At 64.1% G+C, this 55,368-nt stretch carries 59 protein-coding genes, 1 tRNA gene and 1 pseudogene (1 of these 61 only partly in view); 17 read left to right on the top strand and 44 right to left on the bottom strand.

What is annotated here, in order from left to right:
- The 4 genes from ASE30_RS29835 to ASE30_RS00015 all read left to right on the top strand — a co-directional run.
- Positions 1-982: type VI secretion system Vgr family protein (locus ASE30_RS29835; protein ID WP_369819289.1), on the top strand; the 982-nt coding region annotated here is incomplete at both ends.
- A gap of 1 nt (position 983) precedes the next feature.
- Positions 984-1,409 (top strand): DUF2345 domain-containing protein, encoded by a 426-nt coding sequence (locus ASE30_RS29840; RefSeq protein ID WP_369819279.1) that lies wholly within the window; start codon positions 984-986, stop codon positions 1,407-1,409.
- Between the two features lie 65 nt (positions 1,410-1,474).
- Positions 1,475-3,730 (top strand): DUF3274 domain-containing protein, encoded by a 2,256-nt coding sequence (locus ASE30_RS00010; protein WP_057282225.1) that lies wholly within the window; start codon positions 1,475-1,477, stop codon positions 3,728-3,730.
- A gap of 155 nt (positions 3,731-3,885) precedes the next feature.
- The gene (locus ASE30_RS00015) at positions 3,886-5,349 is read left to right on the top strand and encodes a DUF2875 family protein (protein WP_200964373.1); all 1,464 of its coding nucleotides are present in this window, start codon (positions 3,886-3,888) and stop codon (positions 5,347-5,349) included.
- Positions 5,350-5,399: 50 nt separating this feature from the next.
- On the opposite strand, the gene ASE30_RS00020 is transcribed toward ASE30_RS00015, so the two are convergent.
- Positions 5,400-6,161: an IclR family transcriptional regulator gene (locus ASE30_RS00020; RefSeq protein ID WP_057282226.1), complete on the bottom strand. Its 762-nt coding sequence runs from the start codon at positions 6,159-6,161 to the stop codon at positions 5,400-5,402.
- A 160-nt stretch (positions 6,162-6,321) separates the two neighbouring features.
- Between ASE30_RS00020 and ASE30_RS00025 the strand changes: the two genes are divergently transcribed.
- Positions 6,322-7,311 (top strand): tripartite tricarboxylate transporter substrate binding protein, encoded by a 990-nt coding sequence (locus ASE30_RS00025; RefSeq protein WP_057282227.1) that lies wholly within the window; start codon positions 6,322-6,324, stop codon positions 7,309-7,311.
- A 64-nt stretch (positions 7,312-7,375) separates the two neighbouring features.
- Here the strand turns inward: ASE30_RS00025 and ASE30_RS00030 are convergent, their stop codons facing one another.
- Positions 7,376-8,143: an RNA methyltransferase gene (locus ASE30_RS00030; RefSeq protein ID WP_156407488.1), complete on the bottom strand. Its 768-nt coding sequence runs from the start codon at positions 8,141-8,143 to the stop codon at positions 7,376-7,378.
- Between the two features lie 131 nt (positions 8,144-8,274).
- Here ASE30_RS00030 and ASE30_RS00035 point away from each other — a divergent pair, with 131 nt between their 5' ends.
- Entirely contained in the window at positions 8,275-9,060 is a 786-nt protein-coding gene (locus ASE30_RS00035) for an inositol monophosphatase family protein (protein WP_057282229.1), read from the top strand.
- A 60-nt stretch (positions 9,061-9,120) separates the two neighbouring features.
- Here ASE30_RS00035 and ASE30_RS00040 read toward each other — a convergent pair whose 3' ends face one another.
- Genes ASE30_RS00040 through ASE30_RS00070 form a run of 7 tightly spaced genes read right to left on the bottom strand, consistent with a single transcriptional unit; the run spans position 9,121 to position 17,912 of the window.
- Positions 9,121-10,119, bottom strand: a complete 999-nt coding sequence (locus ASE30_RS00040; RefSeq protein WP_057282230.1) for an FAD:protein FMN transferase — start codon at positions 10,117-10,119, stop codon at positions 9,121-9,123.
- A gap of 48 nt (positions 10,120-10,167) precedes the next feature.
- A complete protein-coding gene (locus ASE30_RS00045; protein WP_057282231.1) occupies positions 10,168-10,668 on the bottom strand; it encodes a nitrous oxide reductase accessory protein NosL in 501 nt (166 codons plus the stop codon).
- Positions 10,665-11,495, bottom strand: coding sequence for an ABC transporter permease (locus ASE30_RS00050; protein WP_057282232.1), 831 nt, complete (start codon positions 11,493-11,495; stop codon positions 10,665-10,667). Before ASE30_RS00050 ends, ASE30_RS00045 begins: the two co-directional genes overlap by 4 nt.
- Positions 11,492-12,397: an ABC transporter ATP-binding protein gene (locus ASE30_RS00055; RefSeq protein WP_057282233.1), complete on the bottom strand. Its 906-nt coding sequence runs from the start codon at positions 12,395-12,397 to the stop codon at positions 11,492-11,494. Before ASE30_RS00055 ends, ASE30_RS00050 begins: the two co-directional genes overlap by 4 nt.
- Positions 12,394-13,692 carry a nitrous oxide reductase family maturation protein NosD gene (locus ASE30_RS00060; protein WP_057282234.1) on the bottom strand — a complete coding sequence of 433 codons (1,299 nt, stop codon included), beginning with the start codon at positions 13,690-13,692 and terminating at the stop codon, positions 12,394-12,396. The genes ASE30_RS00055 and ASE30_RS00060 overlap by 4 nt, the downstream gene beginning before the upstream one ends.
- Before the next feature lie 6 nt (positions 13,693-13,698).
- Complete coding sequence (gene nosZ, locus ASE30_RS00065; RefSeq protein WP_057282235.1) at positions 13,699-15,612, bottom strand: TAT-dependent nitrous-oxide reductase; 1,914 nt, start codon at positions 15,610-15,612, stop codon at positions 13,699-13,701.
- 53 nt (positions 15,613-15,665) lie between these two features.
- Positions 15,666-17,912, bottom strand: a complete 2,247-nt coding sequence (locus ASE30_RS00070) for a NosR/NirI family protein (protein ID WP_082601393.1) — start codon at positions 17,910-17,912, stop codon at positions 15,666-15,668.
- 268 nt (positions 17,913-18,180) lie between these two features.
- Between ASE30_RS00070 and azu the strand changes: the two genes are divergently transcribed.
- The 3 genes from azu to ASE30_RS00085 all read left to right on the top strand — a co-directional run bounded on the left by azu (position 18,181) and on the right by ASE30_RS00085 (position 21,217).
- On the top strand, positions 18,181-18,630 hold the full coding sequence (azu, locus tag ASE30_RS00075; protein ID WP_057282236.1) for an azurin: 450 nt from the start codon (positions 18,181-18,183) through the stop codon (positions 18,628-18,630).
- Positions 18,631-18,746: 116 nt separating this feature from the next.
- Positions 18,747-20,333 (top strand): TerC family protein, encoded by a 1,587-nt coding sequence (locus ASE30_RS00080; RefSeq protein WP_057282237.1) that lies wholly within the window; start codon positions 18,747-18,749, stop codon positions 20,331-20,333.
- Between the two features lie 20 nt (positions 20,334-20,353).
- Entirely contained in the window at positions 20,354-21,217 is an 864-nt protein-coding gene (locus ASE30_RS00085; RefSeq protein WP_057282238.1) for an undecaprenyl-diphosphate phosphatase, read from the top strand.
- A gap of 145 nt (positions 21,218-21,362) precedes the next feature.
- Here the strand turns inward: ASE30_RS00085 and ASE30_RS00090 are convergent, their stop codons facing one another.
- The 3 genes from ASE30_RS00090 to ASE30_RS00100 all read right to left on the bottom strand — a co-directional run bounded on the left by ASE30_RS00090 (position 21,363) and on the right by ASE30_RS00100 (position 23,453).
- The gene (locus ASE30_RS00090) at positions 21,363-22,136 is read right to left on the bottom strand and encodes a UDP-2,3-diacylglucosamine diphosphatase (protein ID WP_057282239.1); all 774 of its coding nucleotides are present in this window, start codon (positions 22,134-22,136) and stop codon (positions 21,363-21,365) included.
- Positions 22,129-22,638 carry a peptidylprolyl isomerase gene (locus tag ASE30_RS00095; protein WP_057282240.1) on the bottom strand — a complete coding sequence of 170 codons (510 nt, stop codon included), beginning with the start codon at positions 22,636-22,638 and terminating at the stop codon, positions 22,129-22,131. Before ASE30_RS00095 ends, ASE30_RS00090 begins: the two co-directional genes overlap by 8 nt.
- 134 nt (positions 22,639-22,772) lie before the next feature.
- Positions 22,773-23,453: a tetratricopeptide repeat protein gene (locus tag ASE30_RS00100; protein ID WP_057282241.1), complete on the bottom strand. Its 681-nt coding sequence runs from the start codon at positions 23,451-23,453 to the stop codon at positions 22,773-22,775.
- 193 nt (positions 23,454-23,646) lie between these two features.
- On the opposite strand from ASE30_RS00100, the gene cysS reads away from it, so the two are divergent.
- The 7 genes from cysS (at position 23,647) to ASE30_RS00135 (ending at position 30,966) form a co-directional block, all read left to right on the top strand.
- Positions 23,647-25,101, top strand: a complete 1,455-nt coding sequence (cysS, locus tag ASE30_RS00105) for a cysteine--tRNA ligase (protein ID WP_057282242.1) — start codon at positions 23,647-23,649, stop codon at positions 25,099-25,101.
- Between the two features lie 20 nt (positions 25,102-25,121).
- Entirely contained in the window at positions 25,122-25,766 is a 645-nt protein-coding gene (locus tag ASE30_RS00110) for a DNA-3-methyladenine glycosylase (RefSeq protein WP_057283191.1), read from the top strand.
- A gap of 36 nt (positions 25,767-25,802) precedes the next feature.
- Positions 25,803-26,768 carry an acetyl-CoA carboxylase carboxyltransferase subunit alpha gene (locus tag ASE30_RS00115; RefSeq protein ID WP_057282243.1) on the top strand — a complete coding sequence of 322 codons (966 nt, stop codon included), beginning with the start codon at positions 25,803-25,805 and terminating at the stop codon, positions 26,766-26,768.
- Positions 26,769-26,918: 150 nt separating this feature from the next.
- Positions 26,919-27,893 (top strand): tRNA lysidine(34) synthetase TilS, encoded by a 975-nt coding sequence (gene tilS, locus ASE30_RS00120; protein ID WP_369819290.1) that lies wholly within the window; start codon positions 26,919-26,921, stop codon positions 27,891-27,893.
- Positions 27,894-28,047: 154 nt separating this feature from the next.
- The gene (locus ASE30_RS00125) at positions 28,048-29,313 is read left to right on the top strand and encodes an aspartate kinase (protein WP_057282245.1); all 1,266 of its coding nucleotides are present in this window, start codon (positions 28,048-28,050) and stop codon (positions 29,311-29,313) included.
- A 90-nt stretch (positions 29,314-29,403) separates the two neighbouring features.
- A tRNA-Ser gene (locus ASE30_RS00130) sits at positions 29,404-29,496 on the top strand.
- A gap of 186 nt (positions 29,497-29,682) precedes the next feature.
- Positions 29,683-30,966, top strand: coding sequence for an integrase arm-type DNA-binding domain-containing protein (locus ASE30_RS00135; RefSeq protein ID WP_057282246.1), 1,284 nt, complete (start codon positions 29,683-29,685; stop codon positions 30,964-30,966).
- A gap of 902 nt (positions 30,967-31,868) precedes the next feature.
- On the opposite strand, the gene ASE30_RS00145 is transcribed toward ASE30_RS00135, so the two are convergent.
- The 8 genes from ASE30_RS00145 to ASE30_RS28255 all read right to left on the bottom strand — a co-directional run bounded on the left by ASE30_RS00145 (position 31,869) and on the right by ASE30_RS28255 (position 38,471).
- Positions 31,869-34,694, bottom strand: coding sequence for a toprim domain-containing protein (locus tag ASE30_RS00145; RefSeq protein WP_057282248.1), 2,826 nt, complete (start codon positions 34,692-34,694; stop codon positions 31,869-31,871).
- Between the two features lies 1 nt (position 34,695).
- A complete protein-coding gene (locus ASE30_RS00150) occupies positions 34,696-34,926 on the bottom strand; it encodes an AlpA family transcriptional regulator (protein ID WP_057282249.1) in 231 nt (76 codons plus the stop codon).
- Complete coding sequence (locus tag ASE30_RS00155; RefSeq protein WP_057282250.1) at positions 34,923-36,710, bottom strand: DNA cytosine methyltransferase; 1,788 nt, start codon at positions 36,708-36,710, stop codon at positions 34,923-34,925. Before ASE30_RS00155 ends, ASE30_RS00150 begins: the two co-directional genes overlap by 4 nt.
- A 297-nt stretch (positions 36,711-37,007) precedes the next feature.
- Entirely contained in the window at positions 37,008-37,283 is a 276-nt protein-coding gene (locus tag ASE30_RS00160) for a hypothetical protein (RefSeq protein WP_057282251.1), read from the bottom strand.
- Positions 37,280-37,483, bottom strand: a complete 204-nt coding sequence (locus ASE30_RS00165) for a hypothetical protein (protein WP_057282252.1) — start codon at positions 37,481-37,483, stop codon at positions 37,280-37,282. Before ASE30_RS00165 ends, ASE30_RS00160 begins: the two co-directional genes overlap by 4 nt.
- A 126-nt stretch (positions 37,484-37,609) precedes the next feature.
- Positions 37,610-37,918: a hypothetical protein gene (locus tag ASE30_RS00170; protein WP_057282253.1), complete on the bottom strand. Its 309-nt coding sequence runs from the start codon at positions 37,916-37,918 to the stop codon at positions 37,610-37,612.
- A 62-nt stretch (positions 37,919-37,980) separates the two neighbouring features.
- Positions 37,981-38,256 (bottom strand): ogr/Delta-like zinc finger family protein, encoded by a 276-nt coding sequence (locus ASE30_RS28250; protein WP_082601394.1) that lies wholly within the window; start codon positions 38,254-38,256, stop codon positions 37,981-37,983.
- Positions 38,253-38,471 carry a helix-turn-helix transcriptional regulator gene (locus tag ASE30_RS28255; protein ID WP_082601395.1) on the bottom strand — a complete coding sequence of 73 codons (219 nt, stop codon included), beginning with the start codon at positions 38,469-38,471 and terminating at the stop codon, positions 38,253-38,255. The genes ASE30_RS28250 and ASE30_RS28255 overlap by 4 nt, the downstream gene beginning before the upstream one ends.
- An 86-nt stretch (positions 38,472-38,557) precedes the next feature.
- Here ASE30_RS28255 and ASE30_RS28260 point away from each other — a divergent pair, with 86 nt between their 5' ends.
- The gene (locus ASE30_RS28260) at positions 38,558-39,010 is read left to right on the top strand and encodes a helix-turn-helix transcriptional regulator (protein WP_082601396.1); all 453 of its coding nucleotides are present in this window, start codon (positions 38,558-38,560) and stop codon (positions 39,008-39,010) included.
- A 111-nt stretch (positions 39,011-39,121) separates the two neighbouring features.
- Here the strand turns inward: ASE30_RS28260 and ASE30_RS00180 are convergent, their stop codons facing one another.
- From ASE30_RS00180 to ASE30_RS00285, 24 genes and pseudogenes are all read right to left on the bottom strand, one after another.
- Entirely contained in the window at positions 39,122-40,204 is a 1,083-nt protein-coding gene (locus tag ASE30_RS00180; protein ID WP_057282255.1) for a contractile injection system protein, VgrG/Pvc8 family, read from the bottom strand.
- A complete protein-coding gene (locus ASE30_RS00185) occupies positions 40,204-40,659 on the bottom strand; it encodes a phage tail protein (protein ID WP_057282256.1) in 456 nt (151 codons plus the stop codon). Before ASE30_RS00185 ends, ASE30_RS00180 begins: the two co-directional genes overlap by 1 nt.
- Positions 40,660-40,671: 12 nt before the next feature.
- Positions 40,672-43,413, bottom strand: a complete 2,742-nt coding sequence (locus ASE30_RS00190) for a phage tail tape measure protein (protein ID WP_057282257.1) — start codon at positions 43,411-43,413, stop codon at positions 40,672-40,674.
- Positions 43,414-43,416: 3 nt separating this feature from the next.
- Positions 43,417-43,533 (bottom strand): GpE family phage tail protein, encoded by a 117-nt coding sequence (locus tag ASE30_RS28265; protein WP_082601397.1) that lies wholly within the window; start codon positions 43,531-43,533, stop codon positions 43,417-43,419.
- Between the two features lie 8 nt (positions 43,534-43,541).
- The gene (locus tag ASE30_RS00195) at positions 43,542-43,901 is read right to left on the bottom strand and encodes a phage tail assembly protein (RefSeq protein ID WP_082601398.1); all 360 of its coding nucleotides are present in this window, start codon (positions 43,899-43,901) and stop codon (positions 43,542-43,544) included.
- 23 nt (positions 43,902-43,924) lie between these two features.
- On the bottom strand, positions 43,925-44,440 hold the full coding sequence (locus ASE30_RS00200; RefSeq protein ID WP_057282258.1) for a phage major tail tube protein: 516 nt from the start codon (positions 44,438-44,440) through the stop codon (positions 43,925-43,927).
- 56 nt (positions 44,441-44,496) lie between these two features.
- Positions 44,497-45,678, bottom strand: a complete 1,182-nt coding sequence (locus ASE30_RS00205; RefSeq protein WP_057282259.1) for a phage tail sheath protein — start codon at positions 45,676-45,678, stop codon at positions 44,497-44,499.
- A 133-nt stretch (positions 45,679-45,811) separates the two neighbouring features.
- A complete protein-coding gene (locus ASE30_RS00210; protein ID WP_082601453.1) occupies positions 45,812-46,159 on the bottom strand; it encodes a phage tail protein in 348 nt (115 codons plus the stop codon).
- A 92-nt stretch (positions 46,160-46,251) separates the two neighbouring features.
- Positions 46,252-47,670, bottom strand: a complete 1,419-nt coding sequence (locus ASE30_RS29325) for a phage tail protein (RefSeq protein ID WP_057282260.1) — start codon at positions 47,668-47,670, stop codon at positions 46,252-46,254.
- On the bottom strand, positions 47,667-48,287 hold the full coding sequence (locus ASE30_RS00220; protein ID WP_057282261.1) for a phage tail protein I: 621 nt from the start codon (positions 48,285-48,287) through the stop codon (positions 47,667-47,669). Before ASE30_RS00220 ends, ASE30_RS29325 begins: the two co-directional genes overlap by 4 nt.
- A gap of 1 nt (position 48,288) precedes the next feature.
- Positions 48,289-49,206 carry a baseplate J/gp47 family protein gene (locus ASE30_RS00225; RefSeq protein ID WP_057282262.1) on the bottom strand — a complete coding sequence of 306 codons (918 nt, stop codon included), beginning with the start codon at positions 49,204-49,206 and terminating at the stop codon, positions 48,289-48,291.
- A gap of 1 nt (position 49,207) precedes the next feature.
- Positions 49,208-49,564 (bottom strand): GPW/gp25 family protein, encoded by a 357-nt coding sequence (locus tag ASE30_RS00230; RefSeq protein ID WP_235515151.1) that lies wholly within the window; start codon positions 49,562-49,564, stop codon positions 49,208-49,210.
- Positions 49,561-50,187: a phage baseplate assembly protein V gene (locus ASE30_RS00235; RefSeq protein WP_057282263.1), complete on the bottom strand. Its 627-nt coding sequence runs from the start codon at positions 50,185-50,187 to the stop codon at positions 49,561-49,563. Before ASE30_RS00235 ends, ASE30_RS00230 begins: the two co-directional genes overlap by 4 nt.
- 61 nt (positions 50,188-50,248) lie before the next feature.
- Positions 50,249-50,710, bottom strand: coding sequence for a phage virion morphogenesis protein (locus ASE30_RS00240; protein ID WP_057282264.1), 462 nt, complete (start codon positions 50,708-50,710; stop codon positions 50,249-50,251).
- Positions 50,703-51,206, bottom strand: a complete 504-nt coding sequence (locus ASE30_RS00245; RefSeq protein WP_057282265.1) for a phage tail protein — start codon at positions 51,204-51,206, stop codon at positions 50,703-50,705. The genes ASE30_RS00240 and ASE30_RS00245 overlap by 8 nt, the downstream gene beginning before the upstream one ends.
- On the bottom strand, positions 51,190-51,411 hold the full coding sequence (lysC, locus tag ASE30_RS29330; RefSeq protein WP_369819280.1) for an Rz1-like lysis system protein LysC: 222 nt from the start codon (positions 51,409-51,411) through the stop codon (positions 51,190-51,192). Before lysC ends, ASE30_RS00245 begins: the two co-directional genes overlap by 17 nt.
- Positions 51,335-51,727: pseudogene (lysB, locus tag ASE30_RS00250) on the bottom strand (Rz-like lysis system protein LysB); the annotation flags it as partial. The gene lysC and the pseudogene lysB, both read right to left, overlap by 77 nt.
- Positions 51,724-52,530, bottom strand: coding sequence for an N-acetylmuramidase family protein (locus ASE30_RS00255; RefSeq protein WP_057282267.1), 807 nt, complete (start codon positions 52,528-52,530; stop codon positions 51,724-51,726). The pseudogene lysB and the gene ASE30_RS00255, both read right to left, overlap by 4 nt.
- Positions 52,523-52,822 carry a phage holin family protein gene (locus tag ASE30_RS00260; RefSeq protein WP_057282268.1) on the bottom strand — a complete coding sequence of 100 codons (300 nt, stop codon included), beginning with the start codon at positions 52,820-52,822 and terminating at the stop codon, positions 52,523-52,525. Before ASE30_RS00260 ends, ASE30_RS00255 begins: the two co-directional genes overlap by 8 nt.
- The gene (locus ASE30_RS00265) at positions 52,819-53,181 is read right to left on the bottom strand and encodes a putative holin (RefSeq protein ID WP_057282269.1); all 363 of its coding nucleotides are present in this window, start codon (positions 53,179-53,181) and stop codon (positions 52,819-52,821) included. The genes ASE30_RS00260 and ASE30_RS00265 overlap by 4 nt, the downstream gene beginning before the upstream one ends.
- Positions 53,182-53,185: 4 nt before the next feature.
- Positions 53,186-53,392, bottom strand: a complete 207-nt coding sequence (locus ASE30_RS00270) for a tail protein X (protein WP_057282270.1) — start codon at positions 53,390-53,392, stop codon at positions 53,186-53,188.
- Positions 53,392-53,862 carry a head completion/stabilization protein gene (locus ASE30_RS00275; protein WP_057282271.1) on the bottom strand — a complete coding sequence of 157 codons (471 nt, stop codon included), beginning with the start codon at positions 53,860-53,862 and terminating at the stop codon, positions 53,392-53,394. The genes ASE30_RS00270 and ASE30_RS00275 overlap by 1 nt, the downstream gene beginning before the upstream one ends.
- A gap of 92 nt (positions 53,863-53,954) precedes the next feature.
- Positions 53,955-54,650, bottom strand: coding sequence for a phage terminase small subunit (gene gpM, locus ASE30_RS00280; RefSeq protein ID WP_057282272.1), 696 nt, complete (start codon positions 54,648-54,650; stop codon positions 53,955-53,957).
- Between the two features lie 2 nt (positions 54,651-54,652).
- Positions 54,653-55,368, bottom strand: the 3' portion of a protein-coding gene (locus tag ASE30_RS00285) for a phage major capsid protein, P2 family (RefSeq protein ID WP_057282273.1). 292 nt of this gene lie beyond the right edge of the window; 716 of the gene's 1,008 nt are visible here — the last part of the coding sequence; the start codon falls outside the window, past its right edge; it ends in the stop codon at positions 54,653-54,655.

Here is a 55,368-nt window from a genome sequence, read left to right on the forward strand (position 1 = left end):
AGCACGACGAACACAGCTCGTGCTGGATCCGCGTGTCGCAGAACTGGGCGGGCGCGGCCTGGGGCCACATGGCGATCCCGCGCATCGGGCAGGAAGTGATCGTCAACTTCCTGGACGGCGATTGCGACCAGCCGATCATTKCCGGAAGAACGTACCGGGCGACGAACCTGCCRCCGTACGAACTGCCCCGGCACAACATCCTCAATACCGTCAAAAGCAAGGAACACAAGGGCGATCGCGCCAACGAGCTGCGGCTGGACGACACCTCGGAACAGATCAGCGCCGCGCTGATGAGCGAACATGGCGCAACGCACCTGCACCTGGGCTATCTGACGCACCCGCGCCCTGCGGGTGGCCAGCCCCGGGGCGAAGGGTTCGAGCTKCGCACCGACGAGCACGGGGCGGTGCGGGCGGCCAAGGGCCTGCTGTTGAGCGCGGACGCCCARTTGAAGGCGRGCGCCGGYCATCTGGATCGCACTCAGATCATCAATGCGCTCCAAGCCGCGTTGGAACTGGCGAAGAACCTGGGCGACTACGCAAGCGAGCACSAGGGCGTCGGCCAYGACMCCGCGCCACAACAGGCGTTGAGTGACGCGGTGCGCGACCTGGGYCACGGCGCCAACGACGAGAAGGGAGGCTCGAACGGCGGGCAGCCCATCATTGCATTGAGCGCGCCCGGAGGCATCGCAGCGGGCACGCCCCAAGCCATCACACTGGGCGCGGGCTCGCACATCGACAGCGTGGCCGAGCAGAACCAGCACATCACGGCCGGACAAAAGGTGGTCGTGAACGCGGGCACGGACCTGGGCCTGTTTTCCCAGGGCGGCGATATGCGTCATATCGCACACCAGGGGGAGCTGCTGCTGCAGGCGCAGAAGAACAGCATCCGCCTGCAGGCCGACCGGAGCGTCGAACTGAGCGCCAGCAATGAGCACGTGCTGGTCTCGGCCGACAAGCACATCACGCTGCTGTGTGGCGGGGCNATCCGCCTGCAGGCCGACCGGAGCGTCGAACTGAGCGCCAGCAATGAGCACGTGCTGGTCTCGGCCGACAAGCACATCACGCTGCTGTGTGGCGGGGCGTATATCAAGATCGCGGACGGAAACATCGAACTTGGCATGCCCGGGACCTTCACCGTAAAGGCGGCCAGTCACAGCATGAAAGGACCCGCCAGCCAGGCGGCCGAATTGCCCACGTTCGACGTTGGCGATACGCAGCGGCGCTTTGTCGTGACCCATCTGGACGGCAAGTCGCCCATCGCCAACTTGCCTTACAAGATCTCGCTGAGCAACGGCGAGGTGTTGGAAGGCATCACGGATGCGGAAGGCGCGACGCAGTTGCTGCAAAAAGATGCCATGCATATTGCGGACATACAAGTCCGTGACCCTCGTGCCGCACCCAAGTCGTAGCGGCGCTTTCAGTAACGCGCAGGGTGCGATGCGAATGTTGGCAACACGGAACCGGGATTCAAGCGATGAGTGATTCGTCTACGCAAAGAGTGATATGCAGGGCCTCCAGCGTGGTGATGCCCAAGGGCGGCGATCGCAACCTGACACCGCCGCCGCCCAAGCCCTGCGTGACCATTCTGATCCATGGCGTGAACGACCTGGCCGGCGTCTACGCCAGCATCGAGTCGGGGCTGTGTGCGGGCCTGAACGAGCGTATGGACCTGGCGGGCTCCGATAGCGGTTCAGCCACCCCGGGCAAGCTGGTTCCCGCGTCCTACACCCTGCCTACCGGCACGGGGGCAGAGCGCAACCCCGATGCTGTCTATTACCGCCGCGCGGTTACCGATGCGGATGCGGGGGGAACGGCGCGCAGCGTCGTGATTCCCTTCTATTGGGGTTTTCGGGAAGAAGAGGTGCATATCAATAAGACCGCGCCTCACGGAGAATGGCTGGACCGCGACGGCAATCGTCTGGACAAGGCGGGCACGAAGGAGGGCGGGTTCTTTGCAAACGCCACCACCACGGTCCCGGACATGTGGGGCGACGGTTTCAGCGGAAAGCTCTTTGGCATCATCCCCATGCGCTGGTTCTCGCCGACGCCGAGCCATCCGCTGTTCCGCGCGGCGGGCCGCCGCTACATGGTGCTGGCCGCCATGCGGCTGGCCATGCTGATCAAGATCATCCGCAAGCGCTATCCGGATGACGCGATCAACATCGTGGGGCATAGCCAAGGCAACTTGATCAACCTGCTGGCGCAGGCGTTTCTTGCTGAAAAAAAAGACCCATTGCGTCCCCCCGATCTTGCTGGGGAAGAAGAGCCGGTGCGTCCCGCCGATTGCATGGTGATGCTTAACCCGCCCTACAGTCTGCACGAGCCGGGCCCCGAACGGATGCAACAGTTTGGAGACCAGCAAACGACGCAGGCCCGCATCAAGACGCTTAAAGGCGTGGTCGAGTTCATCGCGGCCCAGGCGGTGGATACGCCCGCGCTTCCCAGCGTCAGCATTAGCGGCTGCACGGGCTATGGCGCAATAGGCGGCGCGCGATGGACGGGCGGCAGCGGCAGCAAGGCCACCATCGATGGCAACGAGGCCGTATTCGACGAGCGCGACAACCGCGGCTGCACCTATCTGTACTTCACGCCGCAGGATCAGACGGTGGGGCTGGGCAACGTGCAGGGCATAGGCTGGCAGGGCGTGGCCGACACGGTCAACGGGCAGGCGGCGCGTAGCGTGCTGGGCCCCCGCTTTCATCAGCGCGTTTTTACGTTGAGAAGGCGCGATGGCGAACGGGAAAAGGTCGGCGCCCGCGCGCTGGTCGATCGCTACCCCTTGCTTCTTGCGGGCGAGAGAACCTGGGAAGACACCGGCCTGAGCTGGTTCGACAGAAACGCCGCGCGTGGTGAATTCAAGGCCGGTCAGACCGTGCAGTTGCATGGCGCCCCATTGCCGGCGCCCGTCGAGGTGAACTTTGCCAATGGCGGCAATGTGACCCAGGGAAACACCCCTGCCGACGCCGAAGCGACGCAGAGCGGCGTTTATCAAGTCAAAACGCAATACGACCCGATCGATGCGTCCATCGTGCTGGCCAACGGCGGCTGGAGGCCGGACGACCGCAGCCTGTCCCGCATAGGAATGATGTCCAAACAGGACGCCTATCGCTACGGCCACAGCCTGGCCGACGTGACGCGCGCCTACAACGAAGGGAAGGCGGCGGAAGATCACGCGCATGTGTTCTCCGCGTTGGACTTCGAAGAGGGCGTGGTACAGATCACGCGCGGCGAAACGCCCTACGAGGCGCGCCTGCGCTTGCAGAACCAGACGCTAGCGGATCAGGAGGCCTTGTCGTTTCACTCGGGGATTCCGGCGAATCCGCTGCACAGCCAGCGCGTGCTGGCTTATGACCTGGCGGTGGGGGCGGGCGGGTGCGTGGATGATGTTGAGTTCTATGCTTACTTGTGCCGGGTGGCGGATTGGAGATTGGATTGGAAGAGGACGCGGGGCGACTACCAGCCGGGGGATAACTCGGCCGGGAATCATCCGACCGATGCCGTGCTCGATTTCTATCTGGAAGAGGCCTCTGCGAATCGTGAATTGATTGATAACACGTCGCTATATCGCAGCAGCACGGTCGTCGAATACGACGGTCGAGGAAATGCCGCAACGTTGGGTGGTGGCGTGTTGCCTCAGATTGTGCAGGATGCAAAATTCCCTTCGCTTATTGATAGCCAAACACGATCTCAACGTAGAGAAAATTCGCCGAAATCTCAGGGGTCTGCATGATGCGAAAGTTGACTCAAGCTTTGCTAGCTATGAGCGTGGCCTCATGTTCCCACATCACAATCGCTTCGGCAGTGAGTCCGCTCACGGCCAACCGCTGTTTCACCCACGCGCCCTCATCTGGTACGCCCCTCGCCCCGGCACAGGAAACCACGACCATGACAGTTGACGACTCCTATCGCGCCCCAAGTTCATCCGCGCGCTTGGATACCCTAGATGTCCTGAGTATCGGCGTCAGCGTTGACGTTTTTCGCCAAGGTCAGATCTGGGAAGCGTTGGATCAACAAAGCCAAACGCAACCTGAATCCCTACATATTGGCAGCGTTCTACCTACCGATCCGACCAAGTACCCCGTTACTGGCGACGCCAAGAATATGGCTTACGACAAACGAGAAACTGACGCTTTGGAGCTTGGGCTACGTAATTTTCTGGAGAAATGGCCAATTCCCACTATTACGGTAGTGCGCGGCTGGAATCCTCATACGCCGAATTTGCGCGTCCCGATTGAAATGACCAAAGTCATGCTCAAAGATATGGTCGACGATATGCGAGGGCCTGCCGGCTTGCACTGGCATCGCATTCGCCAACTGACGGATGGCATCATTTGCAGTGATAACCCCGAGGGTGTGGTCGAAAACCTGTTTCAGTTTTTTGAGCAGAATTCTGATTTGCCTGCTGTCTTGATGTACGCAAATGAGGGGATCAATATGGCCGGTGCACTCTCCGTGAAGGGGGAAAAATTCATCGGCGCAGGCACGATGCCCCGTCAACCTGGGCAACTCACCGACGCCATGGTAGCCATGGTCGTCGGCCGTCCCGAACGCGTGGACTGGCTGCGCCAATACGCGCGTTACACCAAACCCAACAAGAACCCGATCAATCCCGAATTTACCGGCTGGGGCATGCGCAGTCCCAAGGTGCCATTCGTGCCATCCCCGTTCATCCCGCAACCCTGGACCGAGCGCGCCTTCGAGCAATGGGACGCGCTGCCGGTGCTGGCCAAGCTGCATCGTCCGGTCACCGTGTCCTTGCAGGACGCGGCCGGCCGGCGCCTGAAAAATGAGGCGCTGACCGCCGCCCAGGCGGCGGCATGGACCCGGGCGACGCAAGGCTTGGGTGTCCAGCCGGCGCGGGTGTTCCACGACAGCGGCAAGCCCGACAACGCCGTGCTGGGTGAATGGACCATGTCCCTGCGGGCCGCAGGCAGTTCCATTGACCTGCTGGCATCGAACCAGAGCTACAACCTGACCCAGCGCCTGGGCGACACGGGTTCGGCGTCGCCCTTTGTCGGGCTTGCGCTGGCCACGATGGCCAGCTATCTGAATGCGGATACCAGCGTGGTGGTGCCTCTGCGCCGTAAGGATCAAGCCACGCTGATCACCGTCAGTTCACCCACACCGGGCAACAGGCCTCGCTTCAATCCGTTTGGCGTGAAGCTGATGCCGCAGACCTCAAGCAGCGACCGGCCCGATCCGCTTTTCATGGCGAACCAGGAGTCGCCCCAGCCAACCGCCTTCACGACTGCCCGCTATGTTGATCCGGAGCAGGCCGCTCGGGACAAGAGCGCGCTCGACGCCTTTATCGCGAGCGGTCCCCGCGTGGATTTGTCCGGGCCAAAGTGAAGTGAGGCTTCGCGGCCGACAATCAAAAGCCGCTCCCCGCGTGACGGTGCTCAGGCCTGCAGGGACAACCGGGCCAATTCGGCCTTGATCCAGCCCGCGATCTCGCGCTGGCGCTGCGCGGGCATGCGGTCGATGATGGCGGTGACACTGACAGCCAGCAGCGGCGCGCCCTGCGCGTCCAGCAGCGCGCAGCCCACGCCGAGCGCGCCGCGCACCGCGTGGTTGCCCACCACCGAATACCCGCGGGCGCGGGTGTTTTCGATCAGGCGGAACATCTCCTGGGGCGTCATGCCGCCGTATTCGTCCAGCCTGCTGGAATTGCGTTCGACGATGCCTCGCGCCATGTCGTCGGGCAGGGCGGCCAGCAGCGCCATGCCGCCGGATCCCACTCCCAGCGGCTGGCGCTTGCCGGCATAGGTGGCCAGGATCTGCACGGGATAACTGCCGATCTCGCGGTGCAGGCTGATCGAGTCGTCGTCTTCACGCACCACCAGGAACACGGCGTCGCCGGTCCGGTCGGCCAGGCGGCGCAGGACGGGCAGGAGCTGGCGCACGCGCGGATCGCGCGAACGCGTGTCCGGGTCGACCGCCAGCTGGGCGCGGTATTTCTTGGTGCCGCTGACGGGCAGCACGAGCCCCGCGTCGAGCAGGGCGGCCAAGAGGCGATAGATGGTGGGGCGCTGTATGCCCGTCAGGCGGGCAATGTCGGTCACGCTCAGGCCGTCGGGGCCTTGGTCCCGCAGGGCGGCCAGGACGGCCAGGCCGCGCCGCAATGTGCGTGGGCCCGCGGCCGCGGCATCGCTGTCTTGCATGCGAATCTCTGAAAACTATGGGTTATCACGGATCGGACGAGGGAAAACCATCGTCCGTAGCGTGGACTCTACCTTGATGTAATCCGCATGTATAGCTCAGAATGCAGCATCTAATAATTCGAATCGTCCATCCAATGGACTGTACCTGCACGGAGACACTATGACTACAGGTCAAAAGCCTGGCCTGCGGCGCCTCGCCGCCACCCTTCTGGCCACCGCCGCAAGCGCATTCGCAATGGGTTCCGCCCACGCAGCCTACCCTGACAAGCCTGTCCGCATCGTGGTCGGTTTTTCGGCCGGGGGCACCACGGACGTGATCGCCCGCATCATGGCCAAGGAACTCACCGAGACCCTGGGCCAATCGTTCGTCGTCGAGAACAAGCCCGGCGCCGGCAGCAACATCGCCACCGACCAGGTCCAGCGCGCCGCGCCCGACGGCTATACGCTGCTGTTCGTGGCCGTCACCAGCGCCATCAACCAGACGCTGTACAAGAACGTCACGTTCGACCTGACCAAGGACTTCGCGCCGGTGGCCCTGGGCGCCAAGGTGCCCAACATCCTGGTCGTGAATCCGCAAGTCCCCGTCAAGTCCGTGAAGGAACTGGTGGACTACGCCAAGAAAAACCCCGGCAAGCTGGCTTTTGCGTCGTCTGGCAGCGGCACGTCCATCCACATGGCGGGCGAACTGTTCAAGATGAAGGCCGGCATTGACGTGCTGCACGTGCCCTACAAGGGCAGCGCCCCGGCCATGACCGATCTGATCGGCGGCCAGGTGCAGTTCATGTTCGACAACATGCCGTCGGCCTGGCCGCACGCCCAGTCGGGCAAGCTGCGCGCCCTGGCCGTGACGACCCGCGATCGCTCCAAGAGCGCGCCGGACCTGCCGACGATGCAGGAATCGGGCTTTGCCGAGTTCGACGTGTCGTCGTGGTTCGGCCTGCTGGCCCCGGCCGGCACGCCGCCGGAAGTGATCACCAAGCTCAACGCCGCCATGCAGAAGGCGCTGGACAATCCTTCCGTTCAGACCAGCTTCGAAAAGCTGGGCGCCGTGGGCGTGAAGACGACGCCGGCCGAATTCGGCCAGTTCATCAAGTCGGAAGTGGAAGGCTGGGCTCCGGTGGTCAAGGCCTCGGGCGCCACGGTGGACTGATCTTCGATTCCCCGGCGGCCAGCCGCCGGGATATCGGCACACTAGGGACGGGCATTGCCCGTCCCTATTTTTTTCTCAGCATCGCGGTGCAGACGCCGCGCATCATGTCCACCTCGTCGCGGGTCAGGGACAGCCGCGAGTACAGATGACGCATGCGCGGCATCAGCTTCTTGGGGTGGGCGGGATCCAGGAACTGCACGCCGACCAGCGCTTCTTCCCAGTGGGCCAGGAACGCCTGAACCGCCTCGCTGGAGGCGGGCTCGGCGCCGCGCGAGGGTTCCTGGGCGGTCGACGCGGGCAGCAGGGCGGCGCCCTGGTCGATCAGCAGCGCGTAGCGCAGCTCCCAGGCGGCCAATTGCAGCGCCTGGGCGACGTTCAGGGAGCTGTACTCGGGGTTGGCGGGGATATGGCAGATACGGTGGCACAGCGCGATCTGGGCGTTCGTGAGGCCCGCGCGCTCGGTGCCCAGCACCACGGCAGCCACGCCCTCGGCCGTTTCCGCCAGATGGGCGCAGGCCAGGTCGGCCGCCTGACGGATATCGCAGGGCGGAGGACCCAGGTCGCGCACGCGGGCCGTCAGGGCGAAGGCCATGGTGACGGGGGCCAGCGCCTCTTCGAGCGTGGCGTGGATCCGGGCGTTCTCCAGGACGTCCAACGCGCCGCTGGCCAGCGCCACGGCCTCGGGCTGGCTGGTTACATCCGGGAACTTGGGGTCCACCAGCACCAGTTCGGAGAAGCCCATTGTCTTGATCGCGCGGGCCGCCGAACCGACGTTTCCGGGGTGGCTGGGGTTCACCATTACGAAGCGAACACGTGAAAATGCTTGAGTCATTTAAAATGGCACGTTTGGCTTAGTGCCTTCCTGGTTTTTTGGGTCGATTTCCCCGGTTGGGGCAACGGCGGACCCGGAGGGCGGCAAGCGGCCTACCATCAAGCCAACTCATCGCATTCGTACGGAATTTTATGCACCCGATGCTCAATATCGCCATCAAGGCGGCCCGGCGTGCCGGCACCATTATCAACCGTGCCAGCATGGATTTGGAACGACTCAGCGTGGCTCGCAAGGGGCCGCGCGATTATGTCACGGAAGTCGATCGCGCCGCCGAGGAGTCCATCGTCGAAACGCTGCATGCCGCTTATCCGGACCATGCGGTGCTGGGCGAGGAATTTGGCCTGCAGGGTCCCGACCAGGCCGAATTCCAGTGGATCATCGATCCCCTCGACGGCACGACGAACTTCATCCACGGCCTGCCCAACTATGCCGTGTCGATCGCGCTGACGCAGCGCGGCCAGGTCACGCAGGCGGTCATCTATGACCCCTCGCGCAACGAACTGTTCACGGCCAGCCGGGGCAGCGGCACGTTCCTGAATGACCGCCGCGTGCGGGTTTCGGGCCGTACGCGCTACCACGACGCGCTGCTGGGCGCCCACTGGCCCAACGCCGGCGTTCCCGAACAGGGCTCGCAGCGTTTCCGCCAGATGGCCGAAGGCGCCACCGGCGTGCGCCGCCTGGGCTCCACGGTCCTGGACCTGGCCTACGTGGCCAGCGGCCGTCTGGACGGCTTCTGCGGCGTGGGCCTGAAGCCCTGGGACGTGGCTGCCGGCAGCCTGATGGTTCTGGAAGCCGGCGGCCTGGTTGCCGATTTCGACGGCGAACAAGGCTGGATGGACAGCGGCAATGTGCTGGCCGCCAGCCCGAAGATCTTCACGCAGATGCTGTCCGCGCTGAACCCGCCGTCGGCGGCCTGAAGCGCCTGCGCAATAAAAAAACCGGCCAAGGCCGGTTTTTTTTATTTTGCGCGGTGCCGTTCAGGCGCGGGCGGTTTGCGCGATGAGCCTGCCGTCCGGCAGGACCATCCAGGCGCTCACGCCCAGGCTGCGCACGATCTTCTGCGTGTCTTCGAGAGACATGTGGGAAAAAGCCGTGGACAGCGCGTCCGCGGCGGTCGCGGTGGGCGCCATGACGGACACGCTGCGATAACGGGGGCGGGCCTGGCCGCTGCGCGGATCGAACAGGTGCGAGAACCTGCCCGCCGCATCCAGCGGGGTGCCATAGCCCCCGGATGTCGCCAGCGCCTGGTTGCTGACCGGCACCTGCGCCAGGATCCGTTCGGGCGCCAGCGGATCCGCCAGCCCCACCTGCCAGCCTGCAGGGCGGACGGATGGGTCCCATCCGCGGATCTCGCCCATGTCGACCAGCGCCCGCTCCAGGCCGTTGTTTCTGAACAGTTCGGTCACCTTGTCGGTGATATAGCCCTGGGCGATGCCGTTGAGCGTCAGCGCCATGCCAGGGCGCAATTGAATGCGCTGGGGATCGAGCTCCACGCCCTGATAGGAAACGTGCGCCAGCGCCGAGGCGACCGCCGCGGGCGCAGGGCCCGCCGGGTCGGCGTCCGCGCGGGCGAAATGCTCCGCGTACAGGCGCCACAGGGGCTGCACGGTGGGATCGAACAGGCCCCCCGTCAGCACAGCGTAGTGGCGGCTCTCCGCAAGCAGGCGGAGCAGGTCGGAAGGGGGGTTATCCAGGAATCCCTGACGGTTCAGAACCGCCAGCGCGCTGTCGTCACGGTACAGGCTGAAGATGCCTTCCAGGCGGCGCAGTTCCGCCAGCGCCTGGGCGATGAGCCGCTCGGCGGCCTGGGGGTCCGGGTGGTAAAGCCTCAGTTCGGCGTCCGCGCCCAGGGCCGCCCCTTGCCAGCACGTGGGCGCGATGGCGGCGTGCGCGCGCCGCAGGGGGCTGGAAGTGAGCGCCAGCGCGGATGACGCGGCGACGATGCCGATGAAGCGGCGGCGGGCGGGATTGATCATGGCGATTTGTGTGGATGAAAGGCTGACGGCGGCGCGGAGTGCGCCGCGCTATTGGGCGAAGACATAGTCCTCCGGCATGTCGGAGAAGCCCACGACCCGGCCGCCGTGGGCCTGGGCGAAGGCGAGCGCGCGGGCCTTGTCCGAAAACGGCATGGCGTCCTCGGCGCCCATGCCCCCGATGAACCTGCCCCCGATCACGTAGTGCGCAAGCTTCGCATCGATCCAGGACGCGGGATCCCCCTTGCCGTCCGGGCCGGCGGTTGCCATGTCGTTGACATAGATGGCGCTGATGCCCTTGGGCTCTTCCGGCAGCAGCGTGTAGGCGAACACCTGCTTGATGGACGAGAACCACACCGGCGCGGCGCTGCCCCGGACGAAAATCTGCCCCTTGGGGCCGGCGTGATCCAGCAGCGCCATGCCGCAGTAGTGGCCGACGGCTTCGACGGTGACCGCCTGGGGGGCAGGCGTCTCGGCGCGCGGGTCTTCGCCGCCGCACGCCGACAACGTGGCCACGAAGGCCAGGGCCCAGGCCATGTGCGCGGGCTTCATAGCTGCTTTCTCCGGAAGAAGACCGCCGCAAGCAGGAACGGGATGGCGATCCACAGCAATTGCGCGACCACCAGCAGCGGCACGGGCAGGCTGGCCTGGTCGCTGACGCCCGCCATGCCGGCATACATCGATATGTTCTCGAATCCCGTCAGGTTCAGAAGCCGGTACACATCGGATGGGTTGGCAAGCAGCAGGGCGTTGAGCAGCCCCGGGGTCACATGGCGGCCCTGGTCCGCGGCCAATATGCCCAGCAGGCCCATGTCGTAGATCACGACAAAGAACAGCCAGACGCCCAGCGCGATGCCGGCCGCGGTGGCGCGTTCGCGCACCAGGGTGCTGACCAGGTAGCCCATGGCCAGGAAGCTGGCGCCCAGCAATACGCTGGCGCCTATCAGCAGGGCGAAGGGCTTCCAGGCGGAGGCGTCCATGCCGCCGTAGACCCATTGCAGCGCCAACCCCGCCGAGCCGTAGCCGGCGCCGGTGGCGATCGCCAGGATGGCCAGGTGGCCGATGAATTTGCCGACGATCACCTGCCAGCGGGATACCGGATAGCTGAGCAGCAGGGCCATGGTGCCGCGGTCGATCTCGCCGACGATGGCGTCGTACGCCAGCAGCATGGCGATGAGCGGGACCAGGAAGATCGACAGGCTGGACAGGCTGACCACCGTGACGGTCAGCGGGTCAACCTTGACGGCGCCGGTGGGCGAGCTGCCCAGCAGCCCCAGCGCCAGGGCCAGGGCGGCCAATAGCAGCGAGGTGGCGAGGACCCAGCGGTTGCGCAGTCCGTCGCGGATCTCCTTGCCGATGATTGTGTATACCGCGTTCATGCGTCTTCCCGTTCAAGCAAATGGGCATAGATGTCGTCAAGCCCGGGCACTTGTATGTCCAGGTCGGTGATGGGCGATGCGATGGCGCCGATGCCGCGGATGGCTTCGACTTTGTCCGCCTCGCTGCAAAGCCGTTCATACCGTCCCGCGTCGATCCGCCTCCATTGCGGCGGCGGGGCGTAGGCCGGATCCGATTGCGCGAGCGTCATGCGGATGCGGATCGGCAGGCCGGTGGCCTGGCGCAGCGCGGGCATGGCGCCGTCGGCGATCTTGATTCCCGCCTTCATGATGACGATGCGGTCGGCGTGGCCGGCCAGTTCGGACAGGGCATGCGTGCTCAGCAGGATGGTCGACCCCTTTGCGCGCAGCTCGTGCACGATCTCGTAGAACGTGAGCCGCGATGCGGGGTCCAGGCCGGTCGTCGGTTCGTCGAACAGCAGGATCCGTGGTTCGCCCAGCAGGGCCTGCGCCAGCGCCAGGCGCTGCCGCATGCCTTTGGAGTACCCGCCCACGCGGCGGTTGGCGGCTCCGGAAATCCCCACCTTTTCCAGCAGCGACGGGTTGTTGGCGAGCGGCTGGCGCTTGAGCCGCGCGTAAAAGGCGAGGGTCTCCGCGCCCGTCATCGCGGGATGCAGCGCCACGGTTTCGGGCAGGTAGCCGATGCGTGCGCGCAGGCGCGAGGCCGCGGGGCTGTCGGCGTCCTGGCCAAACAGCGTGACGCGGCCCTGCGACGGGCGGATCAGGCCCAGGACCAGCTTGATCAGCGTGCTCTTGCCGGCGCCGTTGTGGCCGGCAAGCGCCACGCATTCGCCTTCGCGCAGATCCAGGTCCAGGCCGTCGATGGCCCGGTGTGTTCCATAGTGCTTGCTGACGCCGGAAAGCGTCACCAGGGCGGTGCTCATTGTGTTTCCTTGGCGGGTTCTGCGGATGCGGCTGCGGGTTTCATCAGCGGCGCGCTGTCGATCACGCCTCCGGGCAGGATCGCCGGGAACTGCGATTGCGCCCAGCGCACCACCGATATGGCGGGACTGTTGAGAAGGATGCGTGCCGCCGGCGCGCGCCACAGCAACTGGTCCACCACATCGTTCGGGCGGTACGCCGTGTCGGCGATGCCGTCGCCATCCAGATCGAAGGCGGTGTTGTCGCTCCAGTAGTTGCCGCGCCCGCCGTCCGACCACTCCAGCACGCGGCTGCCCACGTACTTGACCTGATTCCGGTTGTTGATGAACGCGTTCCCGGAGATCCTGTTGCCTTCGGAGCCGGCGGTGAAATGAATGCCGATCTCGCAATTGGAAAAGTGGTTGTCCGCGAAGCGGTTCTTGTTGGCGTTGTAGATGAACACGCATTTGCCCGCGCCATCCACCGTGTTCCGGGAGATGTCCGAGTCGTTGGCGTAATTCATCATCAGGCCCTGCTCCACGTTGTTCGTCGCGGCGTTGTCCGTGACGATCAGGCGGTGCGAATACATGATGGCGTAGCCGATGTCGTTGCCGGTCGACAGGTTGCCGCTGATCTCGCTGTCGTTGGTGTACATGTAGTGCACCCCGTAGCGCAGTTCGTGAAAGCGGTTGCCGATGAACCGGTTCTTCTTGCTGGTATTGACGAAGATGCCGTCGCGGCCGGCGGAGATATCGTTGTCCACTACCGCGCTGCCCGGCGTGTTCCACAACGAGACGCCATTGCCGCGTTCGGCCACGCGCAATTCGCGGTTGCCCACGATGCGGTTGCCTCGCACCATCGCGTCGTCCGGCCCCCAGACATAGACGCCGAACAGGTTGTCCAGGATGTCGTTGTGTTCGATCACGGCACGGTGCGCGGTCCGGTCCAGAAACACGCCCGCATCCATTTCGGGCAGGCTCAGCCCCGAACGCGTGATGGTCAGGTTGCGCACCGCCACGTCCGTGGCCTTGATCCACAAGGTGCGGCCCTGGCGGGTGCCGGCGATGACGGCGGAGCGGTCGCGCGGACCCTCGATCGTCAAGGGCTTGTCGATGACCAGTTCGCCGGCATAGGACCCCGGCGCCAGCCGCAGCGTATCGCCGGGCTGCGCCGCCGCGATGGCCTGCGCCAGGTCCGCGCCGGCCGCCACCTCCAGGGTGGCGGCCGCGGCGGCGCCATGCAGGGCCGGGCCAAAACCGGCCAGCATCAAGCCGGCCGCGGCCCATACCGCGTTTCGCAAGGTTGCGATGAAGGCCATGGAGCGCTACGCGGATTTCTTGGGATGCACGATCATCTGGCCGGACATCTCCATGTGCAGCGCGTGGCAGAACCATTGGCAGTAGTACCAGTAGATGCCGGGCCGATCGGCCTTGAACGTCACCGACGAGGTGGCCTGGGGTCCGATTTCCATGGCGATGCCGTGGCCTTCCAGCGTGAAGCCGTGCGTCAGGTCTTCGATAACCTCCATGTTCGTCACGAACACGGTGACCTCGTCGCCCTGGTTCACCTCGAACTGCTTGAGGCTGAACATGGGCGCAACCGCCATCATGTAAACGCGGACCTTGTTGCCGTCGCGCACCACCTTGGCGGCGTCGTCCAGCGATACCCCGTCCTTCTTGGCGATCTGGCGGGCGTCTTCCCACATCGGGTCGTCACGCTTCCAGACGCTGATCGGGTTGATCTTGGAACGGTGCACCAGGCACATGTCATGCGGTTCGGCGAAGCTGGGGCCGTCATGGACGAGCTTCATTTCGTCGCCGGAGATGTCGATGAGCTGGTCGTTCTCGGGCTTGAGCGGGCCCACGTTCAGGAAGCGGTCCTTCGAGAACTTGTTCAGCGACACCAGCCACTTGCCGTCGGCCTCTTTCGTCTCGCCCATGGTCGAGTGGTTGTGGCCCGGCTGGTAGTGTACGTCCAGCTTCTGGATGATGGGATCGACCTTTTCGCCCTTGTAGGCGCGCTTGGCCTTGTCGATATTCCACTTGACCATCTGGCTGTCGATGAACAAGGTGGTGTAGGCGTTGCCGCGGCCGTCGAACGCGGTATGCAGCGGGCCCAGGCCCAGTTGCGGTTCGGCCACGACGCAGTCGCGCGGCTTGATCTTGTCTTCGAACAGATCATCCAGCGTGCGCACGTCGATCACCGTCACGGTGGGCGAGAGCTTGCCGTTCAGCATCAGGTGGATGCCGTCGGGGGCGGCGTTGCAGCCGTGGGGCGAGTTGGGCACCGGGATGTAGCGCGTGTACTTCGAACCATGGCGGCCATCCACGACCGGCACGCCGCCCATCGTCTTGAAGTCGCCGCTCTTGATCGCCTGCTCGATGCGCTTGATGTTGAAGACCACGACCCAGTCCTGCTCGTTGGCCGACATTTCCTCGACCGTCACGCCCTTTTCCGAGTTGTAGCAGGTGGCGAAGGAGTACTTGCCCTGGTAGTCGGCGTCGCCGTTGTCGAGGTTGCCGTCAACCAGCACCTGCCACGCGACCTTCATCGTGTCGCCGTCGATCGCGGAGTAGACAGCGAAGAAGTTCTTCTTGGCGTCGGTGAGGGTCTTGCCGTCGTTGGGCAGCGGGACGATGTGTTCGCCATTGGCGAACACATAGCCGGTGCGGGGGTAGCGCTGCGGACGCAGCCCGTGCACGCCGGAAACGTTGGGCAGTTCGAGGATCTTGTCGGTCTTCATCACGTCCAGGCGGATACGCGCCACCCGGTTGTTGGCCTTATCGTTGATGAAGAGGTAGCGGCCGTCGTAGGTCTTGTCGGTGAACGACAGGTGGGGGTGGTGCGCGTCGCCGTTCGGGAACACGCCGCCCTTGTCCTTGAGGTACTCGCGGGTTTCGGGCGTCAGGCCTTCCGTGAGGATCTTGCGGCTTTCGTTCGTGCGGCCCCAGCCGGTGGCGCTGCATTGGTTGAAGACCGGAATGCGCAGGAGTTCGCGCATGGACGGCAGGCCCAGCACGCGCACTTCGCCCGATTGTCCGCTGGAGTTGAACGCATAGTATTCGTCGAGCTCGCCCGGCCCGACATGCCCAAGCACGCCCGCGCCAGATTTGCCCTCCTTGCCATGCGCGGTGGAAATCTGCGCGCCGGCGACGAGGCCGGCTGCGCCGGTGATGGCGGCGGTGCCCAGGAAGCTGCGGCGGCTAAGGCCAGCTTTTTCGGGGGTCTTGTCGGACATGGATAACTCCTTGATGGGAACGGCGCATCGCGCCGCGGTACGAAAATCGGGTTTCAGGACTCGGCGGGCGGCCGGCTGGCCGCCGCGCTCAGGTTGGGCGCGCGGTGCATGACGATCTCTTGCACCGCCGGCTCGGCGGCCGGGGCCGCGCGCCGCTCGCGCTTGGCCCGCTTCTGGATCAGGTGAGGGCACTTCTGCTGGTGGTGGTAGAGCATCTGGCAATGCAGGCACTGAATGCACTCGTTCGGATTGATCTCGCCGGTCGGGTCGATCGCCTGCACGGGGCATTCGAGATTGCAGCGCTGACAGGGGTTACCGCAGTCGCGGTAGCGCTTGAGCCAATTGAAGATGCGCAGCCGGGCGGGAATGGCCAGCGCGGCGCCCAAGGGACAGAGATAGCGGCAGAAGAAGCGTTCGACGAACAGACCCGCGGCAAGCAGCGCGACGGCGAACACCACGAAAGGCCAGTAGCGCATGAAGTGCAGGATGATCGCGGTCTTGAACGGCTCCACTTCCGCGAGCTGCTCCGCAACCGCCAGGTCATACAGCGAGAAGCCGAAGAGCAGCAGGAAGATGACGTACTTGAGCGTCGACAGCCGCTGGTTCACGCCATGCCCGATCTTCAACTGGCGCACGCCCAGGCGCTTGGCGACGCGGTTGGAGAGTTCCTGCAGGGCGCCGAACGGACACAGCCAGCCGCAGAACGCGCCCCGGTTCCAGAAGACCATGGAGATCGCGGTGGCGCACCACAGGATGAACACCAGCGGGTCCATCAGGAAGTACTCCCAGCGGAAATCCGTGCGCAGGGCAGAGAAGAACGTCAGCACGTTGACGATCGACAGCTGCGCCTGGCCGTACCAGCCGATCCAGAACAGCGCGAACGCCAGGAACGCCAGGCGCAGCCGGTCGTGCAGGAGGGGGCGGGCGGCAAGCTGGTCCTGGAAGAAGAAGATGCCGACCAGCACCGTCAGCGCAACGGTCAGGATGGCGATCTGGCCAGCCTTGCCTTGCCAGATCTGCTTCCACAGGGCCGGCGCGGCGTCGGCCTCGGGCGGGGCCGCCTGGGCAGCCTGCTGCGGGGCAGCGGGAGCGGGCGCGACGGCGCGGGTATAGGCGCGCGGAAGCTCATAGGGAAGATCGAACGTGACGAAGGCCTTGTCCGAGACGCTGAGCACGCGCTGGACCATGAGCTGCAGGCGCCAGGGCTTGACCGGATCCAGCGCGGCGTCCTCGGGCACGACAAACAGCGCAACCTCGCGCAGCGCCGGGGCGCCCGCCGCATTGACGTCCGCCAGGCGCTGGTGGTTGCGGTCCCGGAAGCGGAAGCTGCTTTCGTCCTGAACGACCTCGATGCGGTCGAAAATGCCGCCGCGGACGTAGCCGGAGCCCTTGAACGAATAGGTGCCGTTGCCAGCGACCAGCACCGCCTGCTGGCCCGGCTTGAGCCGCTCTTTCAGCCGCTGCCAGCCCGTATCGCCCAGCAGGCTGCGGCCAATGGAAGGCGCGCTGACCAGGGCGACGTAGAGGTCGATGAACGTGTCGTCCTGCGCCCCTTCGACATGCTCGGCCGCATCCTTCCTGCCCGATTGCAGAAAGGCCTGATTCACGTCTTCGGGCGACAGGCGCAGGTTCTTGACAGCGCCCGAGTCGAGCAGCGCCTGCCACGGCTGCGCCTCGGTTTGGCTTTCGTCGAGGACCCGGGTGGCCGTGGCGGGGGCGGCCTGCCGCGCCGCGCCGGTCTTGTCGATGCCGTGCGCGCGAGCCACCGCGATCGCGGACCGCGTGATGGTGTCGCCGATGACCATGAGCGTCACCGTGGCGCCGCTGACGATGTCGACGGGCGGCGGCGCGCCGTGGCGCGGGGGCGACTCAACGAAGTTCAGGCCGACATAGCCCTGTATGAAGTGGTCGACCTTGGACTGCGGAATGCCGATCAGCACAATGGGTTCGTGGTGTTCGACCAGCTTGGCGCCCATGATGCGGCCGCTGTCGGACAGTCCCACCAGCACGTCGATCGGCTTGCTGGAATAGCCCCGCGTGTTGACCACGTCGGAAGTAAGGTAGATCAGGCCGAGCGGCTTGTCGCCCGAGTACGCGCGTGCAGCCATCGGCTTGCCTTCGGCCGGGCCCACGCGGTCGGCGCCCGGAAATACGGCGTCGATGGGGGTGGCGGCCAGGAAGTCCGGCAGGCGCTGGGCCTGCGCCGCCTGTCCGATAAACAGGCACGACAGCCAGAAGGCAAAGAACGCGGCTTGAATGCATCGGGTGAATCCGTGACTTGCTGCTGTACTGCCGCGCATGCTTGAACTCTATTGGTCGTGTTTGCTTACAGGCATCCTACGAACTTGCAACAGAATCGGGATTGCGGTTTGTCAATTGCACCTTTTTGAGCGGCTAATATCCTTACGAAAAGTAGGGGATGTTCCCTATTTCCGACGGGTCTGCGCGGGCGGCTTGACGGATGTCAATAGCGCGCCTTCGGCCCGGTCCTACACTGGTCGGCGGCGGCAACGGCGTCAGCATATGGCTGGCGCGCGTGCATCGGCCGCTGTGTCATCGGAGAGATTCATGCTGGCAAAAGCCACCCTAGCCATTCTTCTATCTGCATCGAGCCTGCCCGCCCTGGCCGCGCAATGCGAAGCCACCGTCGAAAGCAATGACGCCATGCAGTTCAATGTCAAGGAAATGGTCGTCGACAAGAGCTGCAAGCAGTTCACCGTCCACCTGAAGCACGTCGGCAAGATGGCGAAGGTCGCCATGGGCCACAACTGGGTGCTCACCAAGGAAGCGGACAAGCAGGCCGTGGCCACCGACGGCATGGGCGCCGGCCTGGCCCAGGACTACGTGAAGGCGGGCGACACCCGCGTCATCGCCCACACCAAGGTCGTGGGCGGCGGCGAGTCCGATTCCGTGACGTTCGACGTGTCCAAGCTTGCCGCGGGTGAAAACTACGCGTTCTTCTGCTCTTTCCCCGGCCACTGGGCGATGATGAAGGGCACGCTGAAGATCGGCGGCTGATACTAGTCCTTTCAGCCCAAAGCCTCTGTCCATCAGGCTTACGGAGGGAAGGCGTCACCGGCGTGTCATGGATTTTCCATGTACGATTACCGGTCGTGTAACTTCTGGAGCTCCTGATGGAGTGGCTGCTGGACCCCGCTGCGTGGGTCGGCTTGCTTACCCTGGTCGTCCTTGAGATCGTCCTGGGCATTGATAACCTGATTTTCATCGCCATCCTGGCGGACAAGCTGCCCCCCGCGCAGCGCGATCGCGCGCGCATCATGGGCTTGAGCCTGGCGCTCATCATGCGTCTTGGCCTCTTGTCGGTCATGTCGTGGCTGGTCACCTTGACCACCCCCCTGTTCACCATCGGACCGGTCTCGCCCTCGGGGCGCGACCTGATCCTGATGGTGGGCGGCCTGTTCCTGCTGTTCAAAGGCACCATGGAGCTGCACGAGCGCCTCGAGGGCAGCATCCATACGGGCTCGTCCGGACCGCGCGTGTACGCCAGCTTCTGGGTGATCGTGACGCAGATCGTGGTCCTCGACGCGGTCTTTTCGCTGGATTCCGTGATTACCGCGGTGGGCATGGTGGATCACCTGGCCATCATGATGATCGCCGTCATCATCGCGATCGGCATCATGTTGCTGGCCTCCAAGCCGCTGACACGCTTCGTCAATGCCCACCCGACGGTGGTGGTGCTGTGCCTGGGCTTTTTGCTCATGATCGGCTTCTCGCTCCTTGCCGAGAGCTTCGGTTTCAAGGTGCCCAAGGGCTATCTGTACGCCGCCATCGGCTTCTCGGTGGCCATCGAGGCGCTCAACCAGGTGGCGCGCCGCAACCTTCTCAAGCTGGACGCCCGCCGTCCGATGCGCGAACGCACCGCCTCGGCGGTGCTGCGCATGCTGGGGAAGCGGCCGCCGGCCAGCGACGAGCCCGACCTGCCCCATGCCGACGGCCCGTCCATCCCGGCCTTCGGCGTGGAAGAGCGCAACATGGTCAGCGGCGTTCTGACGCTGGCCGAGCGTTCCATCCGGTCCATCATGACGCCCCGCACGGACGTGTCCTGGATCAATATCGACGACGATCCCGACACCATCCGGCGCCAGATCACCGAGGCGCCGCACAGCTTCTTCCCGGTCTGCCGGGGTTCGCTGGACGAGGTCCTGGGCATTGCCCGGGCCAAGGACCTGGTGGCCGACCTGATCACCGAGGGCCGGGTGCGCCGCAACCGCCTGCGCGACCCCATCATCGTGCATGAGTCCATCGGCATCCTGCGCCTGATGGATACGCTGAAACGTTCGCGCGGCCAGCTCGTGCTGGTGGCCGACGAGTTCGGCGCCATCGAGGGCCTGGTGACGCCCATCGACGTCTTCGAGGCCATCGCCGGCGAGTTCCCCGACGAGGACGAACTGCCCGACATCGTGGCGGACGGCGACAATACCTGGAAGATCGACGGCGCGGCCGACCTGCACCACGTCGAGCAAGTCCTGGAAACCGAAGGCCTGGTCGACGAGGCCCAGGACTTTTCCACCCTGGCGGGCTATCTGCTGTCGCGCTTCGGACACCTGCCCAAGCCGGGTGACGTCTGCGAGTACCAGATCCACCATCAACATTTCCGCTTTGAAGTCCTGGAAATGGATGGCCGCCGAATCGCGCTGGTGCGCGTCGAGAAGCGTCCGCAAGAGCTGTTTTCCGACGAAGCATCCCTAGCCAACGACTAACAGAGATCCCCCAAAGCACCGTGACCGAGAACGCGCTCTATCTGATCAAAGCATTCGTCCTGGGCATTCTTGAAGGCCTGACGGAATTCATCCCCGTGTCCAGCACGGGCCACCTCATCCTGGTCGGCGACTGGATCAACTTCCAGTCCGGCGAGGCCAAGGTATTCGAGGTGGTCATCCAGCTTGGATCCATCCTGGCCGTGATGTGGGTCTTCCGCGCGCGCCTGCTCAAGCTGATCCGCGGCACGCTGACCGGCGTGGCCAGCGAGGTGGCTTTCACCCGGAACCTGCTCATCGCCTTCCTGCCGGCGGCGGTGATCGGCGCGATCTTCATCAAGTCCATCAAATCGGTGTTCTACCATCCCGCCGTGGTCGTGGTGACGCTGGTGCTGGGCGGCTTGATCATGCTGTATGTGGAGCGCCGCGCGCACCATACGCCGGGCGATGCGCCGGGCGCGGCCGACGACACGGCTTCCGACGAGCGGGCGTCCGCGCACACGCTTGAACAGATCACCTGGAAGCAGGCGCTGGGCGTGGGCGTGGCGCAGTGCTTCGCGATGATTCCGGGCACGTCCCGGTCGGGCGCCACCATCATCGGCGGCATGATCGCCGGCATCCAGCGCAAGACGGCCACCGAGTTCTCATTCTTCCTGGCCATGCCGACCATGCTGGGCGCCGCGGCCTACGACATGTACAAGAACTTCGGCGTGCTGACCCAGCACGACCTGTCCGGCATCGCGGTGGGCTTCATTGCCGCGTTCCTGAGCGCCATGGTGGTGGTGCGCGCCGTGTTGCGTTTCGTGGCCAACCACACCTATCGCGTGTTCGCCTGGTACCGGATCGTGTTCGGCGCGATCGTCGCGGCCTGGATCTTCACCCGTTGACGCTTCACCCGCTGACGCTTCATCGCTGACGCCTGCGCCGCTGCCCGCCGATGCGGACGGCGGCAACGAAAAAAGGGCCGCTAGAGGTAGTTAGCGGCCCTTTTTTTGTGGCGTTTCCTTGGCGAGATGCGTAGCCGCGCGCGCCCTACGATTCCGTTTCCAGGTCGTAGAACTCCAGGCCGTCGCGGTCGATGACCAGCCAGCCGCCGCGCGGCGGCGATACGTGGTCGCAGTCCCAGTCGGGCAGCACCCAGCGTTCGCGCTTCTTGCCGTCGACCTCCAGCACGTGGCGGGCGGGGCGGTGCGTGTGGCCATGGACCAGCACGCGCACGCCGGTTTCCCGGAAGATGGCCTCGATGGCGCCGGCGTTGACGTCCATGATCTCCATGGATTTGGTCTGGTTGGCCGCCTGGCTTTCGCCACGGGCCTGCTGGGCCATCGCCAGCCGCTCGGGGATGGTCTTGGCCAGGAATTCGGCCTGCCACTGCGGATTGCGGACCATCTGGCGGAATTGCTGATAGGCGGCGTCGTCGGTACAGAATTCGTCGCCGTGCGTCAGCAGGACCTGGCCGAAGTCGGTCTGCAGCAGCGCGGGCTCGGGCAGCAGGCGGGCGCCCACGGCAGTGGCCAGTTCTTCCCCGATGAGGAAGTCGCGGTTGCCGCGGCCCAGCCATACCGGGATGCGCCCGGCCGTGTCCTTGATCGCCGTCAGCGCCGTGGCAAGCCACGGCGGCGCGGCGCGGATCACGTCGTCGCCAATCCAGGCATCGAAGATGTCGCCCGGCAGCAGCAGGGCGGCGGCTTCTTCTTGCGCGGCTTGCAGAAAGGCCAGGAAGGCCTCCGAGGTGGCCGGCGTGGCCGGCCCCAGGTGCAGGTCGGACGCCAGCCAGATCGGACCGGACAGGGCGATCTTATTCAAGAATTTCGGCCTTCTCGATGATGACGTCTTCGTTCGGCACGTTCTGGTGGAAGCCCTTGTTGCCGGTCTTCACGCCCTTGATCTTCTCGACCACGTCCGTGCCTTCGGTGATGGTGCCGAACACGGCATAGCCCCAGCCGTTGGGCGTGGGCGACGTGAAATTCAGGAAGTCGTTGTTGGACACGTTGATGAAGAACTGCGCCGTGGCCGAATGCGGGTCGCTGGTGCGAGCCATGGCGAGCGTGTACTTGTCGTTCTTCAGGCCGTTGTTGGCTTCGTTTTCGATCGGGGCATGGGTCTGCTTTTGCTTCATGCCGGGTTCGAAGCCGCCGCCCTGGATCATGAAACCATCGATCACGCGATGGAACACCGTGCCGTTGTAGAACCCTTCCTTGACGTAGGTCAGGAAGTTCTCGACGGACTTCGGGGCCTTGGCTGCGTCCAGGGTAATGACCATGTCGCCTTGGTTGGTTTGGAGCTTGACGCGGGGATTGGAGCTCATGGTTTTGGTGCCTTCAGAGGTGGAGGTGGAAGAAGAGGCCGCGGGGGCGGCGCTGACGAGCGCTGGGGCGAATGCAGCCAGCGCGAACGAGCACGCCGTCAGGCGCAGCAGGTGAAGAGGAGAGTAACGGGACATCATTTGCCTTGTTTATCCTTCAACATTGTTTCAACTTCGCGGACTTTTTCCTGCATGCCGGGCACGCCGTCGCTGGCGGCCTTCTTGTAGGTGCGCAAGGCCTGCAGAAGTTGCAGGTCGCCAAGATTGGCGCGCGCGGCGGCGTAGCCCGGGTCGGCGCGCAATGCCATTTGCAGGGCATCTTGCGCTTTTTCAAGTTCGCCGCGGCCCGCATAGAGAGCCGCCAGGTTGTTCCAGGGTTCCGGCAGTTCGGGGAACCGGGTGGTCATATCGGTGTAGATGTCGATGGCTTCGTTGGTGCGCTTCAGGGCGGCAAGCGCGCGCGCATGCTGGAACATCAACTGCACATCGGTGCCGCGCTGGTCCGAGATCTCGGCCTGGCGCTTTTCGATCATCGCCAGCGCCTCTTCGTTTTCGCCGCGGTTCAGCATGCGTTCGATGTGCGCCGTGATCTGCGAGGGCGAGGGCGTCAGCCGGGTGTCCACGCCGGGCTTGACGGCTTCCAGCAGCTTGGCCAGGCCATCCCAACCGCCTTCGGGCGGGATCGGGTCCAGGGTGGTGCGGCTGGCGTTGGGATTTTCGCCGCTGCCGCCCATCGACTGGGCCAGAGACACGCCAACCGGCGCGCTGGCCAGGGCCAGGGCGAGCAGGGCAACGCAAAAACGCGGCTTGATAGTCACGAGGGCTTCCGTTAAAAGTCGTGGCCGGCCCGCGCTTACGCGCGCGACCGGGCCGCTTGCTATACTTGACGACCACCATTTTAGCCCCGGTTGAGTTTTTGGTTCGAATGGGGCGGCACGCTGTGACGGTATCGTCCGTCGGCAGCCACTTTCCGCAACCGCCACGGAAAATTCTGACAAAGCCTATTGCGCCATGCTGCAAATCTACAACACGTTATCGCGTACCAAAGAACCGTTCAAACCGGCCCAGGCCGGCCAGGTGCGCATGTACGTGTGCGGCATGACCGTGTATGACTACTGCCATCTCGGGCACGCCCGCATGCTGGTGTCGTTCGATGTGGTGCAGCGCTGGCTGCGCGCAAGCGGGCTGGCCGTCGATTACGTGCGCAACATCACCGATATCGACGACAAGATCATCCGCCGCGCCGTCGAGACCAACCGCCGCATCGGCGAGGTCACCGAGTTCTATATCGACGCCATGCACGCCGACGAGCGCGCCCTGGGCGTAGAGGCCCCGGACCGCGAGCCGCGCGCCACGCAATACGTGGGCGAGATGCTCGACATCATCGGCAAGCTGGAACAGAACGGCCTGGCCTATCAGGCTGGCGACGGCGACGTGAATTACGCCGTGCGGGGCTTTGCCGATTACGGCAAGCTGTCCGGCAAGACGCTGGACGACCTGCGCGCCGGCGAACGCGTGGCGGTGGGCTCGGCCAAGCGCGATCCGCTGGATTTCGTATTGTGGAAGTCCGCCAAGGCCGAAGAACCGGCCGACACCAAATGGGAGTCGCCCTACGGCCTGGGCCGTCCTGGCTGGCACATCGAGTGCTCCGCCATGAGCAAATCGCTGCTGGGACTGCCGCTGGACATCCACGGGGGCGGCCCGGACCTGAAATTCCCGCACCACGAGAACGAGATCGCCCAGACCGAAGGCGCCTTCGGCGGCACGCTGGCCAACATCTGGATGCACTGCGGCCCGTTGATGGTGGATTCGGACAAGATGTCCAAGTCCCTGGGCAATTTCCGCACCATCCGCCAGACCGTCGCGCAGACCGATCCGGCGACGGACCAGGCGCAGTATCCGGTGAACCCGCGCGAGGCGGAAATGCTGCGCTTCTTCATCGTGCGCAACCACTACCGAAGCTCGCAGAACTACGCGCCGGACAATCTGGTCGACGCGCAGAACGCGCTGGACCGCCTGTACCAGGCCTTGCAGAACGTGCCGGCCGACGGCCAGGGCATCGACTGGAACGAGCCGCAGGCCCAGGCCTTCAAGGCCGCCATGGACGACGATTTCAACAGCTCGGGCGCGGTGGCGGCGCTGTTCGAACTGGCCTCCGAGGCCAACCGCACAAAAAGCGCGCGCAGCGCCGGCCAGATGAAGGCCCTGGGATCCGTGCTGGGCTTGCTGCAGCAGGCGCCGGCGGCTTATTTCCAGTCGCCCACCCGCTATTCGGCGGCCGCGATGGAGCAGGGCGCGCGCAGCACGCTGGACGCCGAAGCCATCCAATCCCTGATCGACGCGCGCTCGGCCGCCAAGGCGGCCCGCAATTTCGCCGAAGCCGACCGCATCCGCGCCGAACTGCGCGATGCCGGCATCGAACTGGACGACAAGCCGGGTGGTCTGACGCAATGGCGTCGGGCTTGAGCCCCCAGGATACGCCCGACATGTCCACCGCCGATCTCGAAATTCCCAAGCCTGAGTATTGGGAAGCCGCCGTAGCCCATCTGATGCGGCGCGACCGCATTCTGAAAAAGATCATCCCGCAGCACCCCGAGGTCTGGCTGACCTCGCGCGGCACGCCTTTCGTGACGCTGGCGCGGGCCATCATCGGGCAACAGATCTCAAGCAAGGCCGCCGACGCCGTCTGGGTCAAGTTCATCGATGCGGTGGGCAAGCGCCCCACGCCGGTCGCCGTGCTGCGGGTCGGCGTGGACGGCCTGCGCAAGGCCGGCCTGTCCCAGCGCAAGGCCGAATACGTACTGGACCTGGCCGTGCACTTCGGCGAACGGCGGGTCCATCCCGAGAAGTGGGCGGCCATGGACGACGAGGCCGTCATTTCCGAATTAGTCGCCATCCGGGGCATCGGGCGCTGGACGGCGGAGATGTTTTTGATTTTCAATCTACAGCGGCCCGATGTCCTGCCGCTGGACGATCTGGGGTTGCTCAAGGCAATCTCGCTACACTATTTCAGCGGCGAGCCTGTCTCTCGCTTCGAGGCTCGCGAAGTCTCGTTGGCGTGGCAACCCTGGCGTACCGTGGCAACCTGGTATTTGTGGCGCAGTCTGGAACCGACACCGGTTCAATACTGATGCACCCCAGGCAGCCCATCTACGGAACCACACTACATGCGCAATACATTTCTGGAATTTGAACAGCCGCTCGCCGAGCTCGAGAACAAGATCGAGCAGCTGCGCTACGTGCAGGCTGATTCGGCGGTGGACATCTCCGATGAAATCGGACGTCTGCAGCAAAAGAGCCAGGCACTGGCCAAGGAAATCTACGCCAAGCTGACGCCCTGGCAAACGGCGCTGGTCGCGCGCCATCCCCAGCGTCCCTACACGCTGGACTACGTGCGCGAAATGTTCACCGACTTCCATGAACTGCACGGCGACCGCATGTACGCCGACGACCAGTCCATCATTGGCGGCCTGGCGCGGTTCAACGGCACGCCCTGCATGGTCATCGGCCACCAGAAGGGACGCGACACCAAGGAGCGCGCCGCCCGCAATTTCGGCATGCCGCGCCCCGAAGGCTATCGCAAGGCCCTGCGCCTGATGCGCCTGGCCGAGAAGTTCGGCATCCCCGTGTTCACCTTCGTGGACACCCCCGGCGCCTACCCCGGTATCGGCGCCGAAGAGCGCGGCCAGTCCGAAGCCATTGGCCACAATCTGTACGCCATGGCCGAACTGAAGGTGCCCGTGATCTGCACCATCATCGGTGAAGGCGGCTCGGGCGGCGCCCTGGCCATCGCCGTGGGCAACGCCGTACTGATGCTGCAGTACGCAACCTATGCCGTGATCTCGCCCGAAGGCTGCGCGTCGATCTTGTGGCGCAGCGCCGACAAGGCGCCCGACGCCGCCGAGGCGCTGGCCATCATCGCTCCGCGCCTGAAGGACCTGGGCCTGGTGGACCGCGTCGTCAACGAGCCGGTGGGCGGCGCCCACCGCGACCCCCGCGTCATGGCGCGCCTGCTGCGCCGCGCGCTGGGCGACGCCCTGCGCCAGCTCCAGGGCATGACGCCCGAACAGCTCGTGGAACAGCGCGTCCAGCGCGTGCTGTCCTACGGCGCCTACCAGGAAGTGCGCGCGTAAAGCGGGCAGGGCGCCGGCCTCCCGCCGGCGTCGCGGCCGACGCGCCACGCGCCCTCTCTCATGACCGACGCCCCGGCGCCCGAATCCACGCATCGGGTCCCGGCGGGCCTCGGGCAATCCCTCCCCGTTTCCGTCGAGCTTGCCGCAGCCTTGCGCCAGGCGCTTTCTGCCTTGCCCGAGCGTCCTCGGCGCATTGCCGTGGCATTCAGCGGCGGCGCGGACTCGGCCATGCTGGCCGTGCATGCGGCCGCCGTGGCGGCGCCTCTGGGCATCGGCGTGGCGCTGTTCCATGTGCATCACGGCCTGCAGGCCGAGGCCGACGCGTGGGCGCTGCAGGCGCGGGCCCTGGGCGGCACGCTGTCCCTGCCGCTCTTCGAGGCGCGCGTGCAGGTCGATCAAGCCGCCGGCAAGGGCATGGAGGCCGCCGCCCGCGACGCGCGCTATGCGGCCCTCGCCCGGCTGGCGCACGAACAGGGGATCGGCCATGTGCTGCTGGCCCATCACCGCAATGATCAGGCGGAAACCGTGCTGCTGCGCCTGCTGCGCGGCACGGGCCTGGCCGGCATGGCGGCCATGACGCCATGCTCGCAACGCGACGGGGTGACCTATCTGCGCCCCTGGCTCGGACAGGACCGCGCGGCGATCCTGCGGGCGGCGGACGCGGTCGAGGCCGCATGCGGCTGGCGTGCCGTGCAGGACCCCTCCAACGCAGATCCCCGCTACACCCGCGCCGCCCTGCGCGAGCTGCTGGCGCCCGTGCTGGACGCCCGATGGCCGGGCTGGCGCGGCATCGTCGCCCGGCATGCGCGGCACATGGCGCAGGCCGCCGAAATCCTGGATGAGGTGGCGCGGGAGGACTACGCCACGCTGGAGCCCAGCCCCGATGGCGCCAGTTTTTCGCTGCGGGCGTGGCGCGCGCTGTCGCCGGCACGCCAGGCGCAGGTGCTGCGGTATTGGTTGGAAATGAACGGCGCCCGCATGCCCACGGATGCGCGCATGGCGGATCTGCTGCGGCAGTTGCGCGGGTTGCACAGCCTGGGCCATGACCGCCAGGTGCGCGTCGAGCAGGCCGGCCACGTCATCCGCTGCCATCGCGGCCGGGTCTGGGTGGAACCCCGCCCTTAGGCCGCGCGGGCGCCCCCGCGGAAGGGGGCTGCAGGCGAAGAAGTGCCGCGGGCCGGACATAAATCCGGGCAAACTGCGCAAATTTTTACCGTCGCGCTAGAATATATGGTTTTGCCCGTCAACACTTGCGGCGGGTCTCCAGCCAGAGTACGAGATGTCCCTGATCGTTCACAAATATGGCGGTACTTCGATGGGCTCGGTCGAGCGCATCAGAAACGTGGCGCGTCGCGTCGCGAAGTGGCACGCCGCCGGCCACCAGGTTGTTATTGTTCCGTCCGCCATGGCGGGCGAAACGAATCGTCTGCTTGGTCTGGCGCGCGAGCTTTCGCCCCAGCCCGACAGCCGCGAACTCGACATGATCGCCGCCACCGGCGAGCAAGCCAGCAGCGGCCTTCTGGCCATTGCCTTGCAGGCCGAGGGCATTCCCGCGCGCAGCTATGCCGGATGGCAAGTGCCCGTGCGTACCGATTCGTCATTCACGAAGGCTCGCATCACGTCCATCGACGATGCCCGCATCCGCGCGGATCTCGACGCTGGCCGCGTGGTCATCGTCACGGGCTTCCAGGGCGTCGACCCGGAAGGCCACATCACCACGCTGGGCCGCGGTGGCTCCGATACCTCGGCCGTGGCCGTGGCGGCGGCCATCAAGGCCGACGAGTGCCTGATCTACACGGATGTGGATGGCGTCTACACGACCGATCCGCGCGTGGTGCCCGAAGCGCGCCGCATGGCCGTCGTTTCCTTCGAGGAAATGCTGGAAATGGCGTCGCTGGGCTCCAAGGTCCTGCAGATCCGCTCGGTTGAATTCGCCGGCAAATACCGTGTGCCGGTCCGGGTCCTGTCCTCGCTGACCGACCCGCTTATCCCGCTCGAAGAAGAAATGGTTTCGGGCACGCTGATTACTTTTGAGGAAGACGAAAAAATGGAAGCCGCCGTTGTCTCCGGCATCGCCTTCAGCCGCGACGAAGCCAAAATCACCCTGCTGGCCGTGCCGGATAAGCCCGGCATTGCGTTCTCCATCCTGGGTCCTGTCGCCGCCGCCAATATCGACGTCGACATGATCGTGCAGAACCAGTCCGTGGCCGGCACGACCGACTTCTCGTTCACCGTGAACCGCAATGAATTCGCGCGCGCCGTGGACTTGCTCAAGCGCGAAGTCATTCCCGCCGTGGGCGCGCGCGAACTGTCCACCGATGAAAAGGTCGCCAAGGTCTCCATCGTCGGTATCGGCATGCGCTCGCACGTAGGCGTCGCCAGCCTGATGTTCCAGACGCTCTCGCAAGAGGGCATCAACATCCAGATGATCAGCACCAGCGAAATCAAGACCTCGGTGATCATCGACGACAAGTACATGGAACTGGGCGTGCGCGCGCTGCACAAGGCCTTCGGCCTGGACCAGGCGCCCGCCACCAAGATCTGAGGAATGCTGTTCCGGCACGTTTTTTTTGATTGAAGGCCTGCCCGCAGGCTAAGAGCGAAAAAAATCGTGCTAGAATCTCGTTCTCTTTTCGGAGACGTGCCCGAGAGGCTGAAGGGGCTCCCCTGCTAAGGGAGTATGTGGCTAAAAACTGCATCGTGGGTTCGAATCCCACCGTCTCCGCCAGAATTTTGCACCTGATTGCCTCAGGTTGCCCCAAAACCCGCACCAGCGCTTGCTGTGCGGGTTTTTTATTGCCTCACGTTGCCCCGCATTGCCCCCGGACAGCCCACATTTTTTGCTGGTATTTTTGCTGGTACATTCTGGCCATTCGCGGCCACAAGCAAAAAATACCAGCAGGAGGGCAGGGACATGGGTGCGTTTGCCAAGTTGACTGACGTTGCGCTGCGCAACGCCAAGCCTCAAGACAAACAGGTCAAGCTGTCTGACGGCGGAGGCCTCTATCTGGCTGTGATGCCGAACGGTGCGAAGTATTGGCGCTATGACTATCGCTACCACGGCAAGCAGGCCACACTAGCCCTGGGCGTCTATCCCGCCGTGTCCGCACGCCAGGCACGGCAGGACCATCAGGCCGCCCGCGCGCAGCTCGATGCCGGCCTTGACCCTGCCGCCGAGCGCAAGAAAGCCAAACTGCTGAAGGCCAACGCCATGGCGGACGACTTCGAGAGCATCGCCCGCACGCTGTGGCAATCGAAGCGGCGAGCAGGGCGTAGCGAGGGCTACGTCAAGTCGATCATCGAAAAGCTGGAAAAGGATGTGTTCCCGTGGATCGGAACGCGCCCCATCGCGGATATCATCCCGCCCGAAATCCTGGCCATCCTGAACCGCGTTGAAGTGCGAGCGCCCGAGACCGCACGCCGCCTGCGCGGGATCATGGGTCAGGTGTTCCGCTGGGCTATGGCGTGCGGCAAAGTCACCAGCGATCCCACCGTGGCTATGAAGGGCGCGGTGCTGACGCCCAAGGCGGGCCACTTCGCAGCCATCACGAGCCCGCAACGGTTCGGTGACCTGATGCTGGCGCTGTCGAGCTACGAAAATGGCGAGATGGTCACCCGTTGTCTGCTGCAGCTATCTCCGCTGTTGTTCCAGCGCCCCAGCGAGCTGCAACAGGCCAGGTGGGACGAGTTCGACCTTGATGGCAAGGGGTGGGGCTCGCCTATGTGGGATATCTCGCCAGAGCGTGCGGGCGCCACCGGAGACACCAAGATCACGCGTACTGGGTGGGAAAGCCATCTGGTGCCGCTGTGCACGCAGTCAGTGGCGATCCTGCAGGCGCTGCGTCCGCTGACGGGACACACGCCGTATGTGTTCCATTCGTCGCGCAATCCAGGAAACCCGCTATCGGATGGCGCCATCCGGGCCGCGCTGCTGCGTCTGGGCTTCCACGGGGAAATGACGGCGCACGGGTTCCGTGCGTCCACACGGACGCTGGCCGAGGAGCGGCTAAAGGTTCCGCCCGAGCTGCTGGACTTGCAAATTAGTCACAAGGTGGTGGATGCGTTGGGACGGTCATACAACCGCACGGCGTTTTTGGATGAGCGCATTGCCTTTATGCAGCGGTGGGCCGACTACCTGGAAGGCCTGCGCGAAGAGGCGCGGCAACGTGCACCGCAGCGTACCCAGGGGGAGGGGTAGCAAAAACACCGTGGGACCGTGTGAAACCGTGGGACGCTTCGGCGTCCCTTTTCTTTTCAAGGGCTTACGGAAAGTGGTCCGGCGTGGAAGTCCCACGGTTTCGCCGCTTTCCGCTGTCGAAACCGTGGATACAAGATATCCACAATATTACAGACCGTGGGACCAGCCGAATCCTTTTTCTCACCGCTTTCTTTCTTCTTTCTTCTTGTTTTTAAAGAGAAAGAAGAAAGAAGAGGGGAGGAAGCGCCGGAAATGGTCCCACGGTCGATAAATTGAAACCGTGGGACTTTTGAGGCAAACCGTGGGACTTTTGAAGGGAAGTGAGCAAGGGATTCTGCTCCACGATCAATGACTTAGGTTAGTTGTATCAACTGTATCCACGGGGTTTTTCTCTTCTGTGCCTGCCGCCAGACCGGAAATGACCGCGCGCAACGGCCGCCGCCCTCTTGACGCGGCACCGCCGCCGAGGTAGGCGCACCGGCATCCATAGGGGGTTGTTGATATGCCTGTAGGGTTATTCCGGCAAGAAAATGCCCGCAGCTGCGGGCTTCCTCGGTAGCGCCGGGATGGTCAGTCCAAGCCGTCGCCGTAGTAGGGATAATTCCGCCCGTCTGGGCGAGGGGTCAGCGTCTCCGGCCATATCTGCGTGGGGAACCCGCTGCTGCGGGCTTCTCTGGCTTCGGCCAAGCAGCAATTTAGGGGCTTTGGCGGGCTGTTCCATTCCCAATTCGGGCACCCGTAGCCCATGTTGTCGTCTACCCAAACCACAAACAGGAGGGGGGGCTCAATATCCGTCTCGTTCGCATCGGTCATAGATTTAACGTCGTCAAGCAAGTCGTGCATCCTCGTTCCTTCAAGTAGTTGTTCAGTGATCTGATTCGCTAAAGCCATGCTGCAGGGGCTTACGGCGGGCCGAAGGACTCACCCGGGAAGAAGGGCGTGGCATATAGGCCCAGAGCTTCGAGCTGGGATAGTCGGATGCCTGTCAGGCGCGCGGTTCGCTGCCCCCGGATGATCTTGTCGGCGTTGTCGATCGGTTTGCCGCCGGCGGTGGCCACGACGCCGGAGGCCATGAGCTGCTGCTTGAATATGCGGCCGGTCTTGACCGGCAGCGCGTCGAACTTGGCGCGAAGGTGCGACGAAGTGGACAGGTGGTCCATGACGTGGTTTGGCCGAAGGTACAGGATGGTTTCGGTGCCGGCGTCGGTCTTTACGTTATCCCAGGCATACGGGTACTCGTACCGCTTGGCTTCCAGTTCGGACAGCAGAATTTCCATGATCCACACCCAGGGCAGGCGCGTGCCATTGGTGTCGGATATATGAACGTTCATTTCCGTGAGCAGGTCCTCGATAAAGCCCCCCTGGTCAACGTCGATGCCGGCGAACTTGGCCAGCAGCTCCCACGCCGTAAGGATGGCAGCATAGTTTTCCTTCATGCGGTTGGCTGTGGCGTCGCGTGGATCCGCTCGGCCGCGCTTCTGGCAGATGGCGAAGTATTTGGCGTGCATCTCGCGGATCACGGCCGGCGGCTGGCCAGCGATGAAGCGCAGCCAGTCCCATACAGGAAACTGCGGCAGATCATGCGGCAGCATCGGGCCTTGCTTGGCTACGGCCAGCGACGTGCGGCAAATCTTGGATTGCAGGCTCTCAACGTCAACCTCTTCGCCGGCGAGCAGCACCGGCGCACACATAAGGTACGGCGTCAGCGATGCGCCCACGCGCGTGAACTCGAATCGGTAGGTTGACTGCAGCAGGCCGTCGATGTCGGACAGCACTTGTTTCGGCAGTTTGGAGAACTCGTCCCAGCCCACCGGATGCGTGGTGTAAGAGACGCTGGCCCGCCGGCGGTGGTCAGTCTTGAGCATCTGGCCAGAAAGCACCTGGAACGCGAGTGATGCCTGCATCGACTCCAGGAGCTTCGACTTGCCTGAACCTTTCTCAGCCTGCATCTGCATGTGCGGATAGAAGCCCAGCACCGCCTTCAGGTGTGCGCCCAAGGCCCACACGACGCCGATGGCGGCCGCGTTGCCCTGGAACGTGGATTGATAGGCCTGGATGACGCGGGCGGCGTCGCTCTGATGGCCGCGCGGAAATGCCATGTTGTAGTACAGGCATTGTTTCTGGGGCTCGGTGAAATAGCAGTCCGCCCCTTCCAGAGCCGCCAGCTCACCGCCGCGCCAGGCCAGGCCGACAAAGTTCACCACGTCGCGCGCGCCCAGATGCGCCGTGCGCTCCAGGATGTTGACCATGCGGGCGAATTCGGCAGGCTTCCAGATATGGCCGAACTTGCCTTTCCACCATTCAAGGTTATAGAGCCGGTCATCGTTCACGACTTCGCGCTGCAGCACGTTGCCATGACGTGGAACCTGGGCACTGACACCGAAAACGGTATCGGGCTGAGAGTCTGCCCCGCCGTTGATGGTGGCGAGATGGCTTTGAATGCGCAGGCGGGAAAAGCCCGCAACGCGGAAAGAGCAGAGGTCGCCCATTGTTTCCGACCGACTTTTATCACCGTCGTCGTCGGCGTCGTCCTTCCATTTCTCAACGTACTGCGTGAAGTCATCCTTCACCCGATAGCGCCAGTACACGCCGAAGTCATGGCCGGGCAGGAACACGCGGCGTGTGCCGTCGTGGCGTTCGCCCGCGCCCGGCATGCCCGGAATCAGCCACGGTTCCAACACCTTGAGCTGGCGCAGCAGGGTGTCCGCGCCGTCGGTCTGCAGGACATCATTGATGTCCTGGCCTTCCTCCCAATCGAGCATATCCACCATCATGGAACCGATGTCCATGGCGGTGAGGATTTCCGACAGAGCCCACGCCGCCGCGAGGCCTGGCCGCAGATTGGTGCGCGGGTTGACTTTGTCGTTATGGTCCAGCGCGATAATGACGCGCTTGCCACGCAAAAACGTCCAGTCGATGTGATGGACGTTGCCGGTGCCTCGGATGGCCATGACAGCGGTCCCAGCGGGCATGCCGCACGTCTCGACGGACAGAGCATTGATGGGGCTCTCCACCACGTAGACGGTATGGGCTTGGCGCAACTCGCGCATCGAGCTGCACCAGTAGTGTCCCTGCTTCTCGCCCTGGCATTGCGTCTTCACGTCGCCATTGAGCGCCGCATCTTGGTAGCGGAGGTCTACGGCCACCACGCCGTTCGTGCGCTCGTCACGCACGATGAATGCGGCTGCAGGCCCACCGTGGCCAGGGGTACCTGCTTGAACAGTTGGGCTCTTCCAGTCGTTCCATCCGAGCATGCGGTGGCGGATAGCCTTTTCTATCACCACTTCGGATATCCCACGCCCCATCAAGTAATCGCGCGCTGCGCCCGTGTTGGTCAAGCTCTTGTCGGCAATGTGGTCAACCATGCTCTTGCGTTCGGGCTCCGCGCGCTCCACAGGCTTTTTTTCGGGCGGGGGCATGCCGAACCACTGCCCGAGGATTCTGGCGGCCTCCATGGGGCTGTGAGCGGCTTCTGGCATGCAATATTGAACGAGATCAATGCAGCTACCGCCCTTGCCTTCGTCCGACCAGTCTTTCCATCCACGACCGCCGTCGAAGACACTTAGCGATGCGCCTTTGTCGTCGTGGTGAGGGCTGTGATAGTTGCCCTTTGCGCCGTTGCGACGCAGGCCAAGGCGGTCTGCAAGGTCGTGCAGGTCAATGTCGTTCTTCAGACGGGAGAACCATGCGCGCATGGCCGGATTGCTGGTGTTGTTCGATGCCTGCATATCAGTTCACTTCGGTTTCGGGGGCGCGGTATGTCGATGGCTCTTTGATCCAGGCCAGCACGTCGCCACCTCTGTAGCGCGTGCAACGGGTGCCAAGGCGCACGGGCTGCGGCGCTGTCCTGGCCAGGACGTAGCGCCGCCATGTCTCGCGGCCGACGCCGACAAAGGGGGCAATCTCGGACCACGCATAGAGACCTTCGGCTTGCAGCTTGATGTCTACAGCAGTCGTCATGCCGCCTTCCTCAAGAGCAGTTCCTGCGGCGCATTGGCAGCAATGAGCGCGACCGCCGGCGGCGGGCTGACGCTGTTGCCGACCATGTGAACCTGCTGGGATTTGGTGAACACGCGGCCATCGTGGCCGTGGGTGATGATGTAGCTGCGCGGGAAGCCCTGCAGGTCGTAGAGTTCCGCCGGCGTGAGCATGCGCAAGCGGATATCCACAACGACGTATGGCGTGCCCTGGATATGCACCGTAACCAGCGCCAGGCGGTCCCGGGTGGTGAGCGTGCTGGCAGGGTCGCGCAGGTCGCCCCATTGTCCACCTTCGCCGTAGTGCCGCATCAGGAAGGCCGCCACACGAAGCGCGCCGGCTTCGTTCTCGGTGGATAGGTCGTATTCGAGCAGGCCATACCGCGCCGCCCCAGCCAGGATGGTTTGCGCCGGCTCGTCCAGGTGCGAGCCTGTGACGTTCTGGCTCATCGCGGTAAGGTGCGCCGTGATGAACTGCTGCTGGCTGCCCGTGTTTGTAATCGTGGAGGCGGCCCGGCGCAGGTCGTGGGCGGGTGTGGCGTTGTAGCCGCCGTTGGCCTGGACCATGAAGCCGGCGGCCAGCGCATGCTTGATGCCGCCCGCAGTGACCGTCCCCAGCGGCTGCTGGTGGTCCAGGCAGCGCGCTGCTTGTCCTTCCCGCTCGCCGTATCCGGCCTGGATCAGCACGGGAGACGACAACATGAACTCGCCCCGGTGCGCGGCAGTAATCGTCCGGGCTGGGTCTCGCGGGTCGTATACGCGGTCGGCACCCTGATGAGTCGCGGGCACGAGCGCCGGCGCCACAACGGCGTGCGACCCGCCCCGAGGCTTGGCCGTGACTGTGCTGATCGGCTGGCGTGCCGAATGCGAGCCGTCGCGGCTCCAGTTCGCGATGGGAACGATGAACGGATCTGCGCTGTCCAGCACGTAGCGCTTCATGCCGCGCGCGATGCGCCGCATGGTGGCGTCGGCCAGCTGGCGCGGGCGGTTGAAGATGCTCCGCCCCTCGATGGTCCAGTCGATGCCGTCCGCAGCCGCGCGCCAGCGTCGCTGGCCCTTGGTCGGGTTCTTGAAGTGGGTGGCCTGGGGCCAGGAAATTGGCAGACCGTCGCGGCGCGCCATCATGAACAGGCGTGTGCGGGTGGTGCCTGCGCCATAGTCGGCCGCATTCAGTTCGCGCCATTCCACGGTGTAGCCTTGGCCGCGCAAGATCGCCACCAGACGGTGCCAGTGCTTTCCCTGTTGCTTGGGGTCTGGCACGAGGTATTGCTCCTGTACGGGCACGCGCTCGCCGGGCTCGGCCACCGTGCCGTCCAGCTTGACAACTCGGCCCGTGGCAGCGTCTCGCTTTGCGATCAGGCGGCCCCACTTCAAGATCTGGACCACGTTTTCCAGACTGATGATGTCGGGCTTGACGGTGCCAGCCCAGCGCACCGTTACCCAGGCGAGCGCCCGAATGTTCTTGCGGCGCGGCTGGCCTCCCTTCGCTTGGCTGTGATCGGTGCAGTCCGGTGACAGATGCAGCCAGCCCACTTCCATGCCGCCCGTCGCCTGGCGCGGGCAGACTTCCCACACGTCGGCGATGAAATGCTGCGCCTGAGGGTGGTTGACCTGGTGCATGCTCAGCGCGTCAGGGTTGTGGTTGATCGAGATATGGACGTGCTGGCCGGTGGCCTGCTCGTAGGCGGTGGACCAGCCTCCGCCGCCGGCGAAGATGTCAACGACGATCTTGGCGCTCAGGGCTAGGATCATTTGGGGGGTATGCATGTCAGTCTTCTATGTCGCCCGCGCTGGCACGTTTCACGTCGCGGCGCTTGGGGGCTGGTTGTATGGGTGATCCGGGCTGAGCCGGCTTGGTACGGCTCTTGACGTGCGGATCTGTTGAATGGGTAGGGGCGTTAGGGCGGGTGGGAACGCTAGCGCCCAGCGCCTCGGCCGTCAGCGCCAAGCAGCGCGCCAGGAGGGGGGAGCGCAAAGCGACATCCAGGGGAATGGACAGGCCAGCGGCCAAGTGGGCCTGGGCGAGCTGGGCAGTGGTGGGCGTGACGGCGGGCGCTTTCATCGTCAGCCCTTTGGTGCGAACAGCTTGCGATGGCGGGCCATTTCTTCGACAGAGGGCTCTTCGTTCATGGCGCTTTGCAGCGCGGCCGCTTCCGCATTGCAGCCATGCTGAAGGAGGAAGTGACGCAGCACAGACTCCAAGCCGCCAAGAAAGCCAGCGTTTTGCATGTTCAGCCTTTCGCATTCGCCGACCATCCCGGCAATCGTCTGCGCCGTGATCTTGGCGCTGCGGATGTTGGCAAGCAGCTCCATCGCGGATTTCTTGCTCAGGTTGCTCATAATCCGGCTCCCAGCATGTCCCTTTCGCGCATCGCGCGGCGGGTCGCGGCGTGAACTTGGCAAGCGGCATCGCGCATGTCGTGCGCAAGGTCTTGTTCGCCGTCTGCGGCGATCACAAATACGGCGCCGCCTTGCTCGAAGTGCTGCACAAGCAACTGTTCCATCAGCTTGCACAGGGCGATCAGTTGCGTATCGCTCATATGGGCCTCAAGACGGGCCAGGGCTGGTATCGCAGGCATTTAGGGATTCCTTAGGCAAAAGCGGTCCCTGCCTCGCCGGAATGGCAAGGCGTCGAAACCTCGGAACGGGGGAAGAGAAGAGGGGTGTTAGGTGCTGGCGAGCTGGGCGCGGTTCATGAGGAAACGCATCAGCTCTTCGGTTGTGATGACGACTGACTTGGGGTGCCCGCGGACCTGCAGAAACAGGGCAAACGTGGTGCTGCGGTCGGTGTCGATAGTCACGGGGCTGGCATGCACCGCTTCTGCGATGGCCTGCGCGGAATGCGTCTCGGCGGTGGTGGCCGAGCAGTTGCAGAGCGCCTGCAGGTGGGCGCTGCAGCGTTCAGTCAGCAATTGCATGCCGTGTGCCGTAATCGGCTTGCGGGAGATGTCGATGTCGTGGCGCACGAATGCCATTGCTTGATCCGAAATAAAGTCGCGCGAGAAGTCAGGAGTGGCAAAGCCAGGGACAGGGCAGTTCATAGCAGGCTCGCTTGTCGAGGGTCAGAGATTGCCGTAACCGCCATGCGCAGCGTTTCGCTGAGCGGCGACATCGGCAGGTTGATACCAGGCCGGGGGATGGCCGAGGGAGAAATAGTTGCGACTACTTCGATATGCGCTTTCCAGGTGTGACCACACGCGATGTTCCTGCATTGGAAGTAGGCGATTCGCATGGTGGCCGATACAGCCTCGCTAGTGCGGACCGTGGCCCAGGTGTCGCAGTGAGGGCAGCTAATACCGAGCTTGGAACTCATTTGTTCGCTTTGGGTGTGGGGCCATAGATTTGGCTGAGCGTGACGCGCTTGCCTTTCGCTTTTCCCAACGCTACAAGCGCATGCGCCACTGCAGGCGGGACTTTCTGCCGGCCGCGCTCATAGTGGGAGATGTTGGACTGACTCTTGCCAAGCGCTTTGGCAAGGTCTACCTGGGTCATGCCCAGGCGCTGGCGGATTCGTTGAATCGGGTTCATGACGATGAATATTAGTAAGACGAATAACTTATGTCAACATTCGTAGTGTTTCGTCAATTATTAGTCGTTGTAATAAAGTGGACCACATGCCCGCCAAACCTCTTTCGTACGAACAATTGCAGGACGCCTCGCGCTTGAAGAACATCTATCTCGCGCGTAAGGAGGCGTTGGGCCTGACACAAGCCGTCCTCGCAGATCAACTAGGCTTCGCGAATCAGAGCGGTGTGAGCCAGTACTTAAACGGGAAGATTCCGTTGAACGCCGAAGTAGCTGTGTTGTTTGCTGAGCAACTGCAATGCAAAGTGTCCGATTTCAGTGTGGACTTGCAGAATCGAATTGATCGACTAGCCCAACACGCTTCTGGTCGAGGCTGGGCACCTCCGCCCGTGACAAAAGAGGTCAAGGACTGGCCTTTTTCGGTTTCGCGCGCCGCGTTTGACTCATTGCCTGCCTCTGAACGCAAGCGCATAGACGTCATGGTCCGCAGCTTTGTCGATAGCTTTGGACTGGAAAAAAAACGAGGACGTGCAGCCGCCTGAAGAAGAGCCGGAACCGGCTTTCGTTCGGGGGGATGGCAACGTGATTCATGTACGGCGCTGGGAAAAAAATTTCCCGTTCACGTAACTAAATGCGTGAATCGAAACGCATTGTTAGTCTGTGTCGCTCTGGTCGCTGTCGATACTGGAATCGGCGCCTTCGCCTTGCTGGAAGGAGTCGATGGTTTCGCCCTCAGCACTTGTTGTGAGGCCGCTATCGTCGAGCTTGTGCGTGACACGCGACAACAACCACACCGTTGTGCTGATGGGGTCTTTCACGCCGGCAAATCGCACCTTCGTTTGCGGCGCCAGCTCCGGCCGGCCGTAGGCCAAATCAAAATGCAGTGTTGCCATGCCGCGCTGTAGCCGCGCCCATTCAGCGCGCGCCGCCTCAAGCGCGTCCTCTTCACTCGCGTAAAGCTGGCGCAGGCGCTTGGCGTTGCCGATGACGCCGGCGAGGACATGGCGGCGAGTCGCCTTGCCCTTGTCCTGCCATGAGGCGCGCACACCCGTGTAGGAATCGCGATCCGCGACGTGGTATCGGATGCGGTCGCCATCGCGGCGCGTCAGCTCGATGGTGGGCATTTCCTTGCCGCTCGCGGTGTCGCCCTTGCCCACGGGCAGAAACAGCAGCTTGCCCTCTTTGATGGTGGCCACGGCGTCATAACGCTTTCCGATGCGGCCCAGGAAAGCCAGGTCCGATTCGTCGGTTTGGTCGATGTGGGCAATCTTCGTATCGCCGAACTGGCCCACGACAGGGAAGAGCTTGTGGGCCTTGGCGACGGTTTCAACGATGGCCTTGATGGTGGTCTTGTGAAAGCTTCGCGTAGCGCGCGTACGCAGCGCGTTGCCCATGTCTGCGCTGCGCGCCCGCAGCGTGATGGTGTCCGGCGGGCCAGAAAACTCCACCTCATCCACCTCAAACGTGCCTTTGTCGACCAGGCCGCGCGGGCCATTCCAGCCCAAGTACACGCGCACGGAGACGCCCCGGCGGGGCAGCGCCAGGCGGCCGTCGGCGTCGTCCAGTACTAGGTCGAGCTGGTCGGCCTGGTCGGATCGGCATTCCGTAATCGACAGGCTCATGAGGCGGGGCGCTACTTTGTCCGTCATGTCCTTACCGTCCACGATGACGCGCCATTGCGGCGCCGGATGTTCGGCTCGCGGGCCGGCCTGTCCGGTGGTCGATTGCAGCGCCATCAAAGCCCCCAGCCAATTATTGAGCCGTCCATCGTTTCGATGGGGATTTGCAGGTCATCAAGCAGCGGCCGCGCCTGGGAGTCATCCACGCATTTGAGTGTGAGGGTGAAATCAACCTTCTGCGCAATGCCATTCACAAAGAACATCGAGCTTTCATCATCCAGGCCCGTGATGATGAAAGCGCCATGAACGGTGCCTATGCCATCCACCATGACATACGCCTTGCCGGTGTCGCCCATGCGGCGCAGCAGCCGCAGGCTGCTAGTGGTGCCGAAAAGCTGCGGGATGATGGTTCCCCCCAGCGTGAATGTGTCCTCTCCCTTACCCACGAATTGATACGCGGGGCCGGCGCCCATCCGGGAATTCGAGGGGTGCCGCCATTCCGTTTGACGCTTGAGCGTCTGGTAGGCGGCCGTGGGCAGGCCAAAAATGAACATGCCAAGGGCCATCATCATGGTGGCGGAATCCTATTCGTTGTCGTGGTAGGAGGAACGCAGGCGCGCGGCCTTGTCGCTATCGCGGCGGCGTAGCGCATCTTCCACAGCTCGGGCGATGTCGTTTGGGCTTGCGCCGGCGCCGTTGATTTGGATCGTGATGGTGTCGCCCTGGACCGTGATGGGCCGCCCGCCGTTAGCCGCGGATGCCATCGCCGGGCGATTGTCGATACGGGCCAGGGCGCCGCCGTCGCCCGCCATCGCAGTGGCAGGCGACAGCAGCGCAGCAGAAGGCGCCAGGGCCGCCGCTGCGGGCGACAGGGTCCCACCTATGGCCACGGACGCGGCGAGCGCCTGAGCGGCCTTCACGGCGGCCGGCTGGCGGTCTTCAATGCCGACAGCGGCGCCCTCGGACACAAACCCGCCCATTTCGGCAAAAACTCGGCTCGGCGAGCGGATGCCCAGCTTTTCCTTGAACCAGCCCACGATGCCACTACCGATGCTGGAAATGGACTCTTTGAGCGCGCCGGCCATGCTGGTGATGCCGTTGATAAGCCCCTGAATCAGCATGCTGCCGAACTTAGTGAAGCTGCCCGGAAGCTCGATGCCAAGCTTGCCAAGGGCGGCAGTAATCGCCGTGTACAGCAGGCCTAGCGGAGACCAGTTCACCAGCAGCGCAGCAATGCCGCCCAGTCCACCATTAACCGCAGTTTTGACGCTTTCCCAAATGCCAGTAAAGAAGGTCGTCAAGCCATTCCACGCCACGGAAAGAATCGGTATGGGGTTCAGGGCAGCCAGCACGGTGCGCAGCCATTGCATCGTCGCATCAAAGGCCGCCGTGACCTGCGCCCACAGGCCCGAGAAAAAGGCGCGGATCGGCCCCCAGTACTGATAAATCAGGTACGCCGCGCCCGCTATGGCCATGACGGCCAGCGCGATGGGGTTAGCCATAAGGAGCTTGCCCACCGTCATGATGGCGCCGCCCAGGAACCCAAAACCGCCTTTAGCCAGGTTGAACAGCACGCCTAGGAGGCTGCCGCCCTGGATGCCCAGCATCGATAGCCCAAAGCGAACCATGACGAACGGCCCTAACACGGCAGCCAGTGCCAGCGTCAGCGCGCCGAATGCCGCAACCAGGCCCGCCACGGCGGCGACGCCCATCGTGAGCGCGCTGGCCAGGCGAGGATTGGCTTTCATCCATTCGCCCACATTGCCCACCACGTCAGCCAGGCCGCGCACCAGCTTACGCAGCGCGCCGTCGTGCAACTCTTCAACCTGGATGCCCACGTCTTCCCATGCACTGGAAAGCTCGTCCAAGTCGCCGACCAGGTTGTCGGCCATCGTGCCGGCGGTCTTGTCCGCTTCGCCCGTCGTCTGCTCTTTGAGCGTACTGACGAACTTTTGCAGGTCGCCGGTACCGGCCTGGCCGACAAGCACCTGCAGCCCGCTGAATGCTTCCTCTCCCGCGATGGCCTTGAAAATGCCTGACCGCTCGGCGTTGCCCATCTTCTGGGTCTTCTTGTGCAGCTCTTCCAGGATGGCCGGAACGTCTCGCAGATTACCGGCGGCGTCCTTGGTACTGATACCCAGGCCGTCCAGCGCGTCGGCGGCCGCCTTAGGCGGCGCGGCCAAGCGGCCCAAGATCGACCGCAGCGCCGTGCCGCCCATGCTGCCCTGTATGCCCGCGTCGCCCAGCTTGCCCGCCATGGCCGCCACGGTCTCGATGTCCGCGCCAACCCCGGCGGCCACGGGCGCCACGTACTTCATGGTTTCGCCCAGCATGTACAGGCTCGTGTTGGAACGCGTAAACGCGCCCGTCAACACGTCGCCCAATCGGCCCATTTGATCGGCGGGAAGCTGAAAGCCGGTCAAGATGTTGGATCCGATATCGGCGGTTTGCGCCAGGTCCGTATCACCCGCCTTTGCGAGCGACAACATGCCCGGCATTGCGTCCAGGATGGACTTGGCGCTAAAGCCCGCCATGGCGAGAAAGCCCTGCGCATCGGCCGCCTGCGTGGCGGAAAACATCGTTGTTGCGCCCAGGTCGCGGGCCTGCTCGCGCAGCGCCTTCATGTCCGCGCTGCCCTTGTCCTGGCGCGATAGCGCCTGAACCTTGCTCATCTTGGCGTCAAACTCCACGCCAGGCCGGATAAAGCGCGATTCGGCATAGAGCGCGGCCCCGCCCGTGGCTAGGGCGCCAGCGCCGGTCCCGGCCATCGCGCCGGCGGTAGCCTTGCCCGCGCCATACTTTTCTTTGGCCGCAGCGAGCTTATGTTGTTGGGTGGCGGCGGCCTGCAGCTTTTGAGTCTGGCGCGTGAGCGCTTGCGAGGTCTGGTCAATCTGCTGGCGCAGTTTGCGCTCATCGCCGGCCAGGCCGGAAGTGGAGATACCCGCGCGGCCCAGGTTGTCACGTAGCCGCTGCAGCTCGATGGACTGCTGCCCGTGGCGCTCTTTGAGCTGCTGTGCCGAACGCACGGCTTGATTGAATTCGCGCGTCATGGCGCGGGTTGGTGTCGTGGTGGCCTGCATCTGCTGCGCAAGCGTGGCAACGCGCTGCTGCGAGCTGGCCAGCTCGGAACGGGTGGATTGCAGGCCTCGCGTCAGCTCGCGGAACTGGCCGACCTCGCGCTGCGCGGCCGTGAGCTGCTTGAGTTTGCTGCGCAGGTCGGCAACTCCCTGCGCGGACGTGCCGGCCGTGGTCCTGATCTTCTGCAGCGGCCCGGAAAGCTTGTCCTGCAGGGCCGCGATGACGCGCAGCTGTAGCGCCTTGTCCATCGTTTACGTCTCGGGTTGGTGGCGTACGCGCGCGCGCTCGCGCCAGTCGGCCAGCTCGGCCAGGTCCATAGTGTCCATCGCGGCCGGCGGCCAGTGGAAGACCATGGCGATATCCGCCATGGCGTCCTCTACGGCGTTTGGATAGCCTGCCGCTCCGCCTTGCTCATAAAAAAACTGGCCAGCGTTGCCCCCGTATTCAGCAGGTCCGCAGGGTCCATGGCGTTGATTTCGGCGGGGGTCAGGATGGGATCACACACACGCGGCAGGACGGTGCGCAGCGCCCCGACATCAACCTGAACCAGGGCCATGAGCGTCACGCCGCGCAGCGCGCCGGCGTTGGGCTTGCGGATCAGCAGGCGTGTGATTTCGCCGCTGCTGCGCTTTATCGGCTCGTCCAGGTCCACGGATTTCACGTTGTCCGAGTCGATGACGGGAGCCGGCTGGTTGATGTCTTGGGGCACGGTGCGGGGGGTGGTGGTGTTGGTCATGATGTTTCCAGAGGTGTGAGCGGTTAGAGGCCGATGGCGGTACGGATGGCCTGCATGGTGTCGACGTTGCCGACCATGTGAATCATGTTCATGACGTCGATTTCAAACAGGGTCTCGCCGTTGACGACTTCCTTGTAATAAACGCACTCGGTGACCATTTTCATTTCGGTGTCGTCGCCAACCTTCGACTCGCCGCGGTCAATCTCCGAATGACGCCCGCGGACGGTGATTTCCACGGCGAGAACTTCCTGCGTGTCGTCCCGTTGGTAGGCCTGCGCAAAGCGCAGTTGAACGCCAGCCACATCCACAGCGCCGTATTGCTTGAGAACCTGCGTGACGTATCCGCCGCACGCCCACTCCACTTTGAGGCCGTCGTCGTCCAGACCGAAATCCGCCTTGACGGCACCGCCCAAGCCTCCACCGCGCCAGGCCTCCATCTTGCGTGTGAGCTTGGGCAACGTTACGGATGCGACGATGCCGGCATAGCTGGTTCCGTCGTTGTAGAGATTCATGTTTTTGAGCTTGCTGGGCATTCCCATTTGTTTGGCTCCAGAGGTTCAGGAGGAGCGGCGCGCACGGCGCCGGCCCCGAGGGGTTAGGCGCCGATGCGCTGCGCGAAATCCAGCAGATAGCTGTCGGTGATGCGCTGACGGAATGCCAGGTCTTCCAAGGGGGGGACCGGCGTGTAGGCATAGTCGAGGATCAGCTTTCCGCTCTTGAGCGATTCCTTGGTGTTCGGCTCTTCGTCGTACCAGGCTTCGCCGTCGATGATGTAGCCAAGCGCCTTGAGCTGGCGAAACTTGGCATTGATGCCTTCGAGAATGTCCTTGACCAGCGACGGATGCAGGGGAGCATCGACGGCCCACATGTGCGCCTCGGCCATTGTGTCGGCGAGAATTTGCGCAGTGCGGGTGTAGTTCTCGAAGGGGTACAGGCTTTCCGGGCCGGCGCACGTGCGGCTACCCCAGAAGCGAAAGCCCGTGCGGTTTACGAGCGTGGTGATGTCTTTCTCGTTGAGATACCCGGCGTCGGTAGCGGGGTCTTGCAAATCCCAGAAGACATCCTTGCTGATGCCGGTGACACCGTTCACGGCGACGTTGGACAGCACCTTGTGCCAGCCGATATCCTTGTCCAGCTTCGCGCGCAGACCCAGCGCGGCGGCGGATGCGGTGATGATGCCCTCGGCATTGGTGCGCGTGTCCCAGCCCAGGAAATCCGGCCAGATCAGCATCAGTTCGCGTTGGCCGAAGCCCTCGCGGAACGCTGCGGCCTCTTCGATGGTGTTGCAGCCCGTAATGCTGGCGTAGCCGAATCCGCGCAGCTTCTGCGCGGTCTCGGCCAGAGCCGCGATGGTGGCCGCGTTCTCCAGGCCCGGAATGCCGATGATGCGCGGCTTGACCTTGGGGCCGGAGTTCTGCGCGGCGAGCAACGCTTTCATGCCGGTGTACCGGCCCGAGGGATCCACGCCTCCGATGACATTGGAGGTGGTCTCGGCCTCGGTTTCGCCTTGGGCCACGCGCACGATGACGGCGACGGGATTGGTCTGCGAGGCGATGGCTTCCAGCGAGCGCGCGAGCGTGCCTTTCGTGCCAGCCTTGGCAGCGGCTGCCTTCATGTTGGTTGCCAGGACAGGCGTGTTCAGGGGGAAGGCTGCCGCGTCGGCGTCTTCGGCCGTGGCAACGAGGCCCACGATTGCGGTGGAAACGGTGCGAATGGGACGCGTGCCGCCGTCAACTTCGACAACGCGCACGCCGTGGTGGTATTGGTCAAGCGCCATGAAAATGCCCTCAGAAGGTTGAGCAAGTCCCGCTCTGCTTCGTGCGGGGATCGCTCAAATTCTGAGGGCTTTGCTACGCGCGCGCACGGGGTTCGCCCTGTAGAAACGCCATGTACAACAAGGCGCTGGGCGTTTAGGTTTCCAAGTCGTCGGCGGGTGCTGGAGGTACGTCCGTCAACCATGGCGGCAGGTCGCCCCATCCTGGATAGCTGGCCTCGCCGTCACCGCCATACGCCAGTTCCCCGAGCGTGTACTGAGCACCGGTTTCCACCATCCATAGTGGCGTGGTGCGGAAGTCGGCGACCATGACCCACGCGTTGCCCACACGGCGCGGGCATTTCCCGGCGATCGGTGCCGGCGGCGCCTCCTCGTAGGCACCATATGGGATGTTGAACACCCCCGGAGCGAGAGCCAATTCGTTGGCCGTCACCGGGCACAAGTACAGGCCATTGAAATCAGCCTGATACACGATTTTCTGCACTGTCATCTCCAAAAAATAAGCCAGGCTCGCGCGCATCGTTGAAATGAACTCGTCCCAGCAATGGCGTCCTGCATTCGCGAATCCATAGCTAGCTATGCGTGAATCCGAGGGTGGTAACCGGAGTTCGGTGGGCGCGTTGTTCCAAACGCCACTTCTGGCGAGTTGAGGATCGGGACCGCGGTACCACCAGATGATGAAACCACCTGGGCCAACGGATACTCCGCAGCGCTCACCGCGTCATAGCCGAGGCTGATTCGGCCGTCTGAACCCGTGATGGATGACGCAGCCGTGCGATCAGAGACAAAGCCGACGCCAGGCCCGGTATCGAAACTGTGAACGCTGCCGGCCTGCTTGCTGCCGAGCGCCCTTGCATTTGCAGTATCAGCGTCAGTCCCAGTAAAGCGACGGAACATGTTGCGAAGATCCGGCACCCGAAACTGATTCGAGTCCACATCCACGAAGTAATGCGCACCGACGTTCGCCGTCCAGATTGCCTGCGTGACGACCAGGCCATTTTCCTGCGCGTAACCCCACAGCCGTGAATAGGCAACCTTATCCAGCAATCCGCCAACCCCGTCCACTTCGCTGACCAAAGGCACGGCCGTATGGCCGTCCATGGGGCGCCCGCAAAGCGGCGAGCGGTATCCGGTATAGAAGGCGGTGGCCGTCCATACCCAAACCTCGCTGCATTCGGCCACCAGCACGGGACCGATGTCTTCCGCCGGAAGATCAAGAATCGAGCAAACCTTGGGCGCGCCGATGAGCTTGCGCACCTCTTCGGGCGTCTTCCTGGCATAGCCACCGGCTGCGGTGCCGACCAGAATTTCCTTGTCGGCAATCGTCTGCAGTCCTGTCCCGCCGCGTACGACACCCAGGATTCCGGCGGTCGCCTTCGACACGTCCAGGGCCGTTACCTTGATTTCGATGTCCACGGTGCCGTCGAAGGCGACGCCTGCGGCGGTGGCGCCGCCGCTGACGGATATCTTTCGTCCCGCTGCCAGTTTGGTAGCCGCGACGGCGGTTCCATCCTTGTCGAGCTTCTGCAGCAAGCCAGCGTCCACATAGCCGCGTGTCGCGAGAACCACGGCAGGATCAACTTTCAGCGTGAAGTCGTTTGAGCTGGAAACCTGCAGGACCATGCGGACTACCTGCGTGCGCGCTGATCCTTCGGCGAGCTGGGGCTTGTACGTCGGCGGGCAGTTGGCAACTGCGATCAGGTCGCCATCGGCATCACGCAGGCCCAGCTCACGAATCCACCAGCCGCCGACCTGCTCGGGGATAACCTGCTCAATTACCAGCCAGGCCGGATTGCTGGGGTCGACGAAGGAGCGGTTGATGTGAGCGCGGCGCTTCGGGCCGATGAGCGCGGTCTGCTCTCGGTCCGGCGTGGGAGATACGCCGCCGCCGTCGCCAACTTCCAGCTCGGTGATGAGCACCGGGACGCCCAGCGCCTTGGCGTTGGCTTCCTTCGCTTCGCCAACTTTGGTCAGAATGCCGAAAAACGTTGTCATGGATACACCGTGAGAATGTCGATGATGTGCGTGGCCAGGCCGGCGGATATTCCGCCTTGGACTTCCACGGGTTGGGGTTGGTAGGGGTAAACGGTCATCTCGTCGCCGTCATAGGACGCAATGCCGTAGTTCATGGGTGCGCGGACTTCCACCGCGATGGCCAGACCGGCCATGTGCTGGCTGAGCCGCTTTGTGCAGTCGATCAGCCGGCCCAGCTCGTAGTACATCTGTTCCGATATCCCGCCATCCAGCACGCCGATGGTGAGACGAAAGGTGCCGCGCACGCCCTCCGGCGCCATCTGGTGCCACTCGGTCACTTCCAGCAGATACCCCAGCGGCTCCACCACGCGCCGCAGCGCGCCGATGGTGCCCTTGATCTGATGGATGCGGAACGAGTTCACCAGCGCTTTGCGCTTGGCCGCGACGGACCATGCATCGTCCCATCGGTCAACCGATCGCTCCCAGGCAAGCCAGGGCAGCAGAGCTGCTGGCGCGGTGGCGGCGCGGCGAAGTGAGCGAACAGGTAACGGGATGGCTTCGATGTCGGCTCCAACCTGGGCAAGCTTGCGCTCGGCAGGGGACGACGCGGGCGGCAGCAGCGTGGGCTTATCGGCCATATCAAGCCTCTACGGCGATGGACAGGTCGATGTCCGCGCACGTGGCCGCCTGAGTGGCTGTCATTACCAAATCGTCCGCCGGCTCCAGAAGGTCCAAATGGTCCACGCCTTCGACGTGCAGCGAGGCGGTAAGGGCGGAGCGCCACACAGACACGCCTGCGCGCCTGGGGCGGTTGACATAGGCAGCGCAGGCGGCGCGCGCGGCGTCGAGCGCCACCGTGCGGCCCGGACCTTCGCCCTTCATGTGAAGCACGGCGCGAACGCGGTACGGCAAAATTTGCGACGACTGCACAGTTACGCGGTCGCCCATGGGTCGAATGTCTTCATCATTGAGCTTGGCCGCGACCTTGGCCAGCAGCTCGGGCGCCGCTGTGCCATCGCCTTCGCGTGAAAGCACGCACACAAGAATGTCGCAGGGATCGGGGCTGGTCGCGGTAGCGTCGGCAACCAGCCCATCGGCGCTCAGTGCGTGGAATACGTAGCCGTCGCGCGGGCCCGCCGTGGACAGGCCTTCCCAAGCCATCTGTGCTCGCTCGCACAGCTCGTCGTCGCTTTCATACACCGCATCGACAGGTGGCAGGGCATCAGGGTTCGCGGGCTGAATGACCTGGCGGGATACGCCGTGCTCGGCCGCAATGTGCTCCAGGTCTTTACCGCGCGCGAAGGCCAGCAAGACGGATCGGGCCGCATCGTTGACGCGCTGGCGCAGAATTACCTCACGCTCGGCGTTCTCCTGCAGCACGACTACCAGCGGCTCCGATTCCAGGGTGAGCGCCTTGGCTATAGCGTCTTGATCCTCTTGCGCGAAAAGCGCCAGATAGCGAGCCTTGCGAGTTTCAAGGATTTGCTCGTAGTCGAGCGCTTCCACCACGTCTGGCGCGGGAAGCTGGGAAAGATCGATGATGTTGGGGTTTGCCATTTCAGGCGCTCACTGTGGTGGCGACGGACACGTTTTCAATCCGGTCGCCGGTATCGGCTTCGCCGTGGATGTTCAGCACGACGCGCCCAGGCCGGTCGGCGTCCATCTCTACGGACATCGAGCGCACGCGCAAGCGCGGCTCCCACAGCATCAGCGCTGTGGCCGCCGCCGCGTAAAGCTGCAGGACGGCCGCGCCGTTGGTGGGCGTGTCGATCATGTCGGCCGCCTTCGCGCCGAACGCCCGGCGCCGCACACGCGTGGCTATCGGCGTTTGCAGAATCTTGCTGACGGACTGCGCCAGGTGCTCGCGGCCGGTGATGCGCAGGCCCGTGGCCGCGTTCATGCCCATGAAGCTCATTTCGTCGGTTCCGTAGTGAGGGCGTCCAGGCCTTGGGTGCGGTGCTTGTGCGTGTGGAGCACGACGCCATTGGAGGAAAGGTTGCCGGATACGTGCGTAATGTCGCCTTGGATGGTTGTGCCGTTGCCCTTGCCGTTCTTGCCCGCCATGCCCGCCTGATACGTGAATAGGCCTGTCACGGTCACATTGCCGTCAAGGGTGATTTCCGGGCATTTCACGGTGGCGGACTCGCTGGCCTCAACGAAGGCCGATGTGACCCCCACGGCTGTGAGCTTGCCGGCCTGGTGGTCATATGTGATGCGCGCGCCGTCCGGGTAGTCGGTGACGTGCTCGGCTTCGCTGTCCGAAGGTGCGGGTATGTCGTCGGAGTTCAGGCCCGCCAGCACCACGCCGCCGGCGGGGTCGCCGTCCGGACACAGGACAACAACCTGCTCGCCCAGGGTCGGCGGGTTCCACGTGCGTGTACGACCAGCGCGCAGCTCCAACCACGGCAACCAGTTGGTTTGAAGATCTCCGGACGCAACGCGGACCTTGGCGGGCCGGGCTTTCAGGTCAACGGCGGACACCGTGCCAATGCGGACCAGGTTGGAGATAAGGCGGAAGAGTTCGGCGGCGTCATTCATACCGGCCATGTTGCCGGGCCGCCCTCGCGCGCGCACGGGGCGCGCCTTGTATGTCGGCGTTCTACAGGCGATGGCCTGCGAGGTGTCGCGCCAGGGTATCTAGGACCGTTTCGCGCTCCTGCTGCGTGAAGCCCAGCAGCTTGCGGCGCGGGTAGCGCACGGGCTTTTGACCAGGCGCGGGCCGGTCGGTACGTCCTTCTTGGTGAACGAGCGCTAGGCGGGCGATGGCGCCGGTGTAGCCAACAATGGCCTCGGTATCGGTAGCTTGCACGCGAAGGTAGCGCGCGGTGCGCATCTTGCTGAACATCCGGCGGCGAATGGCCCCAGCCTTGCCGCGCAAGTTCTTCTTTGCTCGGGGCGCGTATGGCGTGCCGTCCGGGTTCTGCTGCGATGCGATTCGCTGGCTTTCGCTGCGGCGAAGCTCGACCGCGACCGCCCGGTTTACGCGGCGGCGCTCTGCGGGCCGCAGTTGCGCCAGCAGGGCCGAAGCCCAAGCCTGCACGTCGCTGAATTCGTCACTCATAAGGATGGGGCCACGCGGGGACGCGGAGTGTGATCGGATCGGCGCCCGGGATGCTGATTACTACCTCTTCCAGCTCGGTGGGCGTCTCCGGGTCGGTCGGCTCGTCCACATGGTCCGCCGTGAGGCCGCTGCCATCCGGTAACGCGCGCACTACCACACGCTCGGTCAGCGGTAACTTGATTTCCACGTCAGCCGTGTCGTGATTTAGCAGCTCCACGTCAAAGCTGATGGCATTTTCACGGCGGTCCTTGTTAGCCAGCAACTCGGGCTGTTTGACCCGAATCCAAGCCAGCAAGGGCAGCATGAGGGCGTCGGTGGGGCCGGCGTAGTCCGTCACCACGATGGTGAGGGTGAAGCGGTATTCGTGAGACAGGTTGCGCGATGCGGTGCTAAGGATGTTTCCCTGTTCTACGAATACATGCAGGCGGTCCGGGTTCTCGCTGAGGAAGCGGTTGTGTCTGGTCAAGTACTCGCGCAGTTCATTGGCTTTGCGCATGGCTGGCCTCGTTCTGGCATTTGATGATGCTGTCCACCTTTGCCGCGCAGATCGCCCAGGCGGCCTCGACTCGGTCAATCTGCAGCGCCAGGTCTCCGTCCGTGCGTGGCGCCGCCGCCGGCAGGCTGCACGGCGTCACGGGTGCGCAGGTATTCAGCGTAAGCCGCGGACCCGGTGAGGGCGGGGCGCTGGCGCAGCCTTGCAACAGGATCAGGCAGCAGAGTATCAGCCCAACTGCGAACTTCCGGATTCTCATTTTTCAGCCTTTCGATGTCGAATGTGCGCTGATCCAGCGCGTTGCGAAAATCATCTTGCGTGCGCTCAAGCTGCACCAGGTCCCGGCGCTGGCCGGTCATGCGGTCGGCCAGGGTTGCCAAGTCGCTGGCCTGATTCTTGATGATTTGCCCGTATGCCTTGATGGCAAGGTCCTGGCTCGCAATCTGGCCGTGTTGCAGCCACAACAGGAACCCCAGCAGCATGGAAACCGCATATGGCGCTAGGGTCCGCAGAATCGCGCTCATGCCACCGCCTCCGACTCTTCGCCAGCGAAGCGCGCATAGGCGCGTGCCAGCTTGGTGTCGTAAAGGTTCTCGGCGTAGGCCGGCCCGTTGTAAAGGCGGGCGAACTGCGCCCACTTCCTCGCCTTCAATGCGCGGTGCAGCGTCGTGTCGGCCAGCACAAAGGCGGTGAAGGTTGCCAGCTGGTCGCCTTCGCTGCGGTACTGGGTGGCAACAAAGGACTCGATATCAGCAAAGCCCAGCGCCTTCCAGTGGTAGCCCATGACCTGGAACGCGCCCCAGCTAGCCGCTTCCTGGGCCGCCGCCGCGTGAATCTGCATGGCGCTGGCCAGGCGGACGTACTCGGCCGCGCCGCCGGCGTAGCCGCCACGCTGACGGCTGAGAATGGCCGTACGTTCAGCGTAAGCGGCGGGGTCTACGCCGTGCGCGACAAGCTGTTTCCAGAAGACGTGACGCTCGTACAGGATGACCGGGCGCCCGTCGGCAAGAAAGCCTCGCCCGCGAGATTCCACTTCGTTCACGGCCTTGATGCTTGCCAGCGGCACGCCAAGACGGTCGGCGGCCGCGATGAGGTCCGATTCGCGCATCAAGCGGGATACGTCGAAGTTTGCGAGCGCGGCGCGGCTCTTTGGGCCATACGCGCCATCCACGACCAGGCCGGTGGCGCCTTGGAGCGCGGCCACCGCGTCGCGCGTGCCGTTGTCGTAGATCGCGGTGCGTTCCACTGCGTAGCCCGCGCGGCGCAAATCCGCCTGCAGGTCGGCCACTGCCTGGCCGATGTCGCCCTTGCGCAAGATTTCAGACATCGGAATCTCCCCGGGCGAGCGCCGCGATGTTGCCCCGCACGCGCCAGGCGCAAGCGCACAACAGGCAGGCAATGACCAGCTCCGAAGCGCTGGCGGGCGAGTGCAGCAGCAGGATTTCCACGGCTCGGCAAAAGAGCGCTGCAATCAGCGCGCTCGCCAGACACGACAAGGCACGGCGATGGCGGGCGCCGTTGGGGCGGTACCAGAGGAACCGGCCAGCCGTCAGCGCGTACAGGACGGCGCAGGCTACGGCGATGGCTGACAGGGTAGGCGTGGGGTGCAAGTCGGTCATTTCTTTTCCCCAAATGCGCGAGAAATGGCGGTCAGATCGAAGTCCGGGGCCTTGGCCAGCAGCTTTAACGCCAGCGGCACGATGACAACCGCGCCAACCAGGGCCGGCAAAAAGGTTTCTTTGGCCAGCTCGCGCGCCACGATCTCGCCGGCGCCGCCGTAGCCGCACAGGCCCGACACCAGGAAAGAGGCGAAGCGCTTCCAGGCGGTCAAATCTTTCTTGGTGCTTGCCACCAGGGCGGCGCCCATGACCGCGCCAAAGGCTGCGTTGGCGTCGATCATGGGCAAGATTTGCGACAGGGCCGCGCCTGATACCAGCGTGGTGGCCACGGCGCCCGATACGGTCGATGGTTCGGCCATTGGTTCAATCCCAGAGTTTGACGGCAGGCGCCGCCGATGGTTGAGGGGTGCTGTCCGGCAGCGTCACAACCTGACCATGCGGCAGCACGGCGCCCAGGTCGGCAAGGCCAGGATTAAGTTCGTAGGTTTGCTCCACCACGTCGCGGGTGGTGCGCAGGTGCCGCCAGCACAGGGCGTCCACGGTGTCGCCTTGGAGCGCGCGAACTAGCATCAGATCAGCTCCACCACGGCGCGGGAAGCACCGATCACGTCCGCGATAGCGAAGCGTGCATTGCGGCGGTGATCGTCGGACGCTTCGCTAAGCGAATCGGCGCGCTTCTGGCCGGCAGCCGTGGTGTCGTAGTCGGTCATGCGCTCGATAAGGTCCGCCTTGGCCAAGCTGTACACGGCGCGCACGTAGGCGTGCTGCAGGCGCGTTACGCCATCCAGCTGGGCGGCCGGCACATCGGCCAAGCGCGCATATCCGCGTGTCAGCTGGGCGGCCTTCCAGGCGGCCAGGCTGTTGCCTGCCTCCAGCAGCGCGCCCACCAGGGCGAAGCGTAGGCGTTCGTCGGTGACGGTGCCATCAAGACGCAGCGCCTGGCGGGCGGGGTCCAGCTGGATGTCCGGGAAAAAGCCATCGTTGGCAACGGCCTGGGGCGGGACGGTGCGGGTTGCGGGTGCTGGGGCGATGAAGCTCATGGCGTTGGCTTTTCAGGTCGGCGGTGGGCGGGCATCCAGTCGGTCAGGGACCGGCCTTCCGCCCGCGCCGCCGTGCGCTTTGGGGCACTCGGTTAGCCGGAACTACCGGCGTTCTTAACTTTGCGTTCCAGCTGTTCGATGAGCTTCTTGCAGCCCACGCTGCTGTGCAGGTCCACGGCGCGGCGCAGTTGCGCGACGGCAGCGCGCGCCATTTCCAGCAACGGTCCGCGCGGCTCGTCGCCCGCCTGCTCGGCCAGCGTCTTGCCGATGGCCAAATGCAACTTGGCGCGGGCTTGGTCCGGCGCGTCCTGGCCATCGACCAGGCGCGCGACTTCCTGCAGCAGCAGCATGGCCTCGTCATGCTTGAGGACTGCGCCGCCAGCAATCGCGCCGGCCACTTCGTCCAGCAGCAGCGTGGCCGTGTTGCGTTTGAGGCGCTCAGGCAATGGCAAACCATGGCGCAGCACGTAGTCGGCCAGCTCCAGGCCGCGCGCGAAGGCGCCCACGTCGATATGCCACACCATCAACGTGGTCAGCACCTCATCCGGTTGGCCTGCATTGCCACTCAGGACGCCATCGAGATAGTCCTGATACTCCGGGACCAGTTCGCGCTTGAGGCCAATCTTGCGTTCCACGGACTTGATATCGTGAAGGCGGCGCCGGTCCTGGGTGAGCTTGGCCATCATCTGACCGAAAATGCCGCCCACCACGGCGGGCGCGGCGCCATCGGCCGCGCTCGCCTTGGCGGCCAGCGCCCGCGTGCGGTGTCGTTGTGCCGGGCTGGTCATGGTCAGGCCTCGATCAGCTCGATGTTTTCCACTAGCGCGGCCAGGCCCATGTCTTCGACCACGTAATCATCATTCGAGCTTTCGTAGGTGTCCACGCGGCTGCGCTTGGCGTTTTCTTCGACATGACGACGGCGCCCGCCGACTTGCCAGTACAGGGAAAGGTTGTCCAGCGTGGTGATGAGTACCTTTTTCTCCGGGAAGAATGGCGCCTGCACCGCCGCCAAGCCGCCGATACGCTTCTGGCTGATGATGAGGTCTGCGGCGAGCGTATCGGTGGCGCGGCTGTCCTGATTGACCAGCGGGAAATACTTGTCATGCATCAGGCCTCGGCCCACGACCGCCACGAGCTGGGAGTTTTCACGGTGCCACGGGTCCAGGAGCGTGATGGCGTCGTACACCAGCGCATCCAGGTTCTTGTAATCGCCGGCGGCGCCAACCTGCACCTTGCCCACCGTCTTGCCTTCGGCCATAACGCGTTCTTCGGCGCTCTCGCGCATCTTCTGCAGCCAGCCTTTGTTCACGTCCTGCAGCAGCGTGTTGGTGGCCGGGTCGGTATTGGCCGCAACGCTCGTACCGTTGAAACCGATCATGATGCGGTCCAGGGCTTGGCGTTGGATCAGCAGGTCACGGATGCGGACTTCAAAATCGGGAAAGATCGCCCAGGCGTCCAGCTTGGCGTACCCGATGAACGAATCGAAATCCGTATGCCGGCAGTAGT

The sequence above is a fragment of the Achromobacter sp. Root83 genome, assembly GCF_001428845.1.
In the GTDB taxonomy this organism is placed as follows: Bacteria; Pseudomonadota; Gammaproteobacteria; order Burkholderiales; family Burkholderiaceae_B; genus Achromobacter.

Coding starts and splice junctions, on each gene's coding strand:
- cysS (WP_057282242.1), top strand. CDS start 23,647: ATGCTGCAAATCTACAACACGTTATCGCGTACCAAAGAACCGTTCAAA.
- ASE30_RS00110 (WP_057283191.1), top strand. CDS start 25,122: ATGTCCACCGCCGATCTCGAAATTCCCAAGCCTGAGTATTGGGAAGCC.
- ASE30_RS00205 (WP_057282259.1), bottom strand. CDS start 45,678: ATGGCGCTTGACCAATACCACCACGGCGTGCGCGTTGTCGAAGTTGAC.
- ASE30_RS00080 (WP_057282237.1), top strand. CDS start 18,747: ATGGAGTGGCTGCTGGACCCCGCTGCGTGGGTCGGCTTGCTTACCCTG.
- ASE30_RS00025 (WP_057282227.1), top strand. CDS start 6,322: ATGACTACAGGTCAAAAGCCTGGCCTGCGGCGCCTCGCCGCCACCCTT.
- ASE30_RS00135 (WP_057282246.1), top strand. CDS start 29,683: ATGGGTGCGTTTGCCAAGTTGACTGACGTTGCGCTGCGCAACGCCAAG.
- ASE30_RS00225 (WP_057282262.1), bottom strand. CDS start 49,206: ATGGCAAACCCCAACATCATCGATCTTTCCCAGCTTCCCGCGCCAGAC.
- ASE30_RS00010 (WP_057282225.1), top strand. CDS start 1,475: ATGAGTGATTCGTCTACGCAAAGAGTGATATGCAGGGCCTCCAGCGTG.
- ASE30_RS00165 (WP_057282252.1), bottom strand. CDS start 37,483: ATGAGCGATACGCAACTGATCGCCCTGTGCAAGCTGATGGAACAGTTG.
- ASE30_RS00160 (WP_057282251.1), bottom strand. CDS start 37,283: ATGAGCAACCTGAGCAAGAAATCCGCGATGGAGCTGCTTGCCAACATC.
- nosZ (WP_057282235.1), bottom strand. CDS start 15,612: ATGTCCGACAAGACCCCCGAAAAAGCTGGCCTTAGCCGCCGCAGCTTC.
- ASE30_RS00115 (WP_057282243.1), top strand. CDS start 25,803: ATGCGCAATACATTTCTGGAATTTGAACAGCCGCTCGCCGAGCTCGAG.
- azu (WP_057282236.1), top strand. CDS start 18,181: ATGCTGGCAAAAGCCACCCTAGCCATTCTTCTATCTGCATCGAGCCTG.
- ASE30_RS00060 (WP_057282234.1), bottom strand. CDS start 13,692: ATGGCCTTCATCGCAACCTTGCGAAACGCGGTATGGGCCGCGGCCGGC.
- ASE30_RS00230 (WP_235515151.1), bottom strand. CDS start 49,564: ATGAGCTTCATGGGCATGAACGCGGCCACGGGCCTGCGCATCACCGGC.
- ASE30_RS00095 (WP_057282240.1), bottom strand. CDS start 22,638: ATGAGCTCCAATCCCCGCGTCAAGCTCCAAACCAACCAAGGCGACATG.
- ASE30_RS00245 (WP_057282265.1), bottom strand. CDS start 51,206: ATGCGCAAAGCCAATGAACTGCGCGAGTACTTGACCAGACACAACCGC.
- ASE30_RS00020 (WP_057282226.1), bottom strand. CDS start 6,161: ATGCAAGACAGCGATGCCGCGGCCGCGGGCCCACGCACATTGCGGCGC.
- ASE30_RS00275 (WP_057282271.1), bottom strand. CDS start 53,862: ATGAGCTTCATCGCCCCAGCACCCGCAACCCGCACCGTCCCGCCCCAG.
- ASE30_RS00155 (WP_057282250.1), bottom strand. CDS start 36,710: ATGCATACCCCCCAAATGATCCTAGCCCTGAGCGCCAAGATCGTCGTT.
- ASE30_RS00035 (WP_057282229.1), top strand. CDS start 8,275: ATGCACCCGATGCTCAATATCGCCATCAAGGCGGCCCGGCGTGCCGGC.
- ASE30_RS28265 (WP_082601397.1), bottom strand. CDS start 43,533: ATGGCGGATATCGCCATGGTCTTCCACTGGCCGCCGGCCGCGATGGAC.
- ASE30_RS00055 (WP_057282233.1), bottom strand. CDS start 12,397: ATGAGCACCGCCCTGGTGACGCTTTCCGGCGTCAGCAAGCACTATGGA.
- ASE30_RS00070 (WP_082601393.1), bottom strand. CDS start 17,912: ATGCGCGGCAGTACAGCAGCAAGTCACGGATTCACCCGATGCATTCAA.
- ASE30_RS00170 (WP_057282253.1), bottom strand. CDS start 37,918: ATGGCATTCGTGCGCCACGACATCGACATCTCCCGCAAGCCGATTACG.
- ASE30_RS28260 (WP_082601396.1), top strand. CDS start 38,558: ATGCCCGCCAAACCTCTTTCGTACGAACAATTGCAGGACGCCTCGCGC.
- ASE30_RS00235 (WP_057282263.1), bottom strand. CDS start 50,187: ATGAATGACGCCGCCGAACTCTTCCGCCTTATCTCCAACCTGGTCCGC.
- ASE30_RS00030 (WP_156407488.1), bottom strand. CDS start 8,143: ATGACTCAAGCATTTTCACGTGTTCGCTTCGTAATGGTGAACCCCAGC.
- ASE30_RS00125 (WP_057282245.1), top strand. CDS start 28,048: ATGTCCCTGATCGTTCACAAATATGGCGGTACTTCGATGGGCTCGGTC.
- ASE30_RS00220 (WP_057282261.1), bottom strand. CDS start 48,287: ATGGCCGATAAGCCCACGCTGCTGCCGCCCGCGTCGTCCCCTGCCGAG.
- ASE30_RS00255 (WP_057282267.1), bottom strand. CDS start 52,530: ATGTCTGAAATCTTGCGCAAGGGCGACATCGGCCAGGCAGTGGCCGAC.
- ASE30_RS00145 (WP_057282248.1), bottom strand. CDS start 34,694: ATGCAGGCATCGAACAACACCAGCAATCCGGCCATGCGCGCATGGTTC.
- gpM (WP_057282272.1), bottom strand. CDS start 54,650: ATGACCAGCCCGGCACAACGACACCGCACGCGGGCGCTGGCCGCCAAG.
- ASE30_RS00195 (WP_082601398.1), bottom strand. CDS start 43,901: ATGACCAACACCACCACCCCCCGCACCGTGCCCCAAGACATCAACCAG.
- ASE30_RS00190 (WP_057282257.1), bottom strand. CDS start 43,413: ATGGACAAGGCGCTACAGCTGCGCGTCATCGCGGCCCTGCAGGACAAG.
- ASE30_RS00045 (WP_057282231.1), bottom strand. CDS start 10,668: ATGAAGCCCGCGCACATGGCCTGGGCCCTGGCCTTCGTGGCCACGTTG.
- ASE30_RS00050 (WP_057282232.1), bottom strand. CDS start 11,495: ATGAACGCGGTATACACAATCATCGGCAAGGAGATCCGCGACGGACTG.
- ASE30_RS29325 (WP_057282260.1), bottom strand. CDS start 47,670: ATGACAACGTTTTTCGGCATTCTGACCAAAGTTGGCGAAGCGAAGGAA.
- ASE30_RS28250 (WP_082601394.1), bottom strand. CDS start 38,256: ATGAGTTCCAAGCTCGGTATTAGCTGCCCTCACTGCGACACCTGGGCC.
- ASE30_RS00185 (WP_057282256.1), bottom strand. CDS start 40,659: ATGATGATGGCCCTTGGCATGTTCATTTTTGGCCTGCCCACGGCCGCC.
- ASE30_RS28255 (WP_082601395.1), bottom strand. CDS start 38,471: ATGAACCCGATTCAACGAATCCGCCAGCGCCTGGGCATGACCCAGGTA.
- ASE30_RS00200 (WP_057282258.1), bottom strand. CDS start 44,440: ATGGGAATGCCCAGCAAGCTCAAAAACATGAATCTCTACAACGACGGA.
- ASE30_RS00150 (WP_057282249.1), bottom strand. CDS start 34,926: ATGACGACTGCTGTAGACATCAAGCTGCAAGCCGAAGGTCTCTATGCG.
- ASE30_RS00040 (WP_057282230.1), bottom strand. CDS start 10,119: ATGATCAATCCCGCCCGCCGCCGCTTCATCGGCATCGTCGCCGCGTCA.
- ASE30_RS00270 (WP_057282270.1), bottom strand. CDS start 53,392: ATGCTAGTTCGCGCGCTCCAAGGCGACACCGTGGACGCCCTGTGCTGG.
- ASE30_RS00265 (WP_057282269.1), bottom strand. CDS start 53,181: ATGGCCGAACCATCGACCGTATCGGGCGCCGTGGCCACCACGCTGGTA.
- ASE30_RS00015 (WP_200964373.1), top strand. CDS start 3,886: ATGACAGTTGACGACTCCTATCGCGCCCCAAGTTCATCCGCGCGCTTG.
- ASE30_RS00240 (WP_057282264.1), bottom strand. CDS start 50,710: ATGAGTGACGAATTCAGCGACGTGCAGGCTTGGGCTTCGGCCCTGCTG.
- ASE30_RS00260 (WP_057282268.1), bottom strand. CDS start 52,822: ATGACCGACTTGCACCCCACGCCTACCCTGTCAGCCATCGCCGTAGCC.
- ASE30_RS00180 (WP_057282255.1), bottom strand. CDS start 40,204: ATGGCGCTGCAATCGACCACCGGACAGGCCGGCCCGCGAGCCGAACAT.